Source organism: Bradyrhizobium sp. Ce-3, from assembly GCF_022835695.1.
Lineage (GTDB): Bacteria > Pseudomonadota > Alphaproteobacteria > Rhizobiales > Xanthobacteraceae > Bradyrhizobium.
On record NZ_BQUV01000005.1, the window covers coordinates 558,732 to 606,805 of the forward strand.

Annotated in this window: 42 protein-coding genes, 1 pseudogene and 1 riboswitch (1 of these 44 only partly in view); of the genes and pseudogenes, 25 read left to right on the forward strand and 18 right to left on the reverse strand. The window is 64.1% G+C overall.

What is annotated here, in order from left to right; translation table 11 throughout:
• The 3 genes from BRSPCE3_RS20530 to BRSPCE3_RS20540 form a co-directional block, all read left to right on the forward strand.
• Positions 1-233, forward strand: partial view of a hypothetical protein gene (locus BRSPCE3_RS20530; RefSeq protein ID WP_244067887.1) — the end only. The gene continues 355 nt to the left of window position 1, outside the view; 233 of the gene's 588 nt are visible here — the last part of the coding sequence; its start codon lies off the left edge, out of view; its stop codon occupies positions 231-233.
• An 8-nt stretch (positions 234-241) separates the two neighbouring features.
• Entirely contained in the window at positions 242-3,307 is a 3,066-nt protein-coding gene (locus BRSPCE3_RS20535; RefSeq protein WP_244067888.1) for a type I restriction endonuclease subunit R, read from the forward strand.
• A gap of 462 nt (positions 3,308-3,769) precedes the next feature.
• Complete coding sequence (locus BRSPCE3_RS20540; RefSeq protein ID WP_244067889.1) at positions 3,770-4,063, forward strand: HdeA/HdeB family chaperone; 294 nt, start codon at positions 3,770-3,772, stop codon at positions 4,061-4,063.
• Here the strand turns inward: BRSPCE3_RS20540 and BRSPCE3_RS20545 are convergent, their stop codons facing one another.
• The 3 genes from BRSPCE3_RS20545 to BRSPCE3_RS20555 are packed head-to-tail and all read right to left on the reverse strand — an operon-like array spanning position 4,064 to position 6,353.
• Positions 4,064-4,525, reverse strand: coding sequence for a PaaI family thioesterase (locus BRSPCE3_RS20545; RefSeq protein WP_244067890.1), 462 nt, complete (start codon positions 4,523-4,525; stop codon positions 4,064-4,066).
• Positions 4,526-4,569: 44 nt separating this feature from the next.
• Positions 4,570-6,045 (reverse strand): amidase, encoded by a 1,476-nt coding sequence (locus BRSPCE3_RS20550; protein ID WP_244067891.1) that lies wholly within the window; start codon positions 6,043-6,045, stop codon positions 4,570-4,572.
• Positions 6,042-6,353, reverse strand: a complete 312-nt coding sequence (locus BRSPCE3_RS20555; protein WP_244067892.1) for a hypothetical protein — start codon at positions 6,351-6,353, stop codon at positions 6,042-6,044. The genes BRSPCE3_RS20550 and BRSPCE3_RS20555 overlap by 4 nt, the downstream gene beginning before the upstream one ends.
• Before the next feature lie 90 nt (positions 6,354-6,443).
• Here BRSPCE3_RS20555 and BRSPCE3_RS20560 point away from each other — a divergent pair, with 90 nt between their 5' ends.
• Positions 6,444-6,746: a hypothetical protein gene (locus BRSPCE3_RS20560; RefSeq protein ID WP_244067893.1), complete on the forward strand. Its 303-nt coding sequence runs from the start codon at positions 6,444-6,446 to the stop codon at positions 6,744-6,746.
• A gap of 115 nt (positions 6,747-6,861) precedes the next feature.
• The gene (locus tag BRSPCE3_RS20565; RefSeq protein ID WP_244067894.1) at positions 6,862-7,092 is read left to right on the forward strand and encodes a hypothetical protein; all 231 of its coding nucleotides are present in this window, start codon (positions 6,862-6,864) and stop codon (positions 7,090-7,092) included.
• 56 nt (positions 7,093-7,148) lie between these two features.
• Here the strand turns inward: BRSPCE3_RS20565 and BRSPCE3_RS20570 are convergent, their stop codons facing one another.
• The 3 genes from BRSPCE3_RS20570 to BRSPCE3_RS20585 form a co-directional block, all read right to left on the reverse strand.
• Complete coding sequence (locus BRSPCE3_RS20570; protein WP_244067895.1) at positions 7,149-7,355, reverse strand: hypothetical protein; 207 nt, start codon at positions 7,353-7,355, stop codon at positions 7,149-7,151.
• Positions 7,356-7,907: 552 nt separating this feature from the next.
• Positions 7,908-8,099, reverse strand: a complete 192-nt coding sequence (locus BRSPCE3_RS20575; protein ID WP_244067896.1) for a hypothetical protein — start codon at positions 8,097-8,099, stop codon at positions 7,908-7,910.
• Positions 8,100-8,689: 590 nt separating this feature from the next.
• A complete protein-coding gene (locus BRSPCE3_RS20585) occupies positions 8,690-8,842 on the reverse strand; it encodes a hypothetical protein (RefSeq protein WP_244067898.1) in 153 nt (50 codons plus the stop codon).
• A gap of 476 nt (positions 8,843-9,318) precedes the next feature.
• On the opposite strand from BRSPCE3_RS20585, the gene recA reads away from it, so the two are divergent.
• From recA to BRSPCE3_RS20605, 4 genes are all read left to right on the forward strand, one after another.
• Entirely contained in the window at positions 9,319-10,407 is a 1,089-nt protein-coding gene (recA, locus tag BRSPCE3_RS20590; protein WP_050402041.1) for a recombinase RecA, read from the forward strand.
• A gap of 158 nt (positions 10,408-10,565) precedes the next feature.
• Complete coding sequence (locus BRSPCE3_RS20595; protein ID WP_244067899.1) at positions 10,566-11,540, forward strand: hypothetical protein; 975 nt, start codon at positions 10,566-10,568, stop codon at positions 11,538-11,540.
• Between the two features lie 465 nt (positions 11,541-12,005).
• A complete protein-coding gene (locus BRSPCE3_RS20600) occupies positions 12,006-12,548 on the forward strand; it encodes a hypothetical protein (protein WP_244067900.1) in 543 nt (180 codons plus the stop codon).
• 71 nt (positions 12,549-12,619) lie between these two features.
• Complete coding sequence (locus BRSPCE3_RS20605; RefSeq protein ID WP_244067901.1) at positions 12,620-13,618, forward strand: hypothetical protein; 999 nt, start codon at positions 12,620-12,622, stop codon at positions 13,616-13,618.
• Positions 13,619-13,657: 39 nt separating this feature from the next.
• Here BRSPCE3_RS20605 and BRSPCE3_RS20610 read toward each other — a convergent pair whose 3' ends face one another.
• From BRSPCE3_RS20610 to gcvT, 4 genes are all read right to left on the reverse strand, one after another.
• Positions 13,658-14,089: a thioesterase family protein gene (locus BRSPCE3_RS20610; protein WP_244067902.1), complete on the reverse strand. Its 432-nt coding sequence runs from the start codon at positions 14,087-14,089 to the stop codon at positions 13,658-13,660.
• Positions 14,090-14,181: 92 nt separating this feature from the next.
• Positions 14,182-17,055 carry an aminomethyl-transferring glycine dehydrogenase gene (gene gcvP, locus BRSPCE3_RS20615; RefSeq protein WP_244067903.1) on the reverse strand — a complete coding sequence of 958 codons (2,874 nt, stop codon included), beginning with the start codon at positions 17,053-17,055 and terminating at the stop codon, positions 14,182-14,184.
• A gap of 156 nt (positions 17,056-17,211) precedes the next feature.
• Positions 17,212-17,577, reverse strand: a complete 366-nt coding sequence (gene gcvH / locus BRSPCE3_RS20620; RefSeq protein ID WP_244067904.1) for a glycine cleavage system protein GcvH — start codon at positions 17,575-17,577, stop codon at positions 17,212-17,214.
• Positions 17,578-17,596: 19 nt separating this feature from the next.
• Entirely contained in the window at positions 17,597-18,742 is a 1,146-nt protein-coding gene (gcvT, locus tag BRSPCE3_RS20625; protein WP_244067905.1) for a glycine cleavage system aminomethyltransferase GcvT, read from the reverse strand.
• 139 nt (positions 18,743-18,881) lie between these two features.
• Positions 18,882-18,975, reverse strand: a riboswitch (glycine riboswitch).
• A gap of 202 nt (positions 18,976-19,177) precedes the next feature.
• Here gcvT and alaS point away from each other — a divergent pair.
• Both alaS and BRSPCE3_RS20635 read left to right on the forward strand, forming a co-directional pair.
• Positions 19,178-21,853, forward strand: coding sequence for an alanine--tRNA ligase (gene alaS / locus BRSPCE3_RS20630; protein WP_244067906.1), 2,676 nt, complete (start codon positions 19,178-19,180; stop codon positions 21,851-21,853).
• 11 nt (positions 21,854-21,864) lie between these two features.
• Positions 21,865-23,115 carry a cyclic nucleotide-gated ion channel gene (locus tag BRSPCE3_RS20635; RefSeq protein ID WP_244067952.1) on the forward strand — a complete coding sequence of 417 codons (1,251 nt, stop codon included), beginning with the start codon at positions 21,865-21,867 and terminating at the stop codon, positions 23,113-23,115.
• Positions 23,116-23,117: 2 nt separating this feature from the next.
• Here the strand turns inward: BRSPCE3_RS20635 and BRSPCE3_RS20640 are convergent, their stop codons facing one another.
• The 3 genes from BRSPCE3_RS20640 to BRSPCE3_RS20650 all read right to left on the reverse strand — a co-directional run bounded on the left by BRSPCE3_RS20640 (position 23,118) and on the right by BRSPCE3_RS20650 (position 26,791).
• Entirely contained in the window at positions 23,118-23,618 is a 501-nt protein-coding gene (locus BRSPCE3_RS20640; RefSeq protein ID WP_244067907.1) for a DUF3455 domain-containing protein, read from the reverse strand.
• A 38-nt stretch (positions 23,619-23,656) separates the two neighbouring features.
• Positions 23,657-24,871 (reverse strand): NADP-dependent isocitrate dehydrogenase, encoded by a 1,215-nt coding sequence (locus BRSPCE3_RS20645; RefSeq protein WP_244067908.1) that lies wholly within the window; start codon positions 24,869-24,871, stop codon positions 23,657-23,659.
• Positions 24,872-25,063: 192 nt separating this feature from the next.
• Complete coding sequence (locus tag BRSPCE3_RS20650; RefSeq protein WP_244067909.1) at positions 25,064-26,791, reverse strand: S9 family peptidase; 1,728 nt, start codon at positions 26,789-26,791, stop codon at positions 25,064-25,066.
• 337 nt (positions 26,792-27,128) lie between these two features.
• Between BRSPCE3_RS20650 and BRSPCE3_RS20655 the strand changes: the two genes are divergently transcribed.
• Positions 27,129-28,328, forward strand: a complete 1,200-nt coding sequence (locus tag BRSPCE3_RS20655) for a TrmJ/YjtD family RNA methyltransferase (RefSeq protein WP_244067910.1) — start codon at positions 27,129-27,131, stop codon at positions 28,326-28,328.
• A 316-nt stretch (positions 28,329-28,644) separates the two neighbouring features.
• Positions 28,645-29,571 (forward strand): catalase family peroxidase, encoded by a 927-nt coding sequence (locus tag BRSPCE3_RS20660; RefSeq protein WP_244067953.1) that lies wholly within the window; start codon positions 28,645-28,647, stop codon positions 29,569-29,571.
• A gap of 27 nt (positions 29,572-29,598) precedes the next feature.
• On the opposite strand, the gene BRSPCE3_RS20665 is transcribed toward BRSPCE3_RS20660, so the two are convergent.
• Both BRSPCE3_RS20665 and BRSPCE3_RS20670 read right to left on the reverse strand, forming a co-directional pair.
• Complete coding sequence (locus tag BRSPCE3_RS20665) at positions 29,599-30,525, reverse strand: helix-turn-helix domain-containing protein (RefSeq protein WP_244067911.1); 927 nt, start codon at positions 30,523-30,525, stop codon at positions 29,599-29,601.
• A gap of 171 nt (positions 30,526-30,696) precedes the next feature.
• A complete protein-coding gene (locus BRSPCE3_RS20670; protein WP_244067912.1) occupies positions 30,697-31,629 on the reverse strand; it encodes an AraC family transcriptional regulator in 933 nt (310 codons plus the stop codon).
• Positions 31,630-32,046: 417 nt separating this feature from the next.
• On the opposite strand from BRSPCE3_RS20670, the gene BRSPCE3_RS20675 reads away from it, so the two are divergent.
• The 4 genes from BRSPCE3_RS20675 (at position 32,047) to BRSPCE3_RS20690 (ending at position 37,479) form a co-directional block, all read left to right on the forward strand.
• Positions 32,047-32,997 (forward strand): AraC family transcriptional regulator, encoded by a 951-nt coding sequence (locus BRSPCE3_RS20675; RefSeq protein ID WP_244067954.1) that lies wholly within the window; start codon positions 32,047-32,049, stop codon positions 32,995-32,997.
• Positions 32,998-33,524: 527 nt separating this feature from the next.
• Positions 33,525-34,676, forward strand: coding sequence for an HlyD family secretion protein (locus tag BRSPCE3_RS20680; protein WP_244067913.1), 1,152 nt, complete (start codon positions 33,525-33,527; stop codon positions 34,674-34,676).
• A gap of 30 nt (positions 34,677-34,706) precedes the next feature.
• Entirely contained in the window at positions 34,707-36,311 is a 1,605-nt protein-coding gene (locus tag BRSPCE3_RS20685) for an MDR family MFS transporter (protein ID WP_244067914.1), read from the forward strand.
• A 259-nt stretch (positions 36,312-36,570) separates the two neighbouring features.
• Positions 36,571-37,479, forward strand: a complete 909-nt coding sequence (locus BRSPCE3_RS20690; RefSeq protein ID WP_244067915.1) for an MBL fold metallo-hydrolase — start codon at positions 36,571-36,573, stop codon at positions 37,477-37,479.
• Between the two features lie 73 nt (positions 37,480-37,552).
• Here BRSPCE3_RS20690 and BRSPCE3_RS20695 read toward each other — a convergent pair whose 3' ends face one another.
• The gene (locus BRSPCE3_RS20695) at positions 37,553-38,779 is read right to left on the reverse strand and encodes an ABC transporter substrate-binding protein (protein WP_244067916.1); all 1,227 of its coding nucleotides are present in this window, start codon (positions 38,777-38,779) and stop codon (positions 37,553-37,555) included.
• A 365-nt stretch (positions 38,780-39,144) separates the two neighbouring features.
• On the opposite strand from BRSPCE3_RS20695, the gene BRSPCE3_RS20700 reads away from it, so the two are divergent.
• Positions 39,145-40,281 carry a calcium-binding protein gene (locus BRSPCE3_RS20700; protein ID WP_244067917.1) on the forward strand — a complete coding sequence of 379 codons (1,137 nt, stop codon included), beginning with the start codon at positions 39,145-39,147 and terminating at the stop codon, positions 40,279-40,281.
• A gap of 72 nt (positions 40,282-40,353) precedes the next feature.
• Here BRSPCE3_RS20700 and BRSPCE3_RS20705 read toward each other — a convergent pair.
• A pseudogene (locus tag BRSPCE3_RS20705) lies at positions 40,354-40,790 on the reverse strand (PACE efflux transporter).
• Here BRSPCE3_RS20705 and BRSPCE3_RS20710 point away from each other — a divergent pair.
• The 3 genes from BRSPCE3_RS20710 (at position 40,789) to BRSPCE3_RS20720 (ending at position 42,661) form a co-directional block, all read left to right on the forward strand.
• Positions 40,789-40,971, forward strand: coding sequence for a hypothetical protein (locus BRSPCE3_RS20710; protein WP_244067918.1), 183 nt, complete (start codon positions 40,789-40,791; stop codon positions 40,969-40,971). The pseudogene BRSPCE3_RS20705 and the gene BRSPCE3_RS20710 overlap by 2 nt on opposite strands.
• Positions 40,946-41,836 (forward strand): LysR family transcriptional regulator, encoded by an 891-nt coding sequence (locus BRSPCE3_RS20715; protein WP_244067919.1) that lies wholly within the window; start codon positions 40,946-40,948, stop codon positions 41,834-41,836. The genes BRSPCE3_RS20710 and BRSPCE3_RS20715 overlap by 26 nt, the downstream gene beginning before the upstream one ends.
• Before the next feature lie 96 nt (positions 41,837-41,932).
• On the forward strand, positions 41,933-42,661 hold the full coding sequence (locus BRSPCE3_RS20720) for an SDR family oxidoreductase (protein WP_244067920.1): 729 nt from the start codon (positions 41,933-41,935) through the stop codon (positions 42,659-42,661).
• A 146-nt stretch (positions 42,662-42,807) separates the two neighbouring features.
• On the opposite strand, the gene BRSPCE3_RS20725 is transcribed toward BRSPCE3_RS20720, so the two are convergent.
• Positions 42,808-43,458, reverse strand: coding sequence for a TetR/AcrR family transcriptional regulator (locus tag BRSPCE3_RS20725; protein WP_244067921.1), 651 nt, complete (start codon positions 43,456-43,458; stop codon positions 42,808-42,810).
• 267 nt (positions 43,459-43,725) lie between these two features.
• Here BRSPCE3_RS20725 and BRSPCE3_RS20730 point away from each other — a divergent pair, with 267 nt between their 5' ends.
• From BRSPCE3_RS20730 to BRSPCE3_RS20745, 4 genes are all read left to right on the forward strand, one after another.
• The gene (locus tag BRSPCE3_RS20730) at positions 43,726-44,268 is read left to right on the forward strand and encodes an OsmC family protein (protein ID WP_244067922.1); all 543 of its coding nucleotides are present in this window, start codon (positions 43,726-43,728) and stop codon (positions 44,266-44,268) included.
• Positions 44,269-44,304: 36 nt separating this feature from the next.
• Positions 44,305-45,432: an acyl-CoA dehydrogenase family protein gene (locus BRSPCE3_RS20735; RefSeq protein ID WP_244067923.1), complete on the forward strand. Its 1,128-nt coding sequence runs from the start codon at positions 44,305-44,307 to the stop codon at positions 45,430-45,432.
• Positions 45,433-45,482: 50 nt separating this feature from the next.
• Positions 45,483-46,361 (forward strand): sulfurtransferase, encoded by an 879-nt coding sequence (locus BRSPCE3_RS20740; RefSeq protein WP_244067924.1) that lies wholly within the window; start codon positions 45,483-45,485, stop codon positions 46,359-46,361.
• 106 nt (positions 46,362-46,467) lie between these two features.
• Positions 46,468-47,859, forward strand: a complete 1,392-nt coding sequence (locus tag BRSPCE3_RS20745) for a CmpA/NrtA family ABC transporter substrate-binding protein (protein ID WP_244067925.1) — start codon at positions 46,468-46,470, stop codon at positions 47,857-47,859.
• Positions 47,860-48,074: the final 215 nt, after the last annotated feature.

Genomic DNA, 48,074 nt, shown 5'->3' on the forward strand with positions numbered 1-48,074 from the left:
CGGGCGCGCATTGGTGCGCCTGCCTCCGTAAGGTGGTCGAACAATATACGGGTGATAGCAGGCCGCTAAAGCTCAAGAAGTTCGTTCTCACTGAGAACAACAGTCCCGCTGCCTATTTGGACGCGGCGAACAAATATCTCGCGCGAGACCCGTCCGTGCGGCACTATCATTATGACGAAATTGAAACTCTTACACTTGATGATCTTGAGAACGATTCTGTAAACACGGTTTGAGGGTAACAATGCCCGAACATACTGAGCGGCACTTCGAGACCGCGATCGAAGCTGGTTTGACCAGTGCAGGTGGCTATGCCAAGCGCCCGCCTACCACCTATGACGAGGTGCTGGCGCTCTTTCCCGAGGACGTTACGGGCTTTCTGAAGGACAGTCAGGCGACAAAGTGGGGACAACTTGAGGCGCTGCTTGGGATTCGAACCGAAGCGACAGTGCTCGACAGCCTCGTCAAGGAACTTGACATCAAGGGTACGCTGCACGTCCTGCGGCACGGGTTCAAATGTTACGGCAAGATCTTCCGGCTCGCTTATTTTCGCCCCAACTCCAGCATGAATGCCGAAGCCGCACACGACTACGCGAAGAACCGACTGACCATTACCCGGCAGGTCGCTTTCGCCTCCGCCATGAAGAAGGCTGACGGCACGAATCGGCGCTGCATCATTGACGTGACGCTTGCTGTGAACGGGTTGCCTTTGGTGACAGCCGAGCTCAAAAACCCTCTGACCGGTCAGCGGGCGGCGAGCGCCGTGCAACAATATATGGAAGACCGAGACGATCGTGATCTTCTGTTCTCCTTCAAGAAGCGTGCGCTGGTACATTTCGCAGTGGACCCCGACGAAGCTTGGATGACCACCCGGCTCAAGGGCAAGGAGACGGTCTTCCTGCCGTTCAACCGGGGCAACAATCACGGTGCTGGCAACCCTCCTGTAGAAGGCAACTGGAAGACGCAGTACCTTTGGGATGAGGTCCTTGAGGCCAATAGCCTCTTGGACATCCTGCAACGCTTCATGCACCTAGAAGTGAAGGAACGGCAGGTCAAGACCGACAAGGGCGCGCGGACGATCCGAAAAGAAACGATGATCTTCCCGCGCTATCACCAACTTTACGCGGTGCGGAGGCTCGTTGCGCATGCGCGCCAGAATGGATCGGGACGCAATTACTTGATCCAGCATTCTGCAGGTTCAGGAAAATCAAACTCCATTGCCTGGCTAGCCCATCGCCTTGCCAGCCTGCACGATTCCAAGGACGAGAAGGTGTTCCATTCCGTCGTCGTCGTCACCGACCGGCGCGTGCTCGATCAGCAATTGCAGAACACGATTTACCAGTTTGAGCACAAGACCGGCGTGGTCGAAAAGATCGACGAAGACACACAGCAACTCACCCGTGCGCTGTCGAACGGAACGCCCATCGTCATCACCACGATTCAGAAATTCCCCTTCATCTCGCGGGCGCTGTCCACGCTAGAGAAGAAGGGGGAGGGTGTGAAGATCGACACGGCAGACAAGCGCTTCGCCGTGATCGTGGATGAGGCGCATTCGTCCCAAAGCGGTGATACGGCGACCGCGCTGCGAGGAATGCTGAACAAGGACGGCATCGAGGCTGCGATTGCCGCGCAACTGTCCGATGAGGAGGACATCGACCTTTCTGAGGAAGCCAGGGCGGCTGTCCTGCGCGACGCCCTGAAGCGGGCGCGTCAGTCGAATTTGAGCTTCTTCGCCTTTACCGCGACGCCTAAATTCAAGACCAAGGTACTTTTTGACGAGCCGGGGCCGGCAGGAGCATCGCCGTTCCACGAGTACACCATGCGGCAAGCCATCGAAGAAGGCTTTATCGTGGATGTGCTCCAGAATTACACGACCTACAAGCGGTTCTTCGGCCTCATCAAGCAGGTGGAAGATGACCCAGAGGTGCCGCGTAAGAAGGCGGCGAAAGCGCTGACGCGCTACCTAGAGCTACATCCGGTCAATATCGAGCAGGTCGTTTCGGTCATCGTCGAGCATTTCCGGCTTTATGTCATGCACGAGCTCGGCGGGAAGGCCAAGGCGATGGTCGTCGCCGGCTCTCGCCTTGCTGCCGTCAAATACAAGCTGGCCTTCGACCGCTATATCAAGGATCACGGCTATTCCGGCATCCGCTCGCTGGTGGCCTTCTCCGGCACGGTTGAAGACCCCGACGATCCTGGCTCGTCTTACACTGAAGTGTCGATGAACGGTGGGCTTGCCGAAAGTGAGTTGCCCGAAACCTTCGAGCGCGACGACTATCGCGTTCTTCTGGTTGCCGAGAAATACCAAACCGGATTCGATCAACCGCTCCTGCAGACGATGTATGTAGTCAAGCGCCTAGCAGGTGTGCAGGCGGTGCAGACTCTGTCGCGCCTCAACCGTATTGCCCCGGGGAAGGCGCGAACCTTCGTGCTCGACTTTGCCAATGAGGAAGCCGATATCTACAAGGCATTCAAGCCGTACTATGAGACAACGCCCATCGGTGAAAACGCCGATCCGCACCGGCTGTCAGAATTGCAGTACAAGCTATTGGAGTGGGCGATCTTCACCCCCGCCGATGTGAAGGCCTTCGCTGCGGTATGGTATCAGCACACCCGCGACCATTCCGCATCTCAACACAAGATCATGAATTCTGTGCTTGATGTGGTGGTGCAGAAATTCAAAGAAGAAGAGGAAGCAGATCAGGAAACGTTTCGGGGCCAACTCACTGCCTACCGGAACCTGTACGCCTTCCTCTCGCAGATCATTCCCTATCAGGATAGCGAGCTTGAGAAGTTTTACGCCTTCGTTCGGAATCTGCTTTTGAAGCTGCCACCTCCGGGCGACGGAAAAGCTTTCGCGCTGGATGACGAAGTCGCGCTTCGTTATTTCCGGGTTCAGCAGATGTCGGACGGGTCGATTGATCTTGGATACGGACAGGCCGACCCGTTGAAGGGGCCGACCGATGTTGGTACTGCCGGTTTCGCAGACGAGGGGGTGGCCCTTTCCACATTGGTCGGCAAACTGAACGAGCGTTTCGGAACGAACTTCACTGACGCCGATCAATTGTTTTTCGATCAGATTAGCAGCAGCGCTGAAGGGAATGAGAAAATCGTTGAGGCTGCAAGGGCTAATAACCTTAGCGATTTCTCATCCTACTTCGAAAAGATACTCGATGAACTTTTCATCAACCGGATGGAAGGTAACGAGGAAATCTTCTCGCGCGTCATGACCGACAAGGAGTTTCGGGCCCTCGCGCAAGATCATCTGGCTCGCGAGATATTCAAGCGGGCGCGAGAGAAAAACAGCTAGAGCATGGAGAGCTTAGGTTGAATTGCATCTCCGAAACCTGCGCTCCTTCTCCCGCTGCAGGAAAGGGATCGAGATTTCGGAATATTAGAAGAATATCGCTGAGTTGCCCGACGTGTCAAGTTGCCTTCGAAGGCCGATAGCCTCCGCCTACTTTGCATGGGGTTGTTTTCGATATTTTTGGTAGCTGGGCTACCTCATTTTTGCGATGGCCATGATTCCCGCTCTGTGGGCCGTTACGGCAGTGATCTAACGCAATAGCCCGCCAGTTTCGGCAGCACACCGCGCCGCTACATGACAAATCGGCGACATCGATTCTCAATCCGTGCACCGAAACGACGTGCGGGCAAGCGCGCGCGATGTCATGCTTGCGTTCGCCGCGACGCTTCGCTTACGAGGTCGCGAGCGGACGTGCCGGGCTTCCGGCGAGCCGTTGACTTCAGATCATTGCCCATGGAGATTGCGATGAAGATCACTGCCTCGCTCATGCTTGCCGCCGCGCTCGCGCTGTCGTCCGCGCCGGCCAACGCCACCGTGCTCGATCTCTCGACCATGACCTGCAAGCAGTTCGTCGAAGGCGGCGACGACACCATCAAGATGGTGCTGGTTTGGATGGACGGCTGGTACAAGGGCGACTCGGACGAGGCGATCATCGACACCGACGTGTTCACCGAGAACGCCAAGAAGTTCGGCACCTATTGCGGAAAGAATCCGACCATCAGCATCGTCAACGCTGCCGAGGCCGTGCTCGGAAAGTAATCACCCGGGCAGCATCGCGAACGCGCTCGACACCATCGCCACCGGCTTGTTGTCGGTGGCGGAGGAGAGTGTGACGCGGCCGAAGCTCATGGTGCGGCCGAGCCTGACCACGCGGGCGTCGGCCAGCACGTCGGAGGCGGTCACCGCGCGCATGAAGTGCGTGGTCTGGTCGACCGTCGTCATCGCCCGATAGCCCTTGTTGGCGGCGAGATTGGCCAGCACCATCGCGGTGTCGGCGAACGCCATCAGCGCCTGGCCGCAGACGATGCCGCCGTTGCGGCACAGCCGTTCGGAAAACGGCATGCGCAGGATCGCGCCGGGCTGCCAGTCGGCATCGCCGCCTGCGGGCGGCGCAATGTCGAACTGCTCGACCGATAGATTGAGGTCCTGTACCCAGGGCGCAAAGACGTCGCCGAGCACGCGTTTCGCGTCATCGATCCCGAATTCATTGGCCTGCTGCATGACGTCCGGTTTCCTCCGCTGATGTTCTTGCTGTCATTTATGACCTAGTTGGCCGTGACATGCACGCCAGGCCGCTTGCCGTCATTCCACTTGCCGTCGATCGCGCGCTCGATCTGGGCGGCGAGCTGCAGCAACAGCCCGTCATCGGCCTGCTTGCCGATCGCCTGGATGCCGAGCGGCAGGCCGTGCTCGTTGGTCGCGAGCGGCAGCGAGATCGCCGGAATGCCGCAGAGATTGGCGAGCGGCGTGAAGGCGAAGTTGCGCCAGAGGTTGCCGAACCAGTCCAGCACCGACGGGTTGTCGCTGATGGTGAGATATTCGGTGGTGCCGACCTTCGGCGTCGGCAGCGCCGTGATCGGCGTCAGGATGATGTCCCAATCCTCGAAGAAGGCGCCGAAGCCGCGCGCCGTGGTGTTGAAGACGGCCTGCATGCGGGCGCGGTCGGCGAAGCTGAAGTCACGGCCGTGCTCCCAGATCCGGATGTTGATCGGCTCGATCAGGTCCGCAGGCGGCCGCTCCAGGCCGCGCGCGGCGAGCATGTTGCCGATCACGACGGCGAAATTGCTGATGTAGCAGCTGGTCTGTGCCGCGAAGGCCTCCCGGTAATCGATCGCCGGCAGCGCGTAGTCGACCTGATGGCCGAGGCCTTCGAGGAAGCGTCCGACCCGCTCGAGCTCGGCTGCGATGTGCGGCGTCGCGCGATAGTCGCCCCAGCTGTGCGACAATGCGATCCTGAGCCGGCCGGGGTCGCGCGCGATCATCGTTGTATATGGCTCTGGCGGCGTCCAGAACGGCATGAACTCGCCGGGCGCGGGGCCGCGGCAGGCGTCGACGAAGGCGGCGGTGTCCCGCACCGTGCGCGACTGGCAGCCCTGGATCGAGACGAGGCCAGTGAGATCGGACAGATGCGGCGCGAGCGAGAACACGCCGCGTGACACTTTCAGTCCGATATTGCCGTTGACGCCGGCCGGAATTCGGATCGAGCCGCCGCCGTCGGTCGCATGCGCGATCGGCACAGCACCGGCGGCGACCATCGCCGCGCTGCCGGCCGACGAACCGCAGGTGGTGTAGTCGGTGTTCCAGGGATTGCGCGTGACATAGACCGCGGGATTCTCCGCCGAGCTGCAGACCCCGAACTCCGGCGTGGTGGTGCGGCCGATCAGATTGAGGCCGGCCTTGCGCAGCTTCGTCGTCAGGAAGGTGTCGGCCGCGGCGCGATTGCCGCGCATCATCAGCGAGCCCATCTCCTGCAAGCGGCCTTTCAGGGTCGGGCCGAGATCCTTCATCAGGAAGGGCAGGCCGGCGAACGGCCCGTTGAGGTCGGCGCCGTCGCGCGCGGGATCGGCGATCACGTCGTCGAACAGCTCGACCACGCCCGAGAGCGCGGGATCGACCTTGGCCGTGGCGGCGGCAGCCTGCGCCGCGAGCTCCCGGGGCGTCAGCTCGCCGTTGCGGACGCGCGCCGCGAGCGCCGTTCCGTCATGCCGCGTCCATTCGTCCCAGCTCATCGCCAAAGTCATTTGATCGATTCCTTTTCCGCTTTGTTGCGCACTGTAATTTGCGCGGCCGCCCGGTCAAACCACTGTGCGGCGCAGCGGTCCGGCGCGTGTGCGTTGCGTCCGACGCGGGTGCGTTGCAAGGGCTGTGCCCGGCTTGAAAATGCCCCAGTTTCAGCGCCCAATTGCCTGTTCGTCGGTGGTGTGGGGGCGTACATGTTCCGCAGATGGGTGGTGCTCGGCGTTGCGATCGCGATCGGGCTGGTGCTCAGTGGATGCACGCGCTGCGGTCCAATCTGGGATGACTGGATGCAGTCGCCGAAATCCTGCAAGTCAGACCATCTCTAGGGTGGGGACAGCCACGCTTGGCGGCGGCTTTCTTGCGGTGATATACCGCGCCCGAACATGCAAGGAGCGTTCTCATGAGAGTTTTGTGCGCAGTCGCGGTCGCGGCGCTGCTGTCGGCGCCGGCCTATGCGCAGATGCCGAACATCAACCTGATGCCCGAGGTCAAGTCCAAGACCCAGGACGAGAAGGATCAGGACGCGGTCAATCAGAAGGCCTACAAGGACTCGCTCAGCAAGATCCCCGATGCCAAGGGATCGTCCGACCCCTGGGGGGTCGTGCGCAGCGATCCGCCGAAGGCGGCAGCCCATCCCGCCAAGCCGAAGACCAAGACCGGAAGCTCCGCACAGCCCGGCAGCGCCGCGCCGCGCAGCCAGTAACGCCCGTTCGGGTCGGCCTGGTCCGTCTCCCGCAGACTCGGACTCCCGCAGACTCGGATTCCTCCGGCATCGCCCCTATATTGGGGGCGTCGTCAGTTGGTCCGGAGTTGCGGCAATGGTGTCTCGTCCGCGCGATCTCGCCAGCCGGATGGCCGAGCGGCGCAAGCCGGATGACGGCTATCTGCGCGAGACCTTCAGCCTGCCACGCGATCAGGCTCGCTTGCGGGCGCGTGACTTTCTCAAGCGCTACCCGAAGGCCGCCTATATGAGCGCGGTCGAGAGCTGGCGCGAGCTGCCCGACGGCGACATCGAGTTCACGATGCGGCGGCTCGCAAGCGCGGACTGAGCGCTTCCGGGTGACGACACCGGCTTCAGCAGGGAACGCGTCAGGCTGCGTGCGCCTCAATCCCCGTCGCTGCGTCCGCCGGTCTGGCTCCGCCCGAGATTGTTCAGCTCGCGGTCGATCCGCAGCTGCACGCGGCGGATCGCCAGCAGATCGAGCTTCGCTTCGGTCTTGCCGGTGAAGAGCCGATCGCCGATCTGGAAACGCCATTTCCAGACGCCGGGCGCGAGCTGCGTGACGCTGAATTCGACGCCCTTGTGAATCATATGGAACGGTTCCGCAGATGAATGGCGGTCGTCGATATTTAAACTAAAGGTTGTAACAATAATTAACACCCGTCAAACGATGTTGTGGGAGATCGCGCCCGTTCGGGCGTCGTTAGTGAGGATCCCGGAAGAGGATCCGTCCGCCGGCGGCATCGCCGGCCCGCGGCGTGCAACCCGCGCTGGTTGGCCTGGCCAATGTTACGAACACTGGCGGAACCCGAGTCTTCCGTTGGACGCTACGTAGTTTTTTGGGACGTCAGGAGGGGTACCAAGGTAGTATGCAGATTGTGCCAGCGCGCTACGGCGTGCGCTTAACGTTCTGATGCTGCGTGTATTTTCTGGATTCGCGTGCGACGCATGCTTCTGGAACTTTGTTCTTGCCCGGAGAACTACGGATTGGGGCGGAGATCTCCGGATGCTCATGCGCCGGAGCGCGCCCGAGAGTCGCCTGAGCCGGAGCTCCGGCCGCCGCGATGGATCTTGATACCGCCTGGGCCTCGCGCAAGCTCTGATCGCCCTGCAACGTCCGACGAGTCCCTCAGGCGGCTTGCGTCAATGAGTGGTCGGCGGCGGTATCGAGCCGATCACGCGCATATCCTCACTGCGGACAGTGACGGCGCGCCCGGTCTCTCGTGCGATCTTCCGGGCGGCCCTCATGGCGGAATCTTCATCGGTGTATTCGAGCACGATGATGCTGCCTTTTCCCGAAAACGCGGCGGGGTTCGATACGTCGAGAATGATCAAGGGCGGCTTCCGGGCCATTGTGGTGACCGCGTAACTCATCCCAGAAAAAGCCAAGCCACGCTGGCGATCAGGGCCACAAACGACACTGCCGCAGCGCAGACAAAGGCGATTTCGACGTTGTCGAAATGGTGTTGGTCCGTGTGCATCGTTGCCCCCATAGCTAGATGGGAGCCCGTGGACCGGGGGACATGAGCCACTCGGCCAAATGAGCGGTGGTCTCATCGTGCCGCGCCTTTCTCAGCAATGCTTCCCGCTCTCGAGATGGGGGCAGGTTTCTTGCTCGTTGGCGTAGCGCTCTGGCTTCCTGGGTGAGACGTTCTTCAAGGGGGAGAATCTGAACGACCCTGCGTCGTCGCTTCATGACACCTACCTCTTAGCTACGGGTCCTAACCGTTGGGTTTGAGTTTCACGAATCCTAATATGCAGATGGCTGGCGGTCGGTTCCAAAGTGAACACACGAAACTCAAAGCTACGCCGCCCGTTTGAAAATCTTACAGGCGGCGCAACCTTCCAGCCCGAGAGGGTACGAACAAAATCCCGGTAATGGTCGGTCTTGCCGGAGCGAAGAAAAGTTCAGCAGGCCTGGGCTATTAGTCCTTGCCGGGGTGCAGCTCGCTCTTCTGGACTTGATAGCGCTTGGTCAGGACGGCCATACCTTCCAGGGTCATCTCGTCGGTCATGCGCGCCGAGAGTGCCTTCAGATGCGCGATCTTGTCGTCCAGTTCAGTACATTTTTCGCACATGACAGGCTCCCGATCCGTGAAAGGCGGGAGCGCAAACGTCTCTCTGCCACCGGCGCCCGGTCGCTAGTTTGTCGGTGATCCGGATCAACGAGGGCGATCTTGGATTCGTTCCTGCAGGCTTCCGGTTGGCCGTTCACCACGGAGAAACCCCGGTAACCCTTCTGATCTGTGGATCAGGAACGGATGGGGTACCATCGAAATCTATACGCCTAGAACAGTGAATATGACCGCTCAGTAGTCCTACTGAGAACACCTGGCAACGCATGGTTGCGACACGGTTAAAGCCAAACTAGGCCACCCGAAATCTCAAAGCAGGCCACTGGGGATGGAAACAGGCCGGCCTCCATTCGTCGAAAAGAACATATTGCGAACATAGAACAAACGTGGTACGAGGTTCCTATCAACGACGCATTCCGCCTGATCTCATCGCCTCGTTTTCCCGCTAGCGAATCCCCGCCATAAGGAGCACATCCCAAATGTCCGCTACTGCACTGCGTATCGTCGAAGGATCCTCCATGGACAAGTCCAAGGCCCTCTCAGCCGCGCTCTCCCAGATCGAGCGCCAGTTCGGCAAGGGCTCGGTGATGAAGCTCGGCAAGAACGACCGGTCGATGGATGTCGAGACGGTGTCGTCGGGGTCGCTCGGGCTCGATATCGCACTCGGCGTCGGCGGACTGCCAAAGGGACGCGTCGTCGAGATCTACGGGCCGGAATCCTCGGGCAAGACCACGCTGGCGCTGCACACCGTGGCGGAAGGCCAGAAGAAGGGCGGCATCTGCGCCTTCATCGACGCCGAACATGCGCTCGATCCGGTTTATGCGCGCAAGCTCGGCGTCAACATCGACGAGCTCCTGATCTCGCAGCCCGACACCGGCGAGCAGGCGCTGGAAATCTGCGACACCTTGGTGCGCTCCGGCGCGGTCGACGTGCTGGTGGTCGACTCGGTTGCGGCGCTGGTGCCGAAGGCCGAGCTCGAGGGCGAGATGGGCGATGCGCTGCCCGGCCTGCAGGCCCGCCTGATGAGCCAGGCGCTGCGCAAGCTCACCGCCTCGATCAACAAGTCCCACACCATGGTGATCTTCATCAACCAGATCCGCATGAAGATCGGTGTGATGTACGGCTCGCCGGAGACCACCACCGGCGGCAACGCGCTGAAGTTCTATGCCTCGGTCCGCCTCGACATCCGCCGCATCGGCGCGATCAAGGAGCGCGACGAGGTGGTCGGCAACACCACCCGCGTCAAGGTGGTGAAGAACAAGCTGGCGCCGCCCTTCAAGCAGGTCGAGTTCGACATCATGTACGGCGAGGGCGTCTCCAAGATGGGCGAGATCCTCGACCTCGGCGTCAAGGCCGGCATCGTCGAGAAGTCCGGCGCCTGGTTCTCCTATGACAGCCAGCGGCTCGGCCAGGGACGCGAGAATTCCAAGGCGTTCCTGAAGGCGAACCCCGACATCACCGCCAAGATCGAAGCCGCGATCCGGCAGAACTCCGGCCTGATCTCCGAGCAGATCCTCGCCGGCACCCCCGAGCGCGACGCCGAAGGCGAGGAGCCTGCCGACGAGTAAGCCTCAAGCATGATCCGGAAAAGTGCGAAGCGGTTTTCCGAAAAGATCATGCTCAAGCGATCAAATCATTTCGCTGCAAGCGGGCGCTGAGGACGTTGAGTTGCCGACGTCTTCGGCGCCTGTTTGGTTTTGGTGCCGGTGTTCAGTGAGTTGAAGCGGTGAAGCGCCTGATCTTGGGTAATCCATCCGGTCTCGACCTGAGACGCGCAGGTCTGGGCGACGCGGTGCTTCCGCTTTCATTTCGCTTTGCCTGGGGCATGCTGCCTTCGCCACAAGAGCTGGCGGCCTATTTCGGCGTGCGAGCGGGCCAGAAGCCGGGGAATCATTGGTCGGATTGGATTTCCCCTTCCACGAAGCGCGCGACCTGGAAGGACCTCGCGTTCAACGATTATTGCCAGTCGTTCGATATTATCGAATTGTGGTTTGACCCCGATCCAAACGATCAGCTGCAGTTGATCTGGGTGCTCGACCAGTTTCATGCTCAGCCAGACATGTTAGCGAAGCTGAAATTGCGTCTCGTCAGCTTCGGTCTGCTGACGATGGACCCGGCATGGCGCGGTTGGAACGAGGTCCCGCTGGCTAACATCCGACCTGCGGATATCGAGATCGCAAGCATGTGCTGGCAGGCGTACCGGGCAACAACGCCGGAGGCGTGCTTCGGCGTAGTGCGCCGCGACCTGAGTGCGTTTCCCTTGCTGAGGCCGGCCCTGCTTGATCTGCTCTGCGAGCTGCCATGGAGCGGATCGGGACTTGGCGCGACCGAGATGCGGCTGCTTGAGTTGGTCGCTGCGGGTTTCATGGGCACCAACGCGCTGTTCTACCTTCGTGGCTTTCGCCAGTGTGGCGTCTTCAACGACATGGAGATCGGCAGGCTGCTCGAAGGGCTTGCGCATGGACCGCAGCCGGCGATCGCCGGACTCGACGATGACTTGCGTGTCATCGAACCCGGGAATGCACGGGCGCGTCTTGAGGCCTTCCAGCGAAGCCGCTTGTCGGTGACGGAGTTCGGCAAGGCCGTGCTCGCCCACAAGGCGGACTTCACCGATCACAATCCGATCAATCGCTGGTGGGGCGGCACGCATCTGACCAACGACCATCTCTGGCGCTGGAATCCGGCGCTGCGCAATACGTAGCGGGAGCTTCGAGCGCCATGACACGTCTGATCCTGGCGACGAGCGATCTTGCGGGCACGATGCTCAGGCGGGCGGGACGGGCCGACGTCGTCATTGGACTCACGCCGCGCCTCGTTTGCGGAGCCTTGCCGTCTCAAGCCGAGCTTGCGAGCTTGCTGGAACAGCGTTCCGCGAAGCATCGCAGCCACGGTGCGCATTGGCTCGACCTCGTCCAATCGAAATACATTGCCCCAGTGGGCGACAATTCTCTCAGCCTGCTCGAATTCTGTGAGCGCTGCGATAGCATCGAGCTCTGGGCCGATCCTCGGCCGAACGATCAGCTGGTGCTGGCCTGGCTGCTCGACGTGCTCCGTCCGCACCGGCAGATCCTGTCGAGGCTCGTGATGGTGCAGACGGACGTCGAGGCTGCCGCACACGGAAGTGCAAGCTTGGCGAAGTGGCGCTTGCCGGCACTCGCAGTGAGCGATGATCGGCTGGAAGTGGCCAGTCGTGCCTGGAAATGCCTATCGCGCGCCGACGCCCGAGCCCTGTTTCGACCTTCTCATGCAGGATCTGTCGGCCATGCCGCGGCTCAGGGCGGCGCTGATTGCGCTGCTCGAGGAGCTTCCCGGTCGAGACACCGGCCTCGGTGCGTCCGAACTGTGGATGCTGGATCTCGTCGCCGACGGCGCGACAGGGCCACAATTCCTCTCAAGCGAGCTGAACAGGGAACGCGGTGTGTTCGATTTTCGGGAAGCGGAGCTGATGCCGGACCGGCTGGCTTATTGTCCATCGCCGGTCCTGGCCGGATTCCCCGCCGAGATCGAGGGGCCAGACGATCTGAAGGCCAGACAAGAACGGCTGCTGCACAGCCGGCTGTCGCTCACCGATTTCGGCCGGGAGGTGTCGGATCGCGAGCTCGACTTCAGCCGGTACAATCCGATCCATCGCTGGTGGGCCGGCACCGAGCTGACCAATGACCGGCTGTGGCGCTGGGACACCGAGAGCCGTACCCTGGTCGCTCCATAAGTTCATTCATTAGGTCGCCGCCACAGACCCGCTAAGTTGGACCAATTCCATTGACCCCGGAATAAAAGTTTATGACCCGGCTTGTCCTCACATTCACTGACAGCGGCGCTGGCGGACTGAAGGCGGCACGGCTCGCCGATTGCGTGATTGGCGTCGAGCTGCGGTTTGTGTGTGGAAAACTACCGGCGGCAAGCCAACTGGACGCTTTGCTCTCGCCGCGCGCGGCGCCACGCCGTACTGGGGCCCACTGGCTGGATAGTCTCTCCGGCGGATTGCTCGCGGACACGCATCGTCAGGGTCTTGGGTTGATCGAATTCTGCGAACGCTTCGACGCCGTCGATCTTTGGGTCGATCCCGATCCCAACTCGCAACTGCAATTAGTCTGGCTGCTGGACTACCTGCACCCGCACGTGGGCGTGACCTCCAGACTTGCGATACTGCAGATGGATCAGGCCATCGGGGAGCAACAGCCGACCGAATTGGCCGCCCGGCAGCCGCGCCTCGCGCCCATCTATGGCGATCATCTCGAAACCGCGCGCGACGCGTGGACCGCCTGGCGCGCGTCAACGCCGGAAAGCTGGTTCAAGCTGTTGAGGCGGGATCTGGGCGCGCTTCCGCAACTACGGAATACAGTCGTCGCGCTGCTGGAAGAACTCCCGTCACGTAGCTCCGGGCTTGGCGCAACGGAAACGCGGATGCTGGAGCTGCTGTCAGCGGGACATGTCCATCCGTACGATCTGTTCCCCGGGCACGATAAACTCAACGAGCGGAAGACGTTTGGCTATTGGGAGATCGGATCGTTGCTGGATGGACTGGCTCGTTGTCAGGCGCCTGCCATCTCTGGCCTCGACGAGGGGCCGTTCGACCTCGACATGCACGAAGATCGCGACCGTCACCAACGCTACAAGCGCGGCCGGCTCGCGCTGACTGAGCTCGGCCAGGCGATTGTAGCGGGCGCCGCCGACTTCAGCCAATACAACGCGGTCCATCGCTGGTGGGGCGGCACCGAATTGACCAATGACCGGCTGTGGCGCTGGGATGCCGAGAGCCGTACCCTGGTTGCTCCGTAAGGCTTGTTCGTGCGACGCCGGCAGGCGCCGCTTGCATTCCTACGCCAGCGCCTTTTCCCGGTTTGCGATCAACGTCCGCAGATCCTCGGTCACGGCGACCGACTGATGTGTCTGCTGATCGGTAGCGACCCAGATGATCTCGCCGGTGGCACGAAGGTCGTCGGAGCCCTTGGCGAAGATCGCGAGCGCAAGGTTGATCGAGGAGCGGCCGATCCGCGCCACCCGCACGCAGACCTCGATGTCCTCGTCGAACCGGATCGGCGCCTTGTATTCGACCACCGATTTCACGGTGTGGAAGTCGATGCCGGTCCGCGCCACCTCGCCGAGATAGTCGTAGCCGAGCGCACGGAAGTACTCGGTGATCGCGGTGTCGAAATAGGTCAGATAGTGGGCGTTGAACACCACCGCTTGCGCGTCGACCTCGGAATAGCGGACGCGAAACGGGAAATGAAACCAGAATTCCTCGCGCATCTTTCCTCCTGCCGCAGGCGTATTGGCGAGCCTGACAATAGCAGACCGTAGGATGGGTATCGCTGCGCTCCACCCATCCTACGAGAGCCGCGTTACTCCGCCGCTTGCGCGTAATCCTCGATCGGCGGGCACGAGCACACCAGGTTGCGGTCGCCGTAGACATTGTCGACGCGGCCGACCGGGCTCCAGTATTTGTCGGACCGTGACACGCCGGCCGGGAAGCAGCCCTCGGCGCGGGTGTAGGCCCGGTTCCAGGCATCGTCGGCGATGTCGTGGACGGTGTGCGGCGCGTGGCGCAGCGGCGAGGCCTCGATCGTCCAGCGGCCGTTCTCGACCTCTGCGATCTCGCCCCGGATCGCGATCATCGCGTCGCAGAAGCGGTCGATCTCGAACTTCGATTCCGATTCCGTCGGCTCGATCATCAGCGTGCCCGCCACCGGGAAGCTCATGGTCGGCGCGTGGAAGCCGTAGTCGATCAAGCGTTTCGCGATATCGTCCACGGTGACGCCACTGGTCGTCTTCAGCGCCCGCGGGTCGACGATGCATTCATGCGCGACACGGCCCCGCTCGTTGCGATACAGCACCGGGAAGTGCGGCTGCAACCGTGCGGCGATGTAGTTGGCATTGAGGATCGCCACTTCAGTGGCGCGCGTCAGGCCTTCGCCGCCCATCATCAGAATGTAGATATAGGAGATGGTCAGGATCGATGCCGAGCCGAACGGCGCGGCCGACACCGGGCCGATGGCGTGCGCCGTCGCACCGTCGGTTGCGGGATGACCCGGGAGATAGGGCGCAAGATGCGCCTTGACGCCGATCGGGCCCATGCCGGGGCCGCCGCCGCCATGCGGGATGCAGAAGGTCTTGTGCAGATTGAGATGGCTGACATCGGCGCCGTAGTCGCCGGGCCGCGACAGCCCGACCTGCGCGTTCATGTTGGCGCCGTCGAGATAGACCTGTCCGCCATGGGCGTGCACGATGTCGCAGATCTCGCTGATATGCTCCTCGAACACGCCGTGGGTCGACGGATAGGTGATCATTACCGCGGCGAGATTTTGCGAATGCTTCTCCGCCTTGGCACGGAGATCACTGACGTCGACGTCGCCGCGCGCGTCGCACGCCACCACCACGACGTCCATGCCGACCATCGCAGCCGAGGCCGGATTGGTGCCGTGCGCGGAGGAGGGGATCAGGCACACCTTGCGGTGCGGCTCGCCGCGCGCGAGGTGATAGCCCCGGATCGCAAGCAGCCCGGCATATTCGCCCTGCGCGCCGGAATTCGGCTGCAGCGACACCGCGTCATAGCCGGTAATGTCGCACAGCCACTGCTCCAGCCGCTTGAACAGCGCGTGATAGCCCTTGGCCTGATCCGTGGGCGCGAACGGATGCAGATTGCCGAACGCCGGCCAGGTCAGCGGGATCATCTCGGTGGTTGCGTTGAGCTTCATGGTGCAGGAGCCGAGCGGGATCATCGCACGGTCGAGCGCGAGGTCGCGATCACTGAGCTTGCGCATGTAGCGCAAGAGTTCGGTCTCCGAGCGGTGGGTGTTGAACACCGGATGGGTGAGGAAGGCGCTGCTGCGCCGCAGCTCCTTCGGCAGCGCCTCGCGCGCGGCCGCCTCGATCTCGGCAAAGCTGAGCTTGCCGCCGAACACGCGCCACACCGCCTCGACGGTCTCCGGCGTCGTGGTCTCGTCGAGCGCGATGCCGAGCGTGGTTGCGCCGATGCGCAGGTTGATCCGCTCCGCCTGCGCGCGGGTGACGAGCTCGATCTGCTTCGCGCCTGCCTCGACGGTCACGGTGTCGAAGAAGGCCTCGCTGGTCGGGGTAAAGCCGAGCTTGCGCAGGCCGGCTGCGAGCACGGTGGCGCGGCGATGCACGCTGCGCGCGATGTGGGTCAGGCCCTCGGGGCCGTGATAGACCGCATACATCGAGGCGATCACGGCGAGCAGCACCTGCGCGGTGCAGATGTTGGAGGTGGCCTTCTCGCGGCGGATATGCTGCTCGCGGGTCTGCAGCGCGAGGCGATAGGCCGGTGCGCCACGCGAATCCACGGAAAGCCCGACGATGCGGCCGGGCAGCGAGCGCTTCAGTGTGTCGCGCACCGCCATGTAGGCGGCGTGCGGTCCGCCATAACCCATCGGCACGCCGAACCGCTGCGCCGAACCGATCGCGATGTCGGCGCCGAGCTCGCCGGGCGAGGTCAGCAGCGTCAGCGACAGCAGGTCCGCGGCCACGATCGCCAGCGCGCCCTTGGCGCGCAGCGCTGCGATTGCCGGCCGGAGGTCGCGCACCGCGCCCGTGGTGCCGGGATATTGCAACAGCGCGCCGAGCACGTCGGCCTTGTCGAGCTCGGTCAGGGGATCGCCGACGACGAGGGCCCAGCCCAAGGGTGCAGCGCGCGTGCGCATCACCGCCAGCGTCTGCGGATGAACCTCCTTGTCGACGAAGAACACCTTCGCCTTGACCTGCGAATGGCGCTCGGCGAGCGCCATCGCTTCCGCTGCCGCGGTTGCCTCGTCGAGCAGCGAGGCGTTGGCGACGTCGAGCCCTGTGAGGTCGCAGATCATGGTCTGGAAGTTGAACAGGGCTTCGAGCCGGCCCTGGCTGATCTCCGGCTGGTACGGCGTATAGGCGGTGTACCAGGCCGGGTTCTCCAGGATGTTGCGCTGGATCACCGCGGGCAGGATGGTGCCGGAATAGCCCTGGCCGATTAGCGAGGTGAACACCTGGTTCTGCGCGGCGAGCTCGCTCATATGTGCGAGCGTCTCGGTTTCGCTCAGCGCCCGGCCGAGATCGAGCGGCGCCTTCTGGCGGATCGACGCCGGCAGCGTCTCGTTCATCAGCGCCTGCAGGCTGGTGGCGCCGACCGTTTCCAGCATCGCGTTGACGTCGCGCGGCGACGGTCCGATGTGGCGGCGGACGAAATCGGTGGCGGCTTCGTTGATCGGCTTGAAGGGCGCGTTCATGGCGTGGTCCTCTTTATTCGCCGTCATACCCCGCGAAAGCGGGGTATCCAGTGCGCTGGGACATCAGCGATTGAGCTGAAGGCCCGCGGCGTACTGGATCGCCCGGTCAAGCCGGGCGATGACAGTGAGTGTATGGTCGCAATCTGCTTCATTCGCTCAGGCGGTGTGCGCGGCGTAGGCGGCTTCGTCCATCAGGCCGCCGAGCTCGCCCTTGTCGGCAATCCTGAGCTTGAAGAACCAGGCCTTGCCGCCTGCATCCGAATTGACCAGCGCGGGCTCGGCGGCGAGCGCCTCGTTGACCTCGACCACCTCGCCGGTGATCGGCGCGTAGACGTCGGAGGCGGCCTTGACGGATTCGACGACGGCTGCGGCCTCGGCCTTCTTCAGGCTGCGGCCGACCTTGGGCAGTTCGACGAACACGACGTCGCCGAGCTGCGACTGCGCATAGTCGGTGATCCCGATCGTGGCGACGTCGCCCTCGATACGGAGCCATTCGTGGTCGGACGTGTACAGCGTCGTCATGGGATCGATCCTTCAGCGTTTAGCGTTTGTAGGTATTGGGGACGAAGGGCGTGGCGGCGACCTTGAGCGGCAGCCGCTGGCCGCGCACTTCGGCGAAAACGGTGGTGCCGACCGCCGAAAGCGCGGTGGGCAGATAGCCCATCGCAACCGGTGCATTGAGGCTCGGGCCGAAGCCGCCCGAGGTGACCTTGCCGATTGGTTCGGCCGAAGTGGCATCTGCGAACAGAGCGGCGCCCTCGCGCACCGGCGCGCGGCCATCGGGCCTTAAACCCACGCGGCGGCGGGTGGCACCGTCAGCGAATTGCGCGAGAACCTTGTCGGCGCCAGGGAAACCGCCGGCGCGGGCGCCGCCGCCGCGGCGAACCTTCTGCACCGACCATTCCAGCGCGCCCTCGACCGGGGTGGTCGTGGTGTCGATATCGTGGCCGTAGAGGCAAAGCCCGGCCTCGAGCCGCAGGCTGTCGCGCGCGCCGAGCCCGATCGGCAGCACGTCGGGATTGTCCAGCAGCGCCGTGACCAGGGCTTCCGCCTTGCCCGCGGGCACGGAGATCTCGAAGCCGTCCTCGCCGGTGTAGCCGGAGCGCGAGACGAAGCAGTCGATGTCGGCGACGCGGCGCGGGCCGGCGTCCATGAATTTCATCGAACCGGCATCTGCACACAATTTCGCCAGCGCCTGCTCGGCTTTCGGCCCTTGCAATGCGATCAGCGCGCGGTCGGCCAGCGGGATGATCTCGCAGCTGTCGGAGAGATTCGCGCGCAGATGCGCCTCGTCCTCGGCCTTGCAGGCGGCGTTGACCACCAGGAACAAATGATCGCCGAAATTCGCCACCATCAGGTCGTCGAGCAGGCCGCCGTCGCTGTTGGTGAATTGCGCATAGCGCTGCCGCCCCGGTGCAATGCCGACGATGTCCTGCGGCATCAGCTTTTCCAGCGCGAGCGCCGCGTCGCCGACCTTGCCTGATTTGGCCCTCAGCACGAGCTGTCCCATGTGGGACACGTCGAACAGGCCCGCGCTGCCGCGGGTGTGCAGATGCTCCTTCAGCACGCCGGCGGTGTATTGCACCGGCATGTCGTAGCCGGCGAACGGCACCATCTTGGCGCCACGCGCCAGGTGCAGCGCGTGCAACGGGGTCTGTTTCAGCTGGGAGGTTTCGTGCGCAAGCATCACAGGGCCCTCGCGGTTCCCGCGGGGACCTATTTCCCCTTGAGAAACCTGCAGAAAGCCCCATCTGTCGCTGTGCCTGAGAGTATTATCCCGTCGGCGGACGCATCGGGGAGAACCCCAGCGCCTCTTTCCAGATGTCAGACGTCACGCGGTCCTTTTGCCTGAGAGTTTCCGGGGCGGTTGCTCCTTCGGCGCCGGCCCAAAGCGGGCCGGTCTCTCCCGACGTGACGGGGTAACAGGTAGGTAGAAAACACGGCGCCACCAGGACTGTCAACGCAGCTCTCGCTGCTATCCAATGGGCTTTGTGCTGCCGCGGCAAGCCCATGATCTGCCTGCACAGTTTCTGGACACCGCAGCTGGCAATGTCTAAAAGCGTTCGGCCGGAAAATGACGCCTTTTTGCGGCTGGCCGGCCCCTTTTTCCGATTGGATGAACATGAGCAGCGTCAACGACATCAGGTCGACATTTCTGAACTTCTTCAAGGAGAACGGCCACGAGATCGTGGCCTCGTCGCCGCTGGTTCCGCGCAACGACCCGACCCTGATGTTCACCAATGCCGGCATGGTGCAGTTCAAGAACGTCTTCACCGGCGTCGAAAAGCGTCCCTATCAGCGCGCCACGACGTCGCAGAAATGCGTGCGCGCCGGCGGCAAGCATAACGACCTCGACAATGTCGGCTACACCGCGCGCCATCTCACCTTCTTCGAGATGCTCGGCAACTTCTCGTTCGGCGATTACTTCAAGGAGCGCGCGATCGAGCTCGCCTGGAATCTGATCACCAAGGATTTCGGCCTGAAGAAGGACAAGTTGCTGGTCACCGTCTACCACACCGACGACGAGGCCGCCGGCTACTGGAAGAAGATCGCGGGCTTCTCGGACGATCGCATCATCCGCATTCCGACCTCGGACAATTTCTGGGCGATGGGCGACACCGGCCCGTGCGGTCCGTGCTCCGAGATCTTCATCGACCGCGGCGAGCACATCTGGGGCGGACCCCCTGGTAGCCCGGAGGAGGACGGCGATCGCTTCCTCGAATTCTGGAACCTGGTGTTCATGCAGTACGAGCAGGTGACGAGGGAGGAGCGCGTGGCGCTGCCGCGTCCCTCGATCGACACCGGCATGGGCCTGGAGCGCATGGCGGCCATCCTGCAGGGCGTCGAGAGCGTGTTCGAGACCGACCTGTTCCGCCATCTGATCGATGCGGCATCGTCGGCGCTCGGTCATGGACCGAACGCGCAGAACGTGGCGTCGTACCGGGTGATCGCGGATCATCTGCGCTCGTCCGCATTCTTGATTGCCGACGGCGTGCTGCCGTCGAACGAAGGCCGCGGCTACGTGCTGCGCCGGATCATGCGCCGCGCGATGCGCCATGCGCAGCTGTTGGGCGCCAGCGAGCCGCTGATGCATCGGCTGGTCTGGGCGCTGGTCCGCGAGATGGGCCAGGCCTATCCGGACCTGGTGCGCGCGGAGAAGCTGATCGAGGAGACGCTGCAGCTGGAAGAGACCCGCTTCCGCAAGACCCTTGTGCGGGGCCTGTCGATCCTCGACGAGAAGAGCGCCGGCCTCAAGAAGGGCGACATGTTCGACGGCGACACCGCGTTCACGCTGTACGACACCTATGGATTCCCGCTCGACCTGACCCAGGACGCGCTGAAGTCGCGCGGCATCAGCGTCGACCAGGCCTCGTTCACCGACGCGATGAACCGCCAGCGCGAGAAGGCGCGCGCATCCTGGGCCGGTTCGGGCGAGGCGGCGACCGAGACTGTCTGGTTCCCGCTGCGCGAGAAGCTCGGCGCGACGGAGTTTTTGGGCTACGAGACCGAGAGCGCCGAAGGCGTGGTGACGGCACTGGTCAAGGACGGCGCCGAGGTCGACGGCCTCAAGGCCGGCGAGAGCGGCGCGATCGTGCTGAACCAGACGCCGTTCTATGCGGAGTCCGGTGGTCAGGTCGGCGACGTCGGCGTGCTCACCGGCGAGGGCGTCAAGTTCCGCGTCACCGACATGCAGAAGAAGGCCGGCGACCTGTTCGTGCATGTCGGCACGGTGGAGCAGGGCAGCTTGAGCGTCGGCACCGCGCTGCAGCTCGAGGTCGACCACGCCAGGCGTTCGTCGATCCGCGCCAACCACTCGGCGACGCATCTGCTGCACGAGGCGCTGCGCCAGGTGCTCGGCGATCACATCGCGCAGCGCGGCTCGCTGGTCGCGCCCGATCGCCTGCGCTTCGATTTCGTGCATCCGAAGCCGATCACGCCCGAAGAGCTCGCCCGCGTCGAGGACATCGCCAACGACGTCGTACTCGAGAATGACGAGGTGACGACCCGCGTCATGGGCGTCGACGACGCCCGCGAAGCCGGCGCCCGCGCGCTGTTCGGCGAGAAATACGGCGACGAGGTTCGCGTCGTCTCGATGGGCAAGAGCGCCCGCGAGCACGGCCAGAACGCGCTCGGCTGGTCGGTCGAGCTCTGCGGCGGCACCCATGTCCGCCGCACCGGCGACATCGGCCTGATCTCGGTGACCAGCGAGAGTGCCGTGGCCTCCGGCGTCCGACGCATCGAGGCGCTGACCGGACGTCACGCGCGCAAGCATGCCAACGACACCATGGCGCTGGCGAAGACCGCGGCGGCCGAGCTGCGCACCACGATCGAGGACGTGCCGGCGCGCATTGCCGCCCTGATGGAAGAGCGCAAGAAGCTCGAGCGCGATTTGTCTGATGCCCGCAAGAAGCTCGCGATGGGCGGTGGCGGAGCCTCGTCGAACGGCGCGGCCTCCGGCGTCCGCGAGGTCGGCAACGTCAAGCTGCTGGCGCGCGCGGTCGAGGGCGTCGAGACCAAGGACCTCAAGAGCCTGGTCGACGACGGCAAGAAGCAGATCGGCTCCGGCGTGGTCGCCATCGTCGGCGTCACCGAGGACGGCAAGGCCGGCATCGTGGTCGGCGTCACCGCCGATCTGACCTCGCGCTTCAACGCGGTCGAGCTGGTGCGCAAGGGCTCCGAGGTGCTCGGCGGCAAGGGCGGCGGCGGCCGGCCCGACATGGCGCAGGCCGGTGGCCCCGACGGCGCCAAGGCCGATGCCGCGCTGTCGGCGATCGAACAAGCGATGGCCGGCGCCTGACGGAGAGGCTGATCGTGGCGACGGCTCCGCTCAAGCCCACGATCAGCGATCCCGGACTGCGCGACCGTCTCTACGAGCTGCTCGAACGCGATGATCTGCCGCACTCGGGCGGCTCGCGGTTTGCGGGCGTCATCGTCGCCATCATCGCCATCGACGTCCTGGCAGCGATCCTGGCCTCCGTGCCCGAGTTCGAGGTGCAGTTTGGCTGGCTGTTCACGGCGATCGAAATTGTCGCGGTGGTCGCCTTCGCACTCGAATATGCCGCGCGGCTGTGGAGCGTGGTCGGCCATTCGCTGCGCGACATGACGCCGGGGCGGGCACGGCTCGAATATGCCTGCTCCGCGCTCGGCGTGATCGACCTGCTCGCCTTCCTGCCGTCGGCCGTCGCGCTTGCGATCGGTGACAAGACCGCGCTGGTGCTGTTCGGCATGCTGCCGTTCCTGAAGTTGGTGCGCTATTCGACCGCGATGCGCTCGCTGCTGGCGGCGCTGCATGCCGAGCGGCGCACGCTGTTCGGCTGCGTGGTGATCCTGACCGGCGCGGTGCTGCTGTTCGCCGCGCTGCTCTATGCCATCGAGCACAAGGTGCAGCCGGACAAGTTCGGCACCATGCCGCAGGCGATGTGGTGGGCGATCGTGACGCTCGGCACCGTCGGCTATGGCGACGTCGTGCCGGTGACGCCGCTCGGGCGGATCGTCACCGTGGTTGCGATCGTAGTCGGATTTGCGATGATCGCGCTGCCGGTCGCGATCATCTCGACCGCCTTCGCCGACGAGGTCCGCCGCCGCGACTTCGTCGTGACCTGGGGCATGCTGGCGCGGGTGCCGTTGTTCTCGCATCTCAATGCCGCCGACATCGCCGACATCATGCGGCTGTTGCGGTCGCAGACCATCGAGGCCGGTGAGGTGCTGGTGCGCCGGGGCGATGCGGCCTCATCGATGTATTTCATCACCGCCGGCGAGGTCGAGATCGACCTGCCGAGCCAGCGGGTCCGGCTGGCCGACGGCGCGTTCTTCGGCGAGATCGCGCTGCTCCGGCGCACCAGCCGCTCCGGCACGGTGACGGCGACGCGCAAGACCAAGCTGCTGCTGCTCGACGCGCAGGATTTCCACGCCCTGATCGAGCGGATGCCGGCGCTCGCCGCGCATGTCCGGGAGACGGCGGAGGCGCGGCTCGCCGATCCGCTCACCGCCGGCGGCGACCTGGCCGCCGCAGAGATCACGCAGGCGCCGCGCGAGACCGACGGCGGCATCCGGGATTAGTGTCAGTCGCGGCGCAGGAACACGTAATCCGCCGAATAAGCGGCGCTCTTCAACGCGCCGGGCTTGTCGCAGGGGCCGCTGATCTCGCCGCCCGAGGTGTTGATCCGCTGCACGGTGGCGACGCTGGAGAGCAGGCCGTTGCCGCGGTGGGCAATCACCTCGAGCTTCAGCCAGGGGATGTCTGCGGCGGTGGTGCCGGGCGCGCTGCCAGCGGTGCGCGCGGTCACGGCGCTGCCGTCGACATGCTCCCAGTTCGGACCGGCATAGTGCCGGCCGACCGTGCGGCCGTCGGCGATCAGGGTGGCAACCGGTTCGCGGAACGACCAGGCAAGCTTGCCGTCGGTGACGGGCTTGCACTCGTAGACCTGTGCGCCTTCGGCATGGACTGTGAGGATGGGAGACTCGGCCGGCGCCGCGACGGCGTCGGGCAGCGGATCGGCGGCGAGCGCCGCCGAGCCGGTGAGCAACAAGGATGCGAGCGTCATCTGGCCGAGGAGGGTCATGATCACGCTCGCTGTTGTCGTTCGGGGAAACGGCGGCCTCAGGCCGCCATGGCCTTCGCGAGGTTGTCGGACACCTTGTCGAGGAATCCGGTGGTCGAGAGCCAGCGCTGGTCGGCGCCGACCAGGAGCGCGAGGTCCTTGGTCATGTAGCCCTCTTCGACGGTCGCGACGCAGACCTTCTCCAGGGTGGTGGCGAACTTCGCCAGCTCCGGATTGTTGTCCAGCTTGGCGCGGTGGGCGAGGCCACGGGTCCAGGCGAAGATCGACGCAATCGAGTTGGTCGAGGTCTCCTTGCCCTTCTGGTGCTCGCGATAGTGGCGGGTCACGGTGCCATGGGCGGCTTCGGCTTCCACCGTCTTGCCATCAGGGGTGAGCAGCACCGAGGTCATCAGGCCGAGCGAGCCGTAGCCCTGGGCCACGGTGTCGGACTGCACGTCGCCATCGTAGTTCTTACAGGCCCAGACATAGCCGCCGGACCATTTCAGTGCCGAGGCCACCATGTCGTCGATCAGGCGGTGCTCGTAGGTCAGGCCCTTGGCCTCGAATTCCTTCTTGAACTCGCGGTCATAGATGTCCTGGAAGATGTCCTTGAAGCGGCCGTCATAGACCTTGAGGATGGTGTTCTTGGTCGAGAGGTAGACCGGGTAGTTGCGCAGCAGGCCGTAGTTGAGCGAGGCGCGGGCGAAATCGATGATGGAGTCGTCGAGATTGTACATCTCCATCGCGACGCCGGCGCCGGGCGCCTTGAACACTTCCTTCTCGATGACGGTGCCGTCCTCGCCGACGAACTTCAGCGACAGCGTGCCCTTGCCGGGGAACTTGATGTCGGTGGCGCGGTACTGGTCGCCATAGGCGTGGCGGCCGATGATGATCGGCTTGGTCCAGCCGGGAACCAGGCGCGGCACGTTCTTGCAGATGATCGGCTCGCGGAAGATCACGCCGCCGAGGATGTTGCGGATGGTGCCGTTCGGCGACTTCCACATCTGCTTCAGGCCGAACTCCTTCACCCGGGCCTCGTCGGGGGTGATGGTGGCGCATTTGACGCCGACGCCGACCTTCTTGATGGCTTCGGCGGCGTCGATGGTCACCTGGTCATTGGTCTCATCGCGGTATTCCATGCCGAGATCGAAATACAGCAGTTCGACATCCAGGAACGGGTTGATCAGCTTGTCCTTGATGTACTGCCAGATGATCCGGGTCATCTCGTCGCCATCGAGCTCGACGACGGGGTTGGATACCTTGATTTTTGCCATGACGGGGAGGCCCTCTTGGGAACGGCGCGCTTTTGACGGCGGGGGTGGAATACGCCTGCGCTATAGCACCGCCCGGGGACGGGCGGAAGCGCACCGGTTATGCACTTTCAGCCCATCTTTTCACCGAGAACCGCCATTCTGACGGCGGCTCCCGATCCTTGTCCCGGACGGGTTTTCCCGGCCTGAACCCCTCTAGAATGGGACCTGCGTGGCGGTCCCGGCCACGATGTACCAGGTCACGAACAGGCCGGCGATCAGGGCCCCCGGCAGGCTCGATCCGGTCCGCCGCCAGGTGAAGGTCGCGATCACCGCGACGATCGCCAAGAGCGGCACGAACTGGATCGCGACGATGGTCGAGAGCGGCACGAAACCGGGGTCCGGGACCGGGTTGAACAGCTTACCCGTCAGCCACATCGTGCCGTATTGCAGCACCAGCAACACGATGAAACCGAAGGTCAGCGCCAGGATGTTGGTGAGGTACAGCGCACCGCGCGGCGCATCCATGGTCGAGAAATTCCGGTGCAGCACGTGCAGTGCCACCACGAAAAACGCCGTGAACGGAATCAGATAGATCAGGAAGATGAGGAATTGCTTCGCGCTCATCAACTTGAGTGCGACGATCCAGAATCTGAAGTCGATCTTGAAGACGAGGTCGGCGAGCCAGAGCGCGGCATAGCCCACCGCGACCGAGGCCAGCGCGATCACGACGGATTGACCGACGAGGCCGGCCCGGCTGGCGCCTTTCGGGGCGAACGACATCAGGGCCAGTGTGATCAGGCCGTTGATGATGGCCCAGACCAGGATCTGGTTGGTGATGCCCTGCGGCAGGAACGCGCTCGGGGTGACGAAGGTGCCGCCCAGCGCGAATGCCGGGTAGTAGGTCAGCGCCGGGATGAAGGCGGACAGGATGAACGCCGTGGTCCAGCGCCGGCCGCTCGCGGCCTGATGCGCCGGCATGGTGCCGTCGGCAACCGCCGGCAGCCGCAGGCGGGAGAACATCGGTGCCTCCAGCAGTCCGTCGAAGGTCCCGATCATCAGCGCCACGAAGCCGATCAGCGCGATCAGCGTGCCGACCTCCTTGCGGAACCAGATCTGGTCGTCGACCGGGCGCGGCGTTCCGCCCTTCAGCGTCTTGGCGAACCAGTCGAGGCTGTAGCCGATCGCTTCATGCGAGATGTGCTCGGCCGGGTGCGTCATCGCGGGGGTGTAGAGCACCCGCGCGGTGCCGTTGGCCGGATCGCCATAGACCTTGCCCGGCTCGACCGCGCCCTGGGTGCCGAACAGCGCCCAGAGCTTTGGGCTCGTGGTGACGCCGCGGGCCAGCTGGACGCCCCACATCAGGTCGGGGAATTCCTCATACTGGGCGAACACCAGCGCGGTGTTGCGCGGCCAGCTCGCGGTGCCCTCGGCTGCGAACGGCTTGCCGGTGGACGAGCCTTCGAGGACCATCGACTTGTAGTCGTTGGGCATCGCCGCCGCCGCTGCGAGCACGGTCCAGCCGCCCATCGAATGGCCCTCGAGCCCGATATTCTCCTTGTCGACGAAGGGCAGGCTGCGGAGATAGGCAAGGCCGTCAGGTCCGCCAAAGCCGTTGGCGAAGGAGGGCGGGTCGCTATAGCCGTGGCCGGTCTGGTCGAGCGCCAGCACGACATAGCCGCGGCGGGCGAACTCGATGGCGAAGCCGTCCTGGGTCTCGCGCGAATTGATGTAGCCGTGAACGGCGAGGATGCCAGGCGCCGGAATCTGCGCCGTGGCGTTCGGCGGGATGTAGAGCAGGGCGCTCATGGTGTTGCCCTTGGCGCCCTTGAACCTGACATCCTCGATCCGGATGCCGCCTGCGGTCTGCGTGAGGTGGGCGAGCAAGCCCCCCGCCACGATCAAGACCAAACCCACAATCGCCAGCGTCCATCTGCCCCGCATCGTCGTCTCCCCCAAAAGTGCTTCGACCCAAAGTGCTTCGGCCCAAAGTGCCTCGCCGTTCAACCGGCGTCTCAAGCGTGCCTTTACAGCTTCGCTTTGGTTGTGGTTGATAGCCTATCCGAAGGCGAAGCGCGCGCAAGCCGCAGGCCTCGCGTTGTGCGATCGGGATTCCGATTGAGGATTCGCAATCGCCGCTAACCCTGTTATCTGCTTGGAGAAATTGGCCTCGCGCAAAACCGGTGCAAAGCTGGTTGCGCGGGCCTGGATGAGACTTTGAATCAGCCGCTTCGGAAGCTGATTCAAAATCTTCAGATGTTGAATCAGAAAGTGAAGTGAGATGTCCGGCACCGACAAGACCAAGGCAGGGCACGACCTTGCCGGTCCCGTCGTCATCCTGGTCGAGCCGCAGCTTGGCGAGAACATCGGCATGGCCGCGCGCGCGATGGGCAATTTCGCGCTGAGTAGGATGCGGATCGTCAATCCGCGCGACGGCTGGCCCAACATCGCCGCCGAGCGCGCCGCCGCCGGCGCCGACCACATCATCGGTTCCGTCGAATTGTTCGACACCGTCGAGCAAGCGATCGCCGATCTCACGCTGGTGTTTGCCACCACCGCGCGCGCCCACGACCAGGCCAAGCCGGTGGTCGGGCCGGAAGGCGCGGCCAAGGAGATCGTGAGCCATGTCGGATCCGGCGGCGGCGCCGGCATCCTGTTCGGGCGGGAGCGCTCCGGCCTGACCAACGACGAGGTCGCGCTCGCCAACCGCATCATCACCTATCCGGTCAACCCGGGGTTCGCCTCACTCAACCTGGCGCAGGCGGTGCTCTTGATGGGCTATGAATGGTTCAAGCTCTCGACCGCGGGCGCGTTGCCGTTCGCGATGCCGGAGCGGTCCGAGCCGGCCTCGCAGCACCAGATGCAGGCGTTCTTCGACAACCTCGTCGCCGAGCTCGACAAGGTCGAGTTCCTGCGGCCGGCCGAGAAGCGCGACACCATGCTGGTGAACCTGCGCAACATCTTCACCCGGATGGACCCGACCAAGCAGGACATGCACACGCTGCACGGCGTGGTGATGGCGATCGCCGAGGGCCGCAAGGGCCCGGCCAAGGGCGGGGTGCTCGACGGCGCCCAGGCGACAAGGCTGCGGGCGCTGCTCGCAGAGCAGGGCGGGGGCGGGGCGACCGCCGACAATTCCAGCACGGTGCGCGGGCTCGCCCGGCTGCTCCGCCGCAACCCGACCGATGCCGAACGCATCCTGTGGCAGGCGCTGACGCGGGACCGCCGCTTCGCCGGCCAATTCAAGCGCCAGACTCCGGTCGGCCGCCACATCCCGGACTTCGTCTCCTTCGCGCAGCGGACTGCGATCGAGCTGGTCAACGCCGGCGAGAGCGAGGCCATCGGCACGGACCGCGCCAAGCGCAGAGCCTGGCTCGAGGCACGCGACTATCGGGTGGTCGACATGCAGGTCGCCGATGTCGAGCGCGATCTCGACGGCGAGCTGGCCCGGCTGGAGGCGGAGCTTCGGCAGGGGCGGTGAGCTTGTCACTCTGTGCGCGTGGTAAGCATGGATTTGAGGGGCTCGCTCCACGCGTCGTCCTGGCGAGAGCCAGGACCCATAACCACCGCATTCGGTGATGAACGGGATCGCGGCCCCAGCGCCGTGCGACGATTGAGATTTGGGGTAATGGGTCCTGGCTTTCGCCAGGACGACGACGAGGACGCGGTGTCGTCACCCGCCAGCAAGATTGCTGCATTGACAGCAATCGCTCTGCAATCATGTCAATCGCTCGGGGGCAACGGCATGCCTGGCCCGGTAGATCGTCATCATGACCGACGATCGAACCAGGATCGCCATGTCCGCCTCGCCGAGGGGGGCAGCCACGCCCGCGTCGATCGTCGACGCCCTGAAAGCGGTGGCCGGCAATCCGGCGAAGGTGCGTGCGAGCTTTGCCAAGGGCCAGTGCGTCCATGGCACCTACATACCGTCGCATCAGGCGGAGGAGGTCACGAAATCGCGGAGCTTCACGCGGCCATCACGCGTGCTGGCGCGCTTCTCGCTGGGCGATGGCAATCCCGACGTGGCGGATACCGACAACCTCGCGCCGCGCGGCTTCAGCTTCAGGCTCGGCGACACCGATCATCGCTCCGACATCCTCGCGCAATGCGCGCCGGTCCATTATGCGCGGACGCTGGAGCAGATGTTGGCGTTCCTCGAGGTGCGCATCCCGGGGCCCGATGGAAAGCCCGACAGGGAGAGGGTCGAGGCGTTCTCTGCCGCCAATCCCGAAACGCTGCATCAGGCCGACTACATCGCCGCCCGGCCGCTGCCTGCGAGCTTTGCCTGCACGACCTATTGGGGCGTGCACTCCTTTCCCGCCACCAACGCAATGGGCGAGACCCGGTTCATCAAGTTCAAGATCGCGCCGGTCGGCGGGGATCTGACGCTGACCGCGGCGGAGGCCGGCGGGAAGTCGGCCAACTTCCTGCACGACGCGCTCGAGCGGCAGGTTGCCACCGGCAAGATCCGCTTCAGCGTGCTGGCGCTGCTCGACCGCCCCGGCGACCCGACCATGGACCCGACGATCCGATGGCCCGATGAGGACAATCGCGAAGCCGTGCGACTGGGGACGATCGTGATCACCGGCGTCGAGCCGAACGAAGCATGCGACGGCTCGATCTTCGATCCGGCAAATCTCGCCGAAGGTATCGGCCACCCGCAGGATGAAATCTTCGCGGCGCGTGCGGTCGCCTACGCGATCTCGCTGGCGAGACGCCGCTGATCGGACGCGGCCTGCCGCTGGCCGATATCACGTATTGCCTTCGGATCCGCCATACCTCTCGCGGCGCCACATCGCCGGGCTGACTCCGACCGCGGCCGAAAACACCCGCGTAAAGTGGCTCTGGTTGGCGAAGCCGGCCGATATCGCGATCTCGGCCAGCGGCAGGCCGCGAACGGTCATCAACTGCTTGGCCGCGTCGATGCGCTGGCGAAGCAGCCACTGGTGCGGTGGAAGCCCGACGGATGTTCGAAATGCGCGGGAAAAATGGCTGACCGAGAGACCCAACTCGGCCGCGATGTCCTGCAACGTGAATCTCCCGCCGAGATCGGACGCGAGCCTTTCGCAGGCCCGCTTCACCTGCCACGGAGCAAGACCGCCGCCGATCGGTTCGTTGTGCAGTCCGCCGTAGGCCTGAGCGACATGTGCCGTGAGCGCAAGCATCATGTGATCGATGAAAAGCTGGTTGGTCTCCGACGGCCGGCGCAGCGCCAGCAGAAGCGATGCGCCGATGTGATGCACGACCTCGTCGTGAAAGCCGGTGCCGAACTGACAGTCGAGCTGACCGGCACGCCGGACGCCGGACTGCTCCGCGATGCTGTTGAGCGCCAGCGCCGGAACGTAGAAATGCAGCGAGTGGAACGGCTTTTCGATCACGAAGCGCGGATTGTGCTTCATGTCGTACAGATACGTCGTGCCCGCCCGGATGTTCGGCTTTCCGATGCACTTGCCACGTTCCCAGTATTCGCAGTCGGGATAGTCGCGGAGTTTCAGGCTGACGATATACGCATCCTCGGGAACAACCTCACCGCAGAGACCGGGGACGGGACTGTCGTCACGCGTCTCGGTGGCTGCGATCTCGACGCCACGCACAGATCGCGTGATCAGCGATGACGGCACATCCTGAAGGCGCAGAAGCTCCCTGAACTTCTGACCGTGAAATCCGCTCTGTGCCATATCGGTCGGTCTCGTCGCCAGCAGCCAGGCAGCTTGTCGATCGCCTGCGTAGTCGCGGCCATTATCCGGTATCGGGATGCCGCGGTCTAGGGCCACAGGCCATCGGATGGCAATATGACCGCCTTGTGAAGGAATGGCTTCGCGGTCGACGCCGCCCGCCTTTGTCCGGGATCAGGTATCGCCCCGCGACGCGCCAAACGATTCGCGGCGCCACACGGCTGGGCTGACGCCGATCGCGGCCGAAAACACCCGCGTAAAGTGGCTCTGATTGGCAAAGCCGGCCGATATTGCGATCTCGGCCAACGACAGCTCGCGCACGCTCATCAACTGCTGCGCCACCTCGATGCGCTGGCGAAGCAGCCACTGGTGCGGCGCCAGGCCGGTGGAGATTCGAAATGCACGCGAGAAGTGGCTGACCGAGAGGTCAAACTCGGCCGCGATCTGCTGCAACAGCAGCTTTCCACCAAGATCGGACTCCAGCTTTTCTTGGGCGCGCTTGATCTGCCATGGGGCAAGCCCGCCGCGGGCCGATTCGGCGCGGCGCCGCATTCCGCCATAGGTCTGCGCGACGTGCACGGTGAAAGCGAGCAGCGTGTAATCGATGAAGAGCCGGTTGGTCTCAACCGGCCGACGCAGTGCCTGCAGGAGCGCTCCGCCGATGTGACGGACGACCGGATCGTCATGGCCGGCGCCGAACTGACAGGGCAGGTCACCAACGCGCAGTGCGCGGGACTGCTCGGCGATGCCGTCGAGCGCCGAGCGCGGAAGATAAAAATGGAGGGAGTGAAATGGCTTGTTGATGACGAACCGCGGATCGATCTTCATGTCGTACAGGTATGTCGCGCCCGCCTGGATATCGGCCGTGGTGACACACTTGCCGCGCGCCCAAAGCTCGCAGCTCGGATAGTTGTTAAGCTTCAGGCTGACGACATAGGAGTCCTCAAGGATCATCCCGCCGGAAAGGCTCCGCACGGGAGCATCGTCCCGGGTCTCCGTGACGGCGATTTCAGTGTTGCGCAGCGAACGCGTGATCAATGACGGCGGTTCATGGTCCAGGTGCAAGAACCGCCGGACATTCTGGCCGTAGAAGCCTCTCTGCGTCATGTGGTTCGGTCTCATCGCAAGGAGCCTGACGAGATCGCTCGCCGACCGCCTGCTCAGTCGCGTTCATTGTCCGGTATCGGGATGCCGTGGTCTAGGTCAGTAACCGATGGACCGCAATGATGACCGTGTTGTGAACGGACGATTGTCGCAATGATTTTCGCCGCCCGGCATCGATCAGCAATGCTGACCTAATGGGCTTGCTCCCATCACAAGGCGCCACCCCCGTAACCTTGCAGCAGGATCGGGCAAAGCACGGCCGTTTTGGGAAAGAACCCGTAGTTCTCCTTGCCTAATACGCGCGGCGAAAGCTCGCAGCATTTACCGGCCGAACGTCCGCAGACTCGACGCAACGACTTCACGCCATGGCGTGGAGTCGGGCGGGTGGCGCGCGTGGCCTCGCAATACGAGTACAAGCCGATGAGCAATCCGACCCCGCACGATGCACCGGAGCATTCGCAGGCCGCGCCCGAGGCGCGTCAAGCCGAAGCGCCGAGCGCCGACCATCGTCACGCCGATGCCGAGATGGCGCGGGTGCTCGGGACCACGCCGTTTCACATGGCTCTGGATGCCTCGGGCGCCGGGATCGCGCACTGGAAGCATGATCCGTTGCACGACGTCGTCGAGCCGATGACCCATCACGTCATCATGGCCTACAACGGCACGGTGCAGCACGTCGAGCGGCGGGCGGGACAATCGGTCGTGAACGGAACGTTCCGGCCCGGCGTCGTGATCATCATTCCGGAAGGATCAAGCTCGCGATGGGATATTCCAAAGCCCGTCGACGTGGTTCAGCTCTATCTTCCGCACGCCGCGCTGGCGCGCGTCGCGGACGAGGTCGACGGCGGCACGACCAAGGAAATCCTGGAGCGCACGGGGCATCCCGACGCCGTCACATCTCGATTGCTGCTCAGCGCAGCCGGCATCCTGGAGAGCAATGACGCGCTGGATAAATTGTTCAGGCAGCAACTGACGGAGTTGCTGGCGACGCGCCTGCTGGTGGCGCATGCCAGCGCGCCGGTCGCGGTTCAGCAGATCAGGGGAGGGTTGACGCCGAAGGCGCTGCTTCGCGCCATCGAGCGCTTGCGCTCGGACAGCGACGCTGACGTGTCGCTGTCGGCGCTCGCGTCGGACGCCGGCCTGTCGCGCTTCCACTTCTGCCGGGCCTTCAAGGAGAGCACCGGTCTTTCCCCCCATGCCTGGCTGCGCAAGTATCGGCTCGAGCAGGCGATGAACATGCTGCACGACACGGACGCATCGATCGTGTCCGTTGCGGCGGAGCTCGGCTATGCGTCGCAGACCGCCTTTGCCGCGGCGTTCAGGAAGCTGACCGGCGAAACGCCGAGCGATTGGCGGCGGCGCGCGCGTTAGCCGCAATCGCTCTTCAGCGACGGCAACCGCTCTGGGGCAGCCGCCGTGTCGATCCGATAGATCACCATCGCCACGACCGTAATGGATGGAGATCAACGATGATCCGGAACACATGGCTCACCCTTCCCGCAATCCTGCCGCGGCGCAGGGTCATTGCGAGCGCGATCGTATACGGCCTCTCGCTGGGCGTCCGCTTCACCTCGGCCACGGGCGAACAGGTGGAGCTCCACTCGATGGCAGCAACGCCCATCATCACAACAGACGATACGCCGGCATCTTACAACGGCTGGCCTCTGCGGCCGGTGCAGCCGGTTGCTCTTCGGTTCGCCCAGCCGCTGCCCGGGCGTTGTCACGCGGCCTGTGAACGCTCCGCGCCGGCGGCATCGGCGCCGGCATGCGGCGCTCCGTAAGCGCCGACCAAATTCGTCCACAACTTCGCGCCGTTGGCGATCCCGCAGAGCTTTCCACGACGGTGAGCGGCGACGCGCGTGCGCCCCTTTCGTGCACCACAATCTTCGGAGGATACCATGTCGACCGTTCCCTATGCCGCTGAACAGCGGACCAATGCACGCCCTTCTCCGACGCGGCTGGCAACCCGGCGCGCCGCGCTCGCGTTTGCCGCGGCGCTCGGCGTCGCCGGCGCGGCCGCTTTCGGCCGCTACTACATCACCACCGGCCGCTATCTGGAAACGACCGACGACGCCTACGTCAAGGCCGATTCCACCATCATCGCACCCAAGGTCTCCGGCTACATCGCCGAGGTGCTGGTCTCCGACAACGAGCCGGTCAAGGCCGGCCAAACCATGGCGCGGATCGACGATCGCGACTTCAAGGCCGCGCTGAAGCAGGCGCAGGCGGACGTCGCCGCATCCGACGCCGTCGTCAAGAACCTCAATGTACAGATCGAATTGCAGGAGCCGTTGATCGAGCAACAGGCGGCCGAGGTCGATGCGATCGACGCCAACCTGAAATTCGCCCAGCAGGAGCGCGCCCGCTACGACGAGCTCATGAAGTCCGGCGCCGGTACGATCCAGCGCGCCCAGCAGACCGATGCAGCATTGCGCGCGCAGAGCGCGCAGCTGCAGCAGGGCAAGGCGGGATTGATCGCGGCCAACAAGAAGATCGAGGTGCTCTCGACCCAGCGGGCGCAGGCGGTCGCGCAACTCAGTCGCGCGCGCGCGGTCGAGCAGCAGGCTGCGCTGAACCTCTCCTACACGGAGATCACGGCCCCGGTCGCGGGCACGGTCGGCGCGCGCACGCTCCGCGTCGGCCAATATGTCCAGGCCGGAACGCAGCTGATGGCGGTCGTGCCGCTCGACGCGGTCTATGTGGTCGCCAACTTCAAGGAGACGCAGCTGACGCATGTGCGCAACGGCCAGCCGGTCGAGCTGCGGGTCGACAGCTTCCACTCGACCAGGCTGAAGGGCCATGTCGACAGTCTCTCGCCTGCCAGCGGCCTGGAATTCGCGCTGCTGCCGCCCGACAACGCCACCGGCAACTTCACCAAGATCGTGCAGCGCGTGCCGGTGAAGATCGTGCTCGACGATCACAGCCTCAGCGGCCTGCTGCGGCCGGGCATGTCGGCAATTCCGACCGTCGACACCAAGTCGGCTGCGGTCGCCGAGCGCGTCGCCGAGAAGCGGATCGCAACGCGCGGCGGCGGTCCTGCTGCCGACTGATGCATCACTCTCGCACGCACGGAGGCCACCATGACGACACTCCAAGCCGCGATCGACGCCGCTCCCGCGAGCGAAAGCCCGTCCGCGTATCCCGCCGTCTCCGCCAAGACCTGGCTCGCGGTGAGCGGCGCCACGCTCGGCGCCTTCATGGCGGTGCTCAACATCCAGATCGTCAATGCCTCGCTGGCCGATATTCAGGGCGGGATCGGTGCGGGCATCGATGACGGCGGCTGGATCTCGACGTCCTATCTGATCGCCGAGATCGTCGTGATCCCGCTCTCGGGCTGGCTGGCCCAGGTGTTCTCTGTCCGTCTCTATCTGCTGACCAACGCATTCCTGTTCCTGGTGTTCTCGGCGGCGTGCGCGCTGGCGCAGGACCTGCCGCAGATGATCGCGCTGCGCGCCGTGCAGGGTTTCACCGGCGGCGTGCTGATCCCGATGGCGTTCACGCTGATCATCACGCTGCTGCCGAAGCCGAAGCAGCCGATCGGACTTGCGATGTTTGCGATCTCCGCGACCTTCGCGCCGGCGATCGGTCCGACCATCGGGGGCTATCTCACCGAGAATTTCGGCTGGGAATACATCTTCTACGTCAACGTCGTCCCGGGCGCGATCATGATCGCCATGCTGTTCTTCTCGCTGGAGGCGGCGCCGATGAAGCTGTCGCTGCTGCGCGAGGGCGACTGGGCCGGCATCGTCACCATGGCGATCGGGCTCGCCGCGCTTCAGACCGTGCTGGAAGAAGGCAACAAGGACGACTGGTTCGGCTCGCCCTTCATCGTTCGGCTGGCCGTGATTGCAGCGGTTGCGCTGGCGCTGTTCCTGGCAATCGAGCTGACCGTGAAGCGGCCGCTGCTCAATTTGAGCATCCTGTTCCGCCGCAATTTCGGGTTCGGCGTGCTCGCAAACTTCCTGCTTGGCGTTTCACTGTATGGCTCGGTCTATGTCCTGCCGGTCTACCTGTCCCGCATCCAGGGTTACAATTCGGAGCAGATCGGCATGGTGCTGGCCTGGACCGGCCTGCCGCAGCTCCTGCTGATCCCCCTAGTGCCTCGCCTGATGAAGCGCTTCGACCCGCGTCTGGTGATCGGCGTCGGCTTCGTGTTGTTCGGGGGTTCGAACTTCATGAACATTCACATGACGAACGACTATGCGGCCGACCAGCTGTTCTGGCCGAATGTCATTCGCGCCCTTGGTCAGGCACTGGTGTTCGCGCCGCTTTCCGCGGTTGCGACCGCGGGGATCGAGCAGGAGAACGCCGGCTCGGCTTCGGCCCTGTTCAACATGATGCGAAACCTCGGTGGCGCGATCGGCATCGCCGCACTGCAGACGCTGCTCACCAAGCGCGAGCAATATCACTCCAACGTGCTCACCCAGCACGTCACGATGTTCGAGCAGGCGACCAGGGCCCGGCTCGATCAACTCACGCAGTACTTCATCAGCCATGGTGTGGTCGACCGGGTGGACGCGGTTCACCACGCCTATGTCGCGATCGGCAAGGTGGTCCAGAAGCAGGCGTTCATCCTCGGCTTCAGCGATACCTTCTATCTGCTCGGCATATCCCAGATCGTCGCGCTGATGGCCGCGCTGATGCTGACGAAACCCGACCGTCTCGATGGCGGCGGCGGCCACTGACCGTCTTCAATCCTGGAGGAGACCGGCCATGAAGCCCCGCATGAACTTCCAACAGGCATCCGCAGATGCGTTCGCCGCAATCGCTCTACAGCAACGGCAACCGCTCTGGCGCAGCGCCAGACCTGATCAGCTAGACCATCACCAGCATTGACCGCGCTTCGTACGCGGGACGTGCGGCCCGCCCAGGCTCCGCCACGGGATCGAAAGCTGGAGCATCGAAAATGAATCTGATGATCCCAACACTCAGCAGGAGACAGACATGAACCTCAACATCTCACATCCCGCAAAGCCCGAAGAGCTGGTGCCGTCGCGCTACGCACTGCGGATCGGTGACATCGACGTGCTGGTGGTCAGCGACGGCGTGCTTCCGCTGCCAACCCAAATGCTGGCGCACAATGCCGACCCGGCGGTTCGCGCGGCCTGGCTGGACGATCAGTTCCTGCCGCCGGATGCGTTCGACTGGGCGCTGAACGTGGTTGTGGTCCGCAGCGGCGGGAAGACGATCCTCGTCGACGCCGGGCTGGGTTCGGACCCGGACCTGCACCTGCCGCGGGCCGGCCAGACGATCAAGCGTCTGGAGGCGGCCGGCATCGATCTCGGGGCCGTGACCGACGTGGTGCTGACCCACATGCACATGGATCACGTTGGCGGGCTGCTCGTCGAGGGCGTGAAGCAGCAGCTGCGTCCGGACCTGCGGATTCATGTGGCGGAAGCCGAGGTCAAGTTCTGGGAGGCGCCCGATTTCTCCCGCGTCGCGATGCCGCCGGGATTCCCGGACGCGCTGCGCGCGACCGCCAAGCGGTTCGTGAACGAGTACCGCAACCAGCTGCGCACCTTCAAGGATGAGCACGAGGTGGCACCGGGCGTTGTCATCTCTCGCACCGGCGGCCATACCCCCGGGCACAGCGTGGTTCGCCTGGCGTCCGGCGGCGACCGGCTGACCTTCGCCGGTGATCTCGTATTCGCCGTCGGATTCGAGCATCCCGATTGGCACAACGGCTTCGAACACGACCCCGAGGAGGCGGCCCGCGCCCGCATCCGTCTGCTGCGCGAGCTGGCGGCGAACCGCGAGCTGCTGGTCGCCACCCATATGCCGTTCCCGTCGGTCGGCCATGTCGCGGTGGAGGGTGATGCCTTCCGCTGGGTGCCGGCCTATTGGGACTACTGAGGGCTTGCCAGGATAGGGCCGAAGGCGGGCGCGTGCTCACGATGTCGAGTGCGCGCCCTGCGCGGCGCCGCGATCAGGCCTTCGAGATGCCGCCGTCGATCACCGATCCCATCGGCTCATAACGTTCGCCGCTGAAGCGCGTCAGCTGCAACTGCTCGAGCGGATAGTAGTCCGATGGCGAGGTGTTGATCTTGATGCCTGGCAGCAGCATGTCGGATTCGACCTCTTTCAGGTTCGCCGCCTGCTTGATGATGTTCTCGGACGACATGTCGTCACCGCACTGCTTGAGCACCTGGACCAGGATCTGGCTGGTGAGGTAGCCGGTGACGGCGTAGATGTCGTTCTTGGCCGCCGCCGGATCGTATTTGTCGAGGAAGGCGCGCCACTTCTGGATCGCGGGATCGCTGTCCCAGGCGGCATCGACCGGATCCTTCAGATAGGCGCTCGAAATGATCCCCTTGGACACGTCGAAGCCCGCGGCCTTCAGCGTCGAGCCGGCGGAGGAGGCGTTGTTGCCGATGTAATGCGCCGGCTGCCAGCCGAGCTCGGCGATCTTCTTGATGCCTTGCGCGGCGAATTTCGGCGTGGTCATGCTCATGAACACGTTGGCGCCGGCGGATTTGCAACGGACCACCTGGCTGTCGATCGTCGGGTCCGCGGTCTCATACGATAGCTCGGCCACGATCGCCGACGTCTTGGCGCCCAAACCGTCCCTGAAACCCTTCAGCACGTCGCGTCCGAAATCGTCGTTCTGGTAGACGATGCCGATCTTCGGATCATTCTGTGTCGACAGCACGTGCTGCGCAAAGGCGCGGCCCTCGATTTGGTAGCAGGGCTGGAAACCCATGGTGTAGGGGAAGTTCTTGTAGTCACCGAACTTGGTGGCGCCGGAGGCGATGAAGAGGTGCGGGATCTTCTTCTGGTTCATGTATTTCATGATCGCCGCATTGGTCGGCGCGCCGAGCGGCGCGAACAGCACGTCGATCTCGTCGCCTTCGACCAGCTTGCGCGCCTGTTCCACGGTCTTGGCCGGGCTGTAGGCGTCGTCATAGGTGATGTACCGGATCATGCGGCCGTTGATGCCGCCTTGCTCGTTGATCATCTTGAAATAGCCGCCGGGGGTGCGGCCGATCGACGAATAGACCGCAGCCGGTCCCGAATAGGCGTCGATGTTGCCGATCACGATCTCGGTCTTACCCTTGGCAATCGCGGGCCTGCCGAGCAGCAGCGTGGCCGATGTGGCGGCTACGCCCTTGATGAGATGACGGCGGGTTGGCTGGATCGAACTTGCTCTTGTCATTGTAGTCCTCCGCTTCTTGTTGTTGGCCGTTTGGCTTTGTTGGCCGTTTGGCAGGCCTCTGACGGGCCTATCGGCTTGCAGCATTCCACAGCACCCAGGCTGGATCAAACCAGTCTATGAGCGCGGTGCTGTGGAACTTGTGTGGAGTCGCTACGATCAGGAATATCGGCGCGGTGTCAGGGTGCGGAGCGGCGCTTCAGGGTTTGACTGACCAGGCGCGCCCGCATGTTGTGAGTGAGCGCCCTTGCTGCCTGTGACAGCTTACCACGCGTGGGGCGCCGCCATCCCCGCTATCGCTTGTCGTTCGGACGTTGCAAGATGCGATGATATAGCAATGTTTTTGATGACGCAGAGGTAGAGGCAACGTGCCGGTATTTTATGGCGGTGACGCCGACGATTTCCCACCGCTCTCGGATGGTTATGATGCGCTGTACGGCGGGCAGGGCAACGACACGTTGGGCAGCACCGTGCCCGGCTTCGATTATTTCGACGGCGGAACCGGCAACGACTTCCTCGATGGTCTGTTCTTTGGCGCCGCGTCCGGCGCCTTCTATGGCGGCGACGGCAACGACGAAATCCGGACTGTCGATACGCTCGGCACCAGCTATCAGTACGGCGGAAGCGGCGACGACTTCATCTACAGCGACAACATAGCTGCACCGCAAGGCGAGAACCGGTCCGACGGCGGCGTCGGTAGCGATGCGTTATGGGGTGCCAGCGGCGTCGATATCATGTTCGGGGGCGAAGGTGACGATGACGGGCGCACGATCGCCGTCGGTGCGGGCATCGGCGCGACCACGCTGGCGTCGGGCCTCTATGGCGGGTTCGGTAACGACATTCTGTCCGGTGATGCCGGCAATGATTTGCTGTTCGGCGGCTACGACAAGGATCTGCTCTACGGAGGAACCGGCAACGACACCTTGTACGGCGATAACGACAGCGACACCCTGGTCGGAGATCAGGGCGTCGATCTGCTCGAGGGCGGCGAGGGGAACGATTGGCTCTACATGGGCAGCGGCGATGGCGGCAACGGCTACGGCGGCGCTGGCAATGACGTCATCGTCGCGACGCGCGGTTCCTCGATCCAGAATGGCGACGACGGTTACGATTATCTGTACGGCAACCAGGGCAACGACTACCTGTATGGCGGGTACGGCGACGACACGATGTATGGCGGGGGCGGCGTCGACGTGCTGCTCGGCGGTGCCGGCAACGACTATTTCGATGGCGGCACCGGCGTAAACTACTATTTCGGTGGTGGCGGCAACAACATTTTTGTCTCCAGCGACGCGCCGAGCGTCCAGGTGATCCAGGATTGGGACTCAGCCACGGATGTCGTGCAGCTGAACGGCTCCGGCTTCACGTCATTCGCCGATGTTCTCCAGCACGCCTATCAGAACGGTGCCTATTTTGTCATTCAGGTCGATGGCGACACGGCGGTGTGGCTGAACGTTGCAACGGCCGGTTCGCTCACGGCGGCGAATGTCGCTATTGTGAGCTGACGGCATCCAATTGCATCCGGGAGCGAACTCAGGCCGCCAAGCCGCGTCTGCTTATGGCCGCGCCACGGCCGCTCAAGCCGGCAGTGCGCGGCTGGCCGTGCGATCGTGTGTGCCCGGCTCACGCACCGGAAAGATGCGATCGTAGGCGATGTTGAACACGAACGCGTAGACCAGATAGAACGCGACGATCGAGATATCCATCATCAGCGCGGCCCACAGCGAGACGCCGAGGTACCAGGCGACGAACGGGATCAGCAGCACGATCAGGCCGGCCTCGAACAGCATCGCGTGCGCGACCCGGATCGGCATCGTCTTGGCGACACGGCCGGTGACGCGGATCAGCGCGTGGTCGAAGCCGAGATTGAACAGCAGGTTCCAGACCGTCGCCACCGTCGCCGAGACGATGCCGATGACGCCCATATGGGCCAGGCGGCCGCCGGCGTGAAGATGGCGATACCGATCAGCTCGAACAGGACTGCGTGCCTGATCCGGTCGGAGAAGGAACGCATGATCATTTTGAAACCCTTTCTAAGTTCTTGTTTTGACGCGTTTTCTTCACGCGAACCGGTAGCCGCTGCGCTCGAAAACATTCTCGTCATTGCGACCGAGTTTCTATCTGATATTGTGCCAGTACAAAGTTATATAGCATCTGAAAAAGAGATAGATGTCCGTCTCCATGGACCAGCTTGAATCCTTCGTGGCGGCGGCCGAGCAGGGCTCGTTCTCAGGTGCGGCAAGGCTGTTGAAGAAAGCGCAATCGGCGGTCAGCACGCATGTCGCCAATTTGGAAACCGATCTCGGCATCGCGCTGTTCGATCGCGCCGGTCGCAACCCGGTGCTGACCGAAGCGGGTGCGCGGCTGTTGCCGGAAGCCAGGCTGATCCTCGATCGCCGCGAGCACCTGATCGGGGTTGCCAGCAGTTTCGAGGCGCATGTCGAGAAGCGCCTGGTGGTGGCAATCGACGAGCTTTATCCGGAGAGCGCGGTCGGCGAGCTGTTTGCGGAATTCGCCAAACGCTTTCCCCATGTCGAGCTGGAGCTGCTGTTTCCGATCATGGAGGACGTCAGCCGCCTCGTGCTCGACGGCAAGGCCGATGTCGGCGTGATGTGGCGGCAGGAGCAGCTGCCGCCCGAGCTCGGCTTCAAGACCATCGGCTGGGTGCCGCTGCAGCTCGTCTGCGGCAAGAACCATCCGCTGGCGCAGGGCCGGGTGGATTGGGAGGAGCTGAAGCGGCACCGCCAGATCATGGTCACGGTGCGCAACGAAGGCACGGAGCGGCACCGGTTGCGTGTCGCAGCCGAGGTGTGGTGGGTCGAGAGCCATTGGGTGATCCTGCAGATCCTCAAGCAGGGCGTCGGCTGGGCGCTGATCCCGGCCCACATCATGGCGAGCTCGCAGATTGCCGATGATCTTGCCATTCCCGAACTCGAATTCGACGAAGGCGCCCATCCCGTCGCGCTCGAAGTGGTCTGGCACAAGCAGCGGCCGGCGGGGCCGGCGGCAAAATGGCTGCGGCGCCGCTTCGCCACGCGGCCGCCGATGCTTCGCATGTGACCGGATAGGCGCGCCGCCGCTCATCGCATGGTGAGCTGACAGCACGGCCGTGATGTGCTGCCATGCGTGCCGCAGTGACCTGACGGGGTGGAGACGATGGCGAAGCAACTGGAAGGCAAGGTGGCAGCCGTCACCGGGGCGGCGTCGGGCATTGGACTGGCGAGCAGCGAGGCGATGCTTTCGGCCGGCGCGCGCGTGGTGATGGTCGACCGTGACGCGGCTGCGCTGCAAGCGCTCGTCGCCAAGCACGGCGATGCCGTGATCCCGCTGGTCATCGACCTGCTCGACCCGAAGGCGTGCGCGAGCCTGCTGCCGCTCGTGCTCGAGCAGGCCGGCCAGCTCGACATCCTGCACGCCAATGCCGGGATCTATGTCGGCGGCGACCTCGTCGATGCGGATAGCGGCGCGATCGACCGGATGCTGAACCTCAACGTCAATGTCGTGATGAAGAACGTGCACGACGTGCTGCCGCACATGATCGCGCGGGCGACCGGCGACATCATCGTCACCAGCTCGCTCGCGGCGCATTTCCCGACGCCGTGGGAGCCGGTCTATGCGTCGTCGAAATGGGCGATCAACTGCTTCGTGCAGACGGTGCGGCGCCAGGTATTCAAGCACGGCATCCGCGTCGGCTCGATCTCGCCGGGGCCCGTGATCAGCGCGCTGCTTGCCGACTGGCCGGCGGAGAAGCTCGCGGAGGCCAAGGCGGCGGGCAGCCTGCTGGAAGCCGGCGAAGTGGCCGAGGTCGTGATGTTCATGCTGACCCGGCCGCGCGGCATGACCATCCGCGACGTCGTGATGCTGCCGACGAATTTCGATCTGTAGGTTCTGTCGATCCGTTCTCGTCATTGCGAGGAGCGACAGCGACGAAGCAATCCATGCCTCCGCTTGTCGCGCGATGGACTGCTTCACTTCGCTCGCAATGACGTGACGAATCCTTAGCGTAGCAGGATGCCGAGAGAGAGGCCGGACTACACTGTCTCGAGTTCGCTTGCGCGCTTCGGCTTCTTCGCCTTGGCCGGCGCGAACAGATTGCTCGCGGCGAGCCCTGCGGTGTCGGCGACGCCGGGGTCACAGGACACCATGGCAGCGACGATGGCGCCGTCGATCAGCAGCGCGAGCTGGTGCGCGAGCACGGCCGGCTCAGTCGCGCCCATTTCACTTGCAAGCTTCTCGATATGCGCCAGCACCACCTTCTTGTGCTTCAGCGCAATGTTGCGGAACTGCTTGGCGTCCTTGTCGTGCTCGGCGACCGCGTTGATGAAGGGGCAGCCGTAGAAGCGCTCCTCGGCGAACCAGGTCTTCAGGGCAGGGAAGATCCGCGCCAGCTTGGTCTGCGGATCGCCGCCGCCGGCTTCGATCGCCCCGATGAACCATTCGCGCCACTGCTTGCCTTCGCTCTCCAGCACCGCATGCACGAGGTTGGTCTTCGAGCCGAACAGCTTGTAGAGCGTGGTCTTCGCGGTGCCGGCCTCGTCGATGATCGCATCGATCCCGGTGGCGTTGATGCCGTTCTTGCAGAACAGATGCGTCGCCGCATTGAGCAGGCGCCCGCGCGCCGATTCATCGTCGCCGGCGGTGAACGCCGCGGCAGGTTTTTTCTTCGCAAGCGATTTGGCCATGCGCGGCAGTAAATCGGAGCGCGGCAGAATCATCAAGCCGCATCTTCACGGGGGCGGGCATGTGCGCCGTCCTGCGCTCAAAATAGTCGCTGCGGCGCGGCAGATGCACCGCGTTTGAGCAGCCGCGCGCTGATCAATCCGCAGGCAAGCACAGCTAAGCGTCTGCCGGATTTCGCCTTTTATTTTTGGGTCGGACTGGCACGCTTCGTGCAGGAAACAGACCGTTCGGTATCCTGACCAAATCCATCGCTCCCAGGGAGAAAACTGATGACCGCTGTCGCCCAGAAAACCGCACTGACCGGCTGCCTCGCGCCGATCGACAGAGGCGGGCTCGAGCAGCTGATTGCCAACGGCAAGGCCAACCCGAAGGTGATCAAGACCTTGAAGTGCAAGACGGTGGCCGAAGGCAAGTTCCGCCACGCCAACTACATCCGCAACCTCGCGCCCTACATCGTCGACGAGCCGCCGGGCCTGCTCGGTGACGACACCGCGCCCAATCCCTCCGAGGCTTCGCTCGCCGCGCTCGGCTCCTGCCTCGCGGTCGGCCTGCACGCCAACGCAGTGCATCGCGGCTGGACCGTCAACAAGCTCGAGCTGGAGCTGGAGGGCGATCTCAACATCACCGCGGTGTGGGGCACCGGCGACGTCAGCGAGAAGCCGGTCGGCTTCACCGACGTCCGCGTCAAGGTCGACATGGAATGCGAGGGTGTCCCGCAAGGCGAGATCGATGCGCTGGTGGCGCATGTGAAGAAGTGGTCGCCGGTCGCCAACACCTTCACCCGTCCCGTCAATCTCGAGGTCAGCGCGTAAACGCCCGACCGGCAATTCAAGGTGCGGAGATCATCCATGGGTTCACTGGCTTTATCGCGGGTCGCAGCTCAAGATCCCGCACCGACCATTGCGGACGAGGTTGCCCGTCTCGCCCGTCAGGAGCTGGCGCCGATCGCAGCCGCGGTCGATGCCGGCTCGGTCTATCCCGGCGAATTCCTGCGCCGGCTCGGCAAGGTCGGCGCCTGGAGCAGCCACGTGCCGCAGGAGGGGCCTGCCGACCTGCGCTGGGCGATCCAGTCGATGGCTGCGCTCGGCGAGGTCTGCGGCGCCACCGCCTTCATGGCGTGGTGCCAGAACACGCTGGTCTGGTACGTCGCCAATTCGACCAACATGAAGCTCGCCGCGCGCTTCGGCAATTGCTTCTCCAGCGGGCGCGCGCTCGGCGGCACCGGGCTGTCCAACCCGATGAAGAGCTTCTTCGGCATCGAGCGGCTGAAGCTGAAGGGCCGCAAGGTCGAGGGCGGCTACATCGTCCGTGGCGCGCTGCCCTGGGTGTCGAACCTCGGGCCCGACCATTACTTCGGCACGATCTTCGAGCGCGAGGACGAGGGCGCCAAGGGCGAGCCGGGCGGAACGGTGATGTTCCTTGCCGATTGCTCCGATCCCGCGATCACGCTGACGCCCTGCAAGCCGTTCCTGGCGATGGACGGCACCGGCACCTACGGCGTGCAGTTTCGCGACGTGTTCGTGCCGGACGAACTGATCCTGGCCGAACCGGCCGCGCCGTTCGTCACGAGGATCCGCGCCGGCTTCATCCTGCTGCAGGCCGGCATGGGCCTCGGGCTGATGAAGGACTGCATCAACATCATGGACGAGGTCCATGCGCCGCTCGGTCACGTCAACCGCTATTTGCCGCAGCAGCCGCTGCAATTCCGCGAGCTCTATGCCGAGTTCGAGAAGGAGGCGATGGCGCTGGCGAGCGACCCCTACAATACCGATGACAGCTACTGGCGCCGCGTCGTCGCGCTGCGCCTGCGGATCGGCGATGCCAGCGTCGCGTTCGCCCATGGTGCGATGCTCCATTGCGGCGCGCGCGGCTATCTGATGAGCCACCGCGCCCAGCGCAGGCTGCGCGAGGCCTATTTCGTCGCCATCGTCACGCCCGCCACCAAGCAGCTGCGCAAGATGCTGGCGGACGCATGAGAAGAGTTCGGGACCACCAAGACTAGCAACCACAAACAGGAGAGGCTGCCATGACGGACGTTCTGATCACCGCCGGCGAACTTGCCGAGCTCGTCAAGAAAGAACCGTGTGTCATCATCGACACGCGGAATCCGGATGCCTATGCGGCCGGCCATCTGCTCGGTGCCGTCAATGTGCATGACATCTTCACGTTCCTGGCGACCTCGACGCCGGAGGGCATCCACGAGCTCAAGACCAAGTTCGCCGATGCGTTCGGCGCCGCTGGCCTCTCCGGCAAGGAGACCGCCGTGATCTACGAGCAGTCGATGAATTCCGGCTTCGGCCAGTCCTGCCGCGGCTACTACCTGCTGACGATGCTCGGCTACCCCAAGATCAAGGTGCTGCATGGCGGCTTCGATGCCTGGAAGGCGGCCGACCTTCCCGTGACCACCGACGTTGCGGTGCCGCCGAAGGCCTCCTTTGCGATCGTGCCGGAGGCCGGTGACATCATGATCGACGCCAAGGCGATGCTGGGGGCGGTCGGCAAGCCCGGCGTTGCGATCCTCGACGTGCGCGACGTCGACGAATGGATCGGCGAAAGCTCCTCGCCCTACGGCAAGGATTTCTGCCCGCGCAAGGGCCGCATCCCCGGCGCGGTGTGGCTGGAATGGTACCGGATGATGAAGCCGACCGCCGAAGGCCCGCGCTTCAAGTCGAAGGACGAGATCCTGGCGGAATGCGCCACCGTCGGCATCTCGCAGACCACGCCGGTCTATCTCTACTGCTTCAAGGGGGCGCGCGCCTCGAACACCTTCCTGGCGCTGAAGAACGCCGGCGTGAAGGACGTGCGGATGTACTTCGGCTCCTGGAACGAGTGGTCACGCGACCCCGCGCTGCCGATCGACGAGGGCTTGCCGACGGCTGCCGTCGTCACCGGCAAGGCGGCATAGAACCTGCATGTTTGTCGGCATCCGGCGGCGCAAAACGCGGCCGGATGCCGATCAATGAACCGGATCGCGGGGCTCTCTGTGGTTCGGTGCGACAATGGGGCGCAGCATGTCCATCTTTAACGATCCCTTCGACGCCGATCGCGCGCTGACGCGGCCGGGTTGCGCCTGCGGCCAGCATCGCTCGACGGCCGAGCACGAACATGCCGCCCATACGCTGCGCTGCGAACCGGTGGCCGGCGTGAGCGAGGAGACGCGCTACGAAGGCATCGTCGCGTCGGCGGTGATGCGGGCGGTGTTTCCGCAAGACAATGCGCGCCGCGCCTTCCTGAAATCGGTCGGCGCTGCGACCGCGCTCGCCGCGCTGTCGGAGTTCTTCCCGCTGAAGACGGCGACCGAGGCGTTCGCCGATGCCGGAGCGCCGGAGAAGAAGGACCTCAAGGTCGGCTTCATCCCGATCACCTGCGCCACCCCGATCATCATGGCGGCGCCGCTCGGCTTCTATGCCAAGCAGGGCCTCAACGTCGAGGTGGTGAAGACCGCCGGCTGGGCTGTGATCCGCGACAAGACCATCAACAAGGAATACGACGCCGCCCACATGCTGGCGCCGATGCCGATCGCGATCTCGCTCGGCCTTGGTGCCAACGCGATACCCTTCACCGTGCCCGCGATCGAGAACATCAACGGGCAGGGCATCACGCTTGCGATGAAGCACAAGGACAAGCGCGATCCGAAGGACTGGAAGGGCATGAAGTTCGCCATTCCGTTCGATTACTCCATGCACAATTATCTGCTGCGCTACTATCTCGCCGAGCACGGGCTCGATCCGGACACCGATGTGCAGCTCCGCTCGGTGCCGCCGCCGGAGATGGTCGCCAACCTGCGCGCCGACAACATCGACGGTTTCCTCGCGCCCGACAATATCTGCCAGCGCGCGATCTATGACGGGGTCGGCTTCCTGCACATCCTCTCCAAGGAGATCTGGGACGGCCATCCCTGCTGCAGCTTTGCCGCCAGCCGGGAGTTCATCACGACGGCGCCGAATTCCTTCGCGGCGCTGACCCGCGCCATCGTCGATGCCACCGGCTACGCATCGAAGGCCGAGAACCGCAAGCAGATCGCAGAGGCGATCGCGCCGGCCAACTACATCAACGCGCCGGTGACGGTGCTGGAGCAGGTGTTGACCGGCACCTATGCCGATGGCCTCGGCGGCGTGAAGACCGATCCGAAGCGCGTCGACTTCGATCCGTTCCCCTGGCAGTCCTTTGCGGTGTGGATGCTGACGCAGATGAAACGCTGGGGCCAGATCAAGGGCGACGTCGACTACAAGGCGGTCGCCGAGCAGGTCTATCTGGCGACCGACACGAGGAAGGTGATGGCCGAGATGGGGCTTTCGCCGCCGGCGACGTCATACAAGTCGTTCTCGGTGATGGGCAAGACGTTCGATCCGGCCAAGCCCGACGATTATCTGGCGAGCTTCAAGATCAGGAAGTCGTCGTGAGGGGCCAGGCTTTCTCCACGGCGTCGTCCCGGCGAAGGCCGGGACCCATAACCACGACCGCTAGCGATTGTGCACGGCGTCTCCCCGCGTGCCCCATCGAGAGGCCGCGGCGTATGGGTCCCTGTGTCTGGAAAGTCTGTCATGATGGGGTGGGCGGGAAGCCGTTGGGTCCTTGGCGCTTGACGCCGTGAGCCGGCTCGGTCTCCCGCCCGTTC

What these genes read in the sequence shown, in the direction of transcription:
- BRSPCE3_RS20600 (WP_244067900.1), top strand. Translation starts at nt 12,006, where the DNA reads ATGATCGGCTGGAAGTGGCCAGTCGTGCCTGGAAATGCCTATCGCGCG.
- BRSPCE3_RS20535 (WP_244067888.1), top strand. Translation starts at nt 242, where the DNA reads ATGCCCGAACATACTGAGCGGCACTTCGAGACCGCGATCGAAGCTGGT.
- BRSPCE3_RS20560 (WP_244067893.1), top strand. Translation starts at nt 6,444, where the DNA reads ATGAGAGTTTTGTGCGCAGTCGCGGTCGCGGCGCTGCTGTCGGCGCCG.
- BRSPCE3_RS20710 (WP_244067918.1), top strand. Translation starts at nt 40,789, where the DNA reads ATGATCATTTTGAAACCCTTTCTAAGTTCTTGTTTTGACGCGTTTTCT.
- BRSPCE3_RS20740 (WP_244067924.1), top strand. Translation starts at nt 45,483, where the DNA reads ATGACGGACGTTCTGATCACCGCCGGCGAACTTGCCGAGCTCGTCAAG.
- BRSPCE3_RS20545 (WP_244067890.1), bottom strand. Translation starts at nt 4,525, where the DNA reads ATGCAGCAGGCCAATGAATTCGGGATCGATGACGCGAAACGCGTGCTC.
- gcvH (WP_244067904.1), bottom strand. Translation starts at nt 17,577, where the DNA reads ATGACGACGCTGTACACGTCCGACCACGAATGGCTCCGTATCGAGGGC.
- BRSPCE3_RS20670 (WP_244067912.1), bottom strand. Translation starts at nt 31,629, where the DNA reads ATGACGCAGAGAGGCTTCTACGGCCAGAATGTCCGGCGGTTCTTGCAC.
- alaS (WP_244067906.1), top strand. Translation starts at nt 19,178, where the DNA reads ATGAGCAGCGTCAACGACATCAGGTCGACATTTCTGAACTTCTTCAAG.
- gcvT (WP_244067905.1), bottom strand. Translation starts at nt 18,742, where the DNA reads ATGCTTGCGCACGAAACCTCCCAGCTGAAACAGACCCCGTTGCACGCG.
- BRSPCE3_RS20675 (WP_244067954.1), top strand. Translation starts at nt 32,047, where the DNA reads ATGAGCAATCCGACCCCGCACGATGCACCGGAGCATTCGCAGGCCGCG.
- BRSPCE3_RS20645 (WP_244067908.1), bottom strand. Translation starts at nt 24,871, where the DNA reads ATGGCAAAAATCAAGGTATCCAACCCCGTCGTCGAGCTCGATGGCGAC.
- BRSPCE3_RS20550 (WP_244067891.1), bottom strand. Translation starts at nt 6,045, where the DNA reads ATGACTTTGGCGATGAGCTGGGACGAATGGACGCGGCATGACGGAACG.
- recA (WP_050402041.1), top strand. Translation starts at nt 9,319, where the DNA reads ATGTCCGCTACTGCACTGCGTATCGTCGAAGGATCCTCCATGGACAAG.
- BRSPCE3_RS20585 (WP_244067898.1), bottom strand. Translation starts at nt 8,842, where the DNA reads ATGTGCGAAAAATGTACTGAACTGGACGACAAGATCGCGCATCTGAAG.
- BRSPCE3_RS20730 (WP_244067922.1), top strand. Translation starts at nt 43,726, where the DNA reads ATGACCGCTGTCGCCCAGAAAACCGCACTGACCGGCTGCCTCGCGCCG.
- BRSPCE3_RS20655 (WP_244067910.1), top strand. Translation starts at nt 27,129, where the DNA reads ATGTCCGGCACCGACAAGACCAAGGCAGGGCACGACCTTGCCGGTCCC.
- BRSPCE3_RS20745 (WP_244067925.1), top strand. Translation starts at nt 46,468, where the DNA reads ATGTCCATCTTTAACGATCCCTTCGACGCCGATCGCGCGCTGACGCGG.
- BRSPCE3_RS20540 (WP_244067889.1), top strand. Translation starts at nt 3,770, where the DNA reads ATGAAGATCACTGCCTCGCTCATGCTTGCCGCCGCGCTCGCGCTGTCG.
- BRSPCE3_RS20610 (WP_244067902.1), bottom strand. Translation starts at nt 14,089, where the DNA reads ATGCGCGAGGAATTCTGGTTTCATTTCCCGTTTCGCGTCCGCTATTCC.
- BRSPCE3_RS20660 (WP_244067953.1), top strand. Translation starts at nt 28,645, where the DNA reads ATGTCCGCCTCGCCGAGGGGGGCAGCCACGCCCGCGTCGATCGTCGAC.
- BRSPCE3_RS20685 (WP_244067914.1), top strand. Translation starts at nt 34,707, where the DNA reads ATGACGACACTCCAAGCCGCGATCGACGCCGCTCCCGCGAGCGAAAGC.
- BRSPCE3_RS20715 (WP_244067919.1), top strand. Translation starts at nt 40,946, where the DNA reads ATGTCCGTCTCCATGGACCAGCTTGAATCCTTCGTGGCGGCGGCCGAG.
- BRSPCE3_RS20725 (WP_244067921.1), bottom strand. Translation starts at nt 43,458, where the DNA reads ATGGCCAAATCGCTTGCGAAGAAAAAACCTGCCGCGGCGTTCACCGCC.
- BRSPCE3_RS20570 (WP_244067895.1), bottom strand. Translation starts at nt 7,355, where the DNA reads ATGATTCACAAGGGCGTCGAATTCAGCGTCACGCAGCTCGCGCCCGGC.
- BRSPCE3_RS20680 (WP_244067913.1), top strand. Translation starts at nt 33,525, where the DNA reads ATGTCGACCGTTCCCTATGCCGCTGAACAGCGGACCAATGCACGCCCT.
- BRSPCE3_RS20565 (WP_244067894.1), top strand. Translation starts at nt 6,862, where the DNA reads ATGGTGTCTCGTCCGCGCGATCTCGCCAGCCGGATGGCCGAGCGGCGC.
- BRSPCE3_RS20605 (WP_244067901.1), top strand. Translation starts at nt 12,620, where the DNA reads ATGACCCGGCTTGTCCTCACATTCACTGACAGCGGCGCTGGCGGACTG.
- BRSPCE3_RS20690 (WP_244067915.1), top strand. Translation starts at nt 36,571, where the DNA reads ATGAACCTCAACATCTCACATCCCGCAAAGCCCGAAGAGCTGGTGCCG.
- BRSPCE3_RS20735 (WP_244067923.1), top strand. Translation starts at nt 44,305, where the DNA reads ATGGGTTCACTGGCTTTATCGCGGGTCGCAGCTCAAGATCCCGCACCG.
- BRSPCE3_RS20640 (WP_244067907.1), bottom strand. Translation starts at nt 23,618, where the DNA reads ATGACCCTCCTCGGCCAGATGACGCTCGCATCCTTGTTGCTCACCGGC.
- BRSPCE3_RS20650 (WP_244067909.1), bottom strand. Translation starts at nt 26,791, where the DNA reads ATGCGGGGCAGATGGACGCTGGCGATTGTGGGTTTGGTCTTGATCGTG.
- gcvP (WP_244067903.1), bottom strand. Translation starts at nt 17,055, where the DNA reads ATGAACGCGCCCTTCAAGCCGATCAACGAAGCCGCCACCGATTTCGTC.
- BRSPCE3_RS20665 (WP_244067911.1), bottom strand. Translation starts at nt 30,525, where the DNA reads ATGGCACAGAGCGGATTTCACGGTCAGAAGTTCAGGGAGCTTCTGCGC.
- BRSPCE3_RS20720 (WP_244067920.1), top strand. Translation starts at nt 41,933, where the DNA reads ATGGCGAAGCAACTGGAAGGCAAGGTGGCAGCCGTCACCGGGGCGGCG.
- BRSPCE3_RS20695 (WP_244067916.1), bottom strand. Translation starts at nt 38,779, where the DNA reads ATGACAAGAGCAAGTTCGATCCAGCCAACCCGCCGTCATCTCATCAAG.